Consider the following 57093-nt stretch of genomic DNA (forward strand, 5'->3'; position numbering starts at 1 on the left):
GGTCTGGGAAGAGGTGCTGATCCACCTGCCGGACTCGGTCTCGGTGGTGTCGCTGTCGGCGACCGTGAGCAATGCCGAAGAGTTCGGCGACTGGCTCGAGACGGTCCGGGGCAACACCGTCGTCGTCCTGGAGGAGAAGCGGCCGGTTCCGCTGTTCCAGCACGTGATGGTGGGCAAGCGGCTGCACGACCTGTTCGCCGGCGAGGCGCCGACCGCGCGTGTCGGTGCGCCCAGCAAGTCCGGCAACCCGGCGAAGGCGAACGCACCGGTCAGGGCCGACGTCAAGGATCTCGTCAACCCGCAGCTCGTCCGGATCGCCCGCGACGACAACCGGATCTTTCGCGACGACTCGCGCAAACCCCGCCGGCGCCGCGACCTGCCGAAGAGCAGGCCATCCCGCTCGCACTTCACGCCGTACCGCTCGGATGTCGTCGAGGAGCTGGACGCCGGTGCGTTGCTGCCGGCGATCTACTTCATCTTCTCCCGCAAGGGTTGTGAAGATGCGGTCGTGCAGTGCCTGCGGTCCGGTCTGCGGCTGACCAAGCCGTCGGAGCGCGACGAGATCAAGCGAGTCGTCGCGGAGCGGACGGCGGACCTGCCGGACGAGGACCTCGGCGTGCTCGGGTACCACGACTTCGCCGAGGCGCTCAGCCGCGGGATCGCGGCGCACCATGCGGGCATGCTCGCGGCGTTCAAGGAGGTCGTCGAGGAGCTGTTCGCGCGCGGCCTGATCAAGGTCGTGTTCGCCACCGAGACGCTTGCCCTGGGCATCAACATGCCCGCGCGCACCGTCGTGCTCGAGAAGCTCTCGAAGTGGAACGGCGAGGCCCACGTCGACATCACGCCGGGGGAGTACACGCAGCTGACCGGCCGGGCCGGGCGTCGCGGGATCGATGTCGAGGGCCACGCGGTCGTGCTGTGGCAGCCCGGGTTCGATCCGCGCGAGGTTGCGGGTCTCGCGTCGACCCGGACGTATCCGCTGCGGTCGTCGTTCTCGCCGTCGTACAACATGGCGGTCAACCTGGTTCGCCAGGTCGGGCGGACGCGGGCGCGGGACATGCTCGAGTTGTCGTTCGCGCAGTTCCAGTCCGACCAGGCCGTGGTCGGGCTGGCGCGGCAGGTGCAGCGCAACACCGAAGCGCTGGAGGGGTACAAGGAGTCGATCGAGTGCCACCTCGGCGACTTCCTCGAGTACGCCGCCCTGCGCCGGCGGATCGGTGATCGCGAGGCGTCCGGCTCGAAGCGGCGCAAGCTCGACCGCCGCGTCGAGGCGCAGGAGTCGATCGAGAAGCTGAAGACCGGCGACATCATCCGCATCCCGGCCGGCCGCAGCGCCGGTTGGGCACTGGTGCTCGACCCGGGGATGCGGTCCGAGCGCGAAGGTCCGCGGCCGACGGTGCTGACGCTGGACCGGCAGGTGCGGAAGCTGTCGATGGTCGACTTCCCGACCCCGGTCGAGGCGATCGGCGTACTGCGGATCCCGCGCAAGTTCAACCCGCGCAACCCGCAGCAGCGTCGCGAACTGGCCCAGGTGCTGCGGACGCGGACCGACCTGCTCGGTGAGGACGGACCGCCGTCGCGTACTCGTGGTCGTGACGCGGTTGCACACGCCGATGATCCGGAGTTGCAGGAGATGCGGGCGCAGCTGCGTGCGCATCCGTGCCACGGGTGCTCGGATCGCGAGGACCACGCGCGGTGGGCGGAGCGGTACTTCCGGCTCGACCGGGAGAACCGTGAGGTCCAGCGGAAGATCGAGCAGCGGACGAACACGATCGCCCGCCAGTTCGACCGGGTCTGCCAGGTGCTGGACGCACTGCACTACCTCGACGGCGACAAGACCACCGAGGCCGGCGATCGGCTGGCGCGGATCTACACCGAGCTCGACCTGGTCGCCGCTGAGTGCCTGCGGCAAGGTGTCTTCGACGACCTGACTGTGCCCGAGTTGGCTGCGTGCCTGGCCGCATTGGTCTACGAGTCGCGGTCGAAGGACGAGCCGACCTCGCCGCGCTTGCCCCGTGGCGACGTACGCGAAGCCCTGGAGCGGATGGGGTCGATCTGGCGCGACCTGTCCGCACTCGAGCGGGACATGCGAGTGGACTTCCTCCGCTCGATGGACCTGAACTTCTGCTGGCCCGCCTTCCGCTGGGCGTCCGGTGCATCACTGGCCGAGGTCCTGTACGAGTCAGACCTCGCGGCCGGCGACTTCGTCCGCTGGGTCAAACAACTCATAGACCTCACCGAACAAATAGCCGACGCCGCCGGCCCCACCCCCCTCCGATCCACCGCCCGCTCCGTAGTAGACCAAATCCGCCGAGGCGTAATCTCGTACGCCACCGTCGTCGACTAAGCCCAAAGGACACCGCGCCGCGGCGGCCGTTCTATTGGCGGCCTCCGGGGGCGTGCCTGTTCGCCGTGGAGCTGACAAGGCGGAATTCATTCCTGATCTACTCAGTGAAGTAGGGCAGATGCTCCGATTTGAGTTTCGTAATGCGAGTTTCGAGGGACTGTGGTCCGGGGAGTTTCGGGACCTGGAGTTGGGAGTGGTTGCGGACTTCAGGCTCCGCGTGGCAGAGCAGGTCATCTACAGCGAGGATGGCTTCACAGTATTCGAGTTGCGATTGGCGTTCGATCACTGGTTGCGCAAGTCAGATAGTGCGGTCGTCGGATTCGAGTTCAACTCGGTTGAGTCCGACGAGCCGGGCCTTGTCTGGTTCAGGCCACAACCTGGCGGCGGGTACCGAGTCGGGTCAATTCATCAGGACGATGTGTCGTTCGAGGTCTTCTCGCCAGCCGAAATCCAGCAAGCCGCCCAGGAGTTCATCAGTTCTGTCGATGACTGGGTTTTGCAGAATCTCGGAATCGTGGTGGCAGAACATCTTGATCTGCCGCGATGAGGCGACTCCCGTGAGAACGTGTGCTGTTGCAGCCGGTTGGCCGGTGGTCGCGGCTTCGAGTTACGGGTGCGGCGAGAGATGGAAACGCGGATGCGCCCGGTCGTCTCCGAGCGGTACGGTTTGTCGATCCCGACAACAGGTGCGCCGGGGCGCCGAGGCGAGAGCCGAACCGCGTGAGTAAAGGGCATTAGGCGGGAGGTTTGCGCGCGAGTCCCACGATCGGGGACCCAGGTAGACCGCGTCGGACCCGGTTATGAGGTGTCCTGGCCCCATCCAGATGCCAGGGGATTGACCCGGGTGCGCCGGCCGTCACCCGGGCTGGCTGCCGTCCGGTCGCGGGTTGGTGTCGGGCGAGCACGGGTTGGTTCTGTGCGGGGAGTAGACCCCTTGGGTGAAAGACTTTCGGGGTTGTGCCCCCCTGGCTCGAAGGAGAAGACGTTCGTGGAGTTGTCGCGCCGGAATTTCGGGAAGTTGGCTGTTGCTACTGGTGCTACCGCTGCGGTTGGTACCGGGGCCGGCTATCTGATCGGGCGGCCTGCTGATGCTGCTGCTACCTGGAAGACGACCGGTACTGCTGTGCCTGCGCTGGTTGGGTTCGACAATCAGATGAAGGCGTTCATGCAGGCGCGTGGGATCACGGCGGGTCAGGTCGCGGCGACGTACAAGGGCCGCCTGGTGCTTGCCCGCGGCTACAGTACGTCGACTGCGTTGACCGTACAGCCGACGTCGTTGTTCCGGATTGCGAGCCTGAGCAAGTCGTTCACCGCCGCCGCGATCGTCAAACTCGCGCAGGACGGGAAGCTGAGCCTGTCCACGCCGGTGGCGAACATCATCGACATCACGCCCGCGAGCGGGCTGACCCGGGACCCGCGCTGGTCGCAGATCACCCTGTGGAAGGTGCTTCAGCACCTCGGCGGCTGGGATCGGGATGTGTCCGGCGACCCGGAGTGGAAGGACGCCACGATCTCCCGGACGCTCGGCGTGCCGATGGAGCTGCACCAGGCCGACGTGATCAAGTACGTCGCCGGGCAGAAGCTCGACTTCGACCCGGGGACGAAGTACGCGTACTCCAACTTCGGGTACACGCTCGCCGGCCGGGTGATCGAGAAGGTCAGCGGCCTGAGCTACGAGGAGTACGTCAAGCAGAAGCTGCTTGCGCCATTGAAGATCAAGCGGATGTCGCTCGGCTACTCGATCGCCAAGCACAGCGGCGAGACGTCGTACGAGTCCCAGTACTCCGGTCCGACCGTGCTCGACATGTCCGGCAAGACGGTGCCGGCGCCGTACGGCACTTTCAGCATGCGGATCCAGGACGCGAACGGCGGCTGGATCGCGAGCGCGCCGGACCTGGTCCGCTGGGCGAAGATGTTCGACGCGCCGTCGAGCGTGCTCAACAGCACCTCGCTCGGCCGCGTGTGGGCGAAGCCGTCGATCGGCATCAACTCCGATGGCTGGTACTACGGTCTCGGGTGGCAGGTCCGTCCGGTGACCGGCGGCACCGGACGCAACACCTGGCACACCGGGAGCATGCCGGGGACGTTCACGATCATGGTGCGGACCTACAACGGGATGAGCTGGGCGGCCCTGTTCAACCGCCGCGACGACGCCAGCGGCAAGTCGTACGGCGACATCGACGCCGCCCTCTGGACAGCCGCCAACGGCGTCAAGTCCTGGCCCACGAACGACCTCTTCCCGCAGTACTTCGCCTGATCTCGCGAGCTGCTCCGCCGTCCCTCCCGTCCGTGGCTGCCCTGGTGCGGCGTTCGCAACGGGGTTACGTTGACGTGATGTCGGGTCCAGGCATGACGACCTTCGACATGCCTGGCGACATTTGAGGAGAAGGCTCATGACAGACGCACCGAGCGTAGGGCTGCTCGTGACGATGGAGGCCAAACCGGGTCGCGAGAGCGATGTCGAGAAGTTCCTGGAATCGGGCCGGGCTCTCGCCGACGAGGAGCCGGCCACCACCGCCTGGTTCGCGTTCCGTCTCAGTGAATCGACGTTCGGGATCTATGACGTGTTCCCCGACGAGGACGGACGTCAGGCACACCTGAACGGCAAAGTGGCCGAGGCCCTGATGGCCCAGGCGCCAGACCTCTTCACCGGCAGTCCTGCCATCCAGACGGTCGACGTCCTGGCTTCGAAGCTGCCGTGACCCGGAGCAAGCGTTAGAACATCAACGCCCTGAAGTGCGGCGTGCTGACCTGGGCCTCGCCGGCCATGTCGGTCAGTACGTCGCGCAGGGTGTCGATCGCCTCGTCGCCGAACCGTTTGCGGAGGCGGCGTTCGTAGGTCTGATGGAACTTCCGCGCCGTGGACAGGGCGGCCTCGCCGCGTTCGGTCAGGTGGAGCAGTTTCGCGCGCGCGTCCGACGGGTCCGGCCGGCGTTCGACGTACCCTCGGCGCTCCATGTCGTCGACGATCTGGCCGGCGCCCTGCTTGGTGATCTCCAGCCGCTCGGCCAGCCCGCTGATCGTGGTCGGCCCGGCGCCGAGCGTCCGGAAGACGAATCCGTCCGACCGGCCCTGGTCGTCGAACCCCTCCGCGGCCACGTGCTCGCGCAACTCGCGGACGAACTCCTGGTCCGCCAGCAGCAACAAGATCCCGATATCCGGCTTGCCCGATCGCGTCATGCCAGTCATGATAGTCAAGCTGACTTGGTCAAGTCAGCTTGTCTAAAGGATTGGGGGACGAGATGCACGTCATTCACGCTGCCGAGGCGGAGCGGTTCCAGCTGCCGGGGGTCGAGTTCACCGCGCTCGCCGCGCCCAGCCGCGGGTCGGCCGGGTTGTGCACGTGGAAGCTCACGGTCGAGCCCGGGCACGGCGGCGACGCGCCGCACACGCTCGACCGGGACGAGGTGTTCATGGTGCTCAGCGGCACGGTGTCGTTGGGCGCCGACAAGCTCGGTCCGGGCGACGCGGTCGTCGTACCGGCCGGGGAGCCGATCTCGCTGACCAACCTCGGCGAGGGCCCGGCCGAGCTGTACGTCGCCATCACGGCCGGCTTCACGGGCTACATGGCCGACGGCACAGCGGTCCAGCCGCCCTGGGCGCAGTAGAAGTCAGCAGCGGCGGATCGGTGCCGTGTACGTCGTCTGACTCGCCGTGGCGACGTAGTAGTCAGTGACCCAGCTGCCGTCACTCAGCCGATCCCAGACCGACGTGGTGCCGACCTTGGATCCGGCTTGCTGGCAGGTGATCCACGCCAGCGACCCAGCGGGCAGAGTGCTCGGGTACGTCGCATACGCCGTGCCCGGGCCGTGCCGCCGACTCAGACCGCTGATCGTTGTCTGGAAGGGGAAACTGCAGCCGGGGAGCGGAGCGCTGTAGCCGGGCTTGCTCGGCGTACGGACGTAGTAGTCGGTGACATACGTGCCGTCGATGAGCTTGTCCCAGACCGAGCTCGTGCCGATCTTCGGCCCGAACGTCTGGCAGACCACTCGGACCCCAGCGTTGGCTGCGATCGTCGAGCGGACCGGGTACGCCGTCGACGGACCGGAGTACGAGTGGATCGTCGTACGGACGGTGTAGTTGTAGGCGACGGACGCGACCGGCGCGTCGAAGCGGTCGTTGTCGATGTTGAGCGTCACGCCGCCGTACGTCTCGGTGTGGTCGCCCCTGTACTGCTTGCCGCGCTGTCCGACGGCCCAGAAGGTGTTGGGGACACCCGCCCAGCCGGTGAGCAGGCTGCTGTTGTCCCAGCGTGCAATCCACAGGGCGTCCGGCCGGGCGTACGACGTGGAGTTGTACGCCGCAGCGAGGTCAAGCGTACCTGAGCTCAGATTGGCATACACCCCGGCGACGTAGCGCTGCAGGTGCAGCTCCTTCGTCCAGGAGGACAGGTAGTGCAGCACGGCGGACCGGCAGACCGCGTTGGTGCGGTCGTAGTTCTCCATGTCGTTGTAGAGCGCACTACCCGGCAGGAGGCCCAGTGCCTTCGCCTTCGCGACCGCATCGTCGGCGTCCCGGACTGCGTCGCGGTTGGACGAGGCCGTGGACATCTTGTACTTCCGAGTGCCGCAGGGTGCCTGAAGACCCAGATAGATCGGCACAAGCCGCCAGCCCATCGCAGTGACCGCCGTGACCCACGCCGGCGTCAGTTGCGGCTGCGCACAACTCCGGTTGACGCCACCGAAGTAGATACCGACCGCTTTGTACGGCGAAGCCTTCCAGGCGGTCATCTGCGCCAGCGTCGGCGCCGTACATGTGTCGAAGGCCAGCCCGGTGAACCGCGTTGCCGTCGTACCCGCGTTGTAGGTGATCGGCGTCGTCGGCTCGGCGTACGCGGGTAGGCCGGCAATCGAGAGTGCTACAGCAGCGATCAGGACCTTGAGCTTCAGCATGACCCCTGGTCTCAGTAGACGCTCAGGAATCGCCAAGCGGTAGGTTGTGGCCAACATCGAGTGTCGGAGGGTAGTCACCATGCCGGAGATCGTCGAGATCGGGGAACGGCCGTACGTCGCGTTGCGGGGCAAGGTTGCGATGGACGGGATCGGGGCGTTCGCGGACCGGATGCGGGAGGTGATCGACTGGCTCGCGGCCAAGGAGATCGCTCCGAACGACGCGCCGTTCTTCAAGTACGACGTGGTCGACATGGACGCCGAACTGGTGATGGAGATCGGGTTCCCCGTCGACGACCTGCGCTCCGGCGAGGGCGAGATCGTCACCGGCGTACTCCCGGCCGGCCGGTACGCGACCGCCACCCACCACGGCCACCCCGACGGCCTGAGGGAGGCCACGCGCGACCTGCTGGCCTGGGGCGAGGAGCAGGGCCTGGAGTGGGACGCCAACGGCAACCAGTGGACCGCACGCCTCGAGATCTACCGCTCCAACCCCCGCGAGGTCCCAGACATGAACGACTGGACCACCGACCTCCAGTTCAAGTTGAAGGACTGAGTGCCCACTGTTCTAGCGGGAGTCAGTCGGCTTGAGCCGGAGCGGATTCGGCATGTGGCGTCGCCGTTGATCGAGTTGGGCTGTGCGCTGCATGTGCTGGCTGAGCCGACGCACCACGACCGGGTCGAGTGGGCGGCTTCCGTACCGCTGTCGACAGAGCTGCGCTCTGAGCTGGCGCAGTGGTCGTGGACGGTGCGTGCGGTCCGTGCACGCTTCTTCGCGACCACGGCTGCTCCCGGCATGCCGTCGTGGTCCGATGAGCTGGCTGCGCTGCGGTCGCGTCCGCCGGAGGAGGTGGCCGCTGAGCTCGTCCGGCCGCTGCGCGGTCGCCCGTTGAGCAGCCGGTCCGTCGACACAGACGCCGTACTGCACTGGGCTCGCAGTCGCGGCCGTGCGGTGGCCGCACTGGTCGAGTCACTCGTGACGTCTCCTGCCGATCCGGTCCGGCGTTTCCTCGACCTGCTGGATGCCTGCTGGCAGGAGTGGTTCGCTGACGTCTGGTCGGCATCACGCGACGAGCTGGCCGCCCGCGGCCGGCACGACCGCGACCTGGCGATCCGCGACGGAGCCGGAGCGATGCTGCGCTCGTTGGACGGCTCGATCGACCTCCGTGATGCGGACAGCGTCGTCGTACAGAAGGTGCAGAGCAAGCGCATCGACATCAGCTCCCGCAGCCTCTTGCTTGTCCCGAGCAACTACATCGCCCCGCACCTGTTCGTGGGCGAGATCCCCGGCGAGCCGATCACGATGATCTACCCCGTGACCGGCCGCGGCGTCGCCGTACCCACGGCGCAGCAGATCCGCGCACGGCTGGACGCCCTCGCGTCCCCTGACCGTCTCCAGGTCTGCCGAGCCGTCGCCAGCGAACCCCGCACCGCCGGCGAGATCGCCGCCCTCTGGGGCCTCCACCCCACGCAGGTCACCCGTCACCTGAGGGCCCTCACCAGAGCCGGCCTGGTCACCGCCGAACGCCAAGGCCGCTTCGTCGCCTACCGCCTCGACAACCAGGCACTCACCATGCTGGGCACCGACCTCCTGACCTTGATCATGCGCTGATTCCGCGGTTGGACTGACGGGATCCGTCAATTCACCGCGCGGCCCCGGCTCGTGGGCTTTGGCTGATCACGTGACTTCTCTTCCACCTGCTGTGCGTCGGTTGATTCTGGCTACGTTGGTGAACACGCTCGGGAACGGCGTCTACGCGGCTGTCGGCGCGCTCTACCTCACCAGGGCGGCCGGCCTGTCCGTCGGACACGTCGGCATCGGGCTGACTGTGGCCGCATTGGTCGGTCTGATGACCAGCACCCCGCTCGGTGTCGTCGCCGATCGCCTCGGCCCGAACCGTGCGTACGTCGGATTTCTGCTACTGCAGGCCCTGACGATGACCGCGCTCACCCAGGTCCGGTCGTTCGTCCCGTACGTCGTGGTCGCCGCGGTGACCGCGATCGCGGACTCCGGGCAGCGCGGTGCCAAGGGTGCGCTGATCGCGGGACTGTCGCCGGCCGACCAGCGAGTGCGGACCCGGGCGATCCTGCGGGTCGCGACGAACGTCGGCATGGGTGTCGGCATGGGGCTGGCCGGGATCGTGCTCGCGGTCGACCGGCGAGAGGTCTATGTGATCGCGCTGCTGGCGAACGCGGCGACGTATGTGGTCACCGCCGGACTGGTCCGTTTCGGGATGCCCGAGGTGGACAAGGTGGCTCGGGCCAGCGGGCCGTCGGGGTTGACTGCGCTGGCAGACCGGCGGTTCCTGGTGTTCGTGGCGCTGGACGGCGTACTGACGATGCACGCTGCGCTGGCACAGGTCGGGATCCCGCTCTGGGTGGCGACTGCGACCGACGCGCCGCGGTGGATGATCTCGGTGCTACTGGTGATCAACTCGGTCGCGGTGATCCTGCTGCAGGTGAGAGTCGCCCGCGGTACCGAACACCTCTCCGGCGCCGCCCGAGCCGGCCGCCGGGCCGGACTGCTGCTGGCCGGCGCCTGCCTGGTGCTGGCTCTCACCGGCGCGACGTCCGGCCTGGTGACGGTCGGCCTGCTGATCGTCGCCGCGCTGATCCACGTCCTCGGCGAGATGCTCCAGTCGGCCGGCGGTTGGGGGATCAGCTTCGAGCTTGCGCCGACCGGTGCGCAGGGGCAGTACCAGGGTGCGTACGCGATGGGCCGCCAACTCGGCGACCTCGTCGCGCCCCTGCTTCTCACCACTGTCGCGATCTCCTGGGGCTGGCCGGGCTGGCTCCTCGTCGCTGCCCTCTTCCTGATCGCGGGCCTGCTGATCCCCGGAACCGTCGCCGGCCACCGCGCGAACGCTACGCAGCTTGCTCTTTGAGGAGGTCCCTCAAAGAGCGGGCGGCGGTGAAGCCGGCTCTGTTTGCGCCGATGGTGCTGGCGGAGGGGCCGTAGCCGACCAGGTGGATGCGTGGGTCGGCGGCGGTGGCGGTGCCGTTCATGCGGATGCCGCCAGAGGGCTCGCGGAGGTGGAGCGGGGCCAGGTGTGCAAGGTCGGCGCGGAAGCCGGTCGCCCAGAGGATGGTGTCGACGTGGAGACGGCCGCTCGCCGGCGCATCGATACCGTCGGGCCACGCCGTGCCCTCTGCCCACTCCACGCCGTCCGGTGTGATGCGCGTGAACATCGGGTAGCGGGTGTAGACGCCACGGTCCCAGGCGGCTTGTTCCTGCGGACGCAGGTGCAGACCGGTCACGCTGACCACACTCCGGGGCGGCAGCCCTGCGCGCACCCGTTCCTCGACCCGAGCGACCACCTGCCGCCCGTACTCGGGCGTGAAGTCGTCACCCGTCCGCCACTCCGGTGGCCGCCGAGTCACCCACGTCGTGGTCGCAACAGCAGAGATCTCCGCCAGCAACTGCACCGCCGACGCCCCGCCGCCAACCACCAGGACGTGCTGCCCGGCGAGCTCAGCACCACCCGCGTAGTCCGCGGTGTGCAGCTGCCGGCCCTTGAACGTCTCGATCCCCGGATACCAGGGAATGAACGGCCGGTCCCACGTCCCGGTCGCGTTCACGAGTGCGGCCGCGGAGTACACGCCCGCCGAAGCCTGCAGCTCGAAGCCTCCACCGTTCTCACGCACGCTCTCGACCGCTACCGGCCGCACCACCGGCAGGTCGAAACGCTTCTCGTAGTCCGCGAAGTACGAAGGCACGAACGCGTTGGCCCGCTCAGAGTCAGAACTCGGCGGCACCGGTACGCCGGGCAGGTTCGCGATCCCGTGCACATCATGCATCGTCAGCGAGTCCCACCGGTGCTGCCAGGCGCCGCCGGGCGCCGGATTCCGGTCCAGCACCACAACCTCGTCGTACGGCGTGAATCCGAGCCGCACCAGGTGGTACGCCGCCGACAGCCCCGCCTGTCCCGCACCGATCACCGCTACCTCAAGCACACCCTGATCAACGCCGGCCCCCGCCCGCGTCTTCCCGGCAGTCAGCGGATGAACTGGTCCACGTAGTCCGCGCCGAGGCCGTTGGCGCCGTAGTGGTCGCGGCAAAGCTGGATCTTGGTGAACGTGTCCTCGTACCCGATCTGGTTGCCGGCCTCGTCGACGTAGATCATCGCGCCGGAGATGTTGAAGAACGTGATCATCTCGGTGCAGTCCTCGGGGACGCGCAGCGTATGGATCTCGCCCGGCGGCTCGTACACGAACGAGCCGGTCTCGGCGACCCAGTCGTGTTCGTCGTACTGCCATTTGCCCTTGATCACATAGCCGAAGACCGCGCTCGGGTGGCGATGTCGCGACACGATGCCGGCGCGCGTGACCTTGAGCAGGTTGCACCACTGCCCGGTGATCGTGTTCAGCATCAACGGCCGGAACCACACATCCGGCGCCTGCTGCACCCAGAGCCGATCGTCATCCGGCACCGCCTGTACTGCGATCTCGGCCGGCACACCTGCGGATACGGGGATCATCTTGTTCTCCTCACATGCTCAGGTAGCCGCCGTCGACGGGTACGACGGTGCCGGTGACGAAGCCCGCGTCGGGGCCGCACAGGAAGGCGATCACGCCCGCGACCTCCTCCGGCGTGCCCCAGCGGGCCATCGGCGTACGGGACAGGATCCGGTCGGAGGCGACCGGGTCGGACTGCAGCGCGGCGGTCAGGTCGGTGGCGATCCAGCCGGGCGCGACCGCGTTCACCCGGATGCCGTCGGCGGCCCACGCGACGGCGAGAGACTTGGTCAGCTGGACGATCCCGCCCTTGGAGGCGCTGTACGCCGGGACGAGCGGACCGCCGAAGTAGCTGAGCATCGAGGCCACGTTGACGATGCAGCCGCCGCTCGCGGCGAGCAGGCCGTGTGCGGCCTCGGCGGCTCGCATCGCGCCGGTGAGGTTGATCTCCACGACCTCACGGAACACATCAGGCTGGTGCTCGTCGCCACGCCGGATGATGCCGGCCGCATTGACCAGCACGTCGAGAGCCCCGAGCGAGCTGATCAACCCCTCGATCTCACCCGGCCGTCGAAGGTCCAGCTCCACCCGCACCGGGTGCGGCCCGGGCCCGCTCGGGTGCGTCCCGGTCGGCGAGGACGCAGTGGCTTCGGACCCGCTCGTGTCCGGCGGGTTGGCCCCGAGGCCGGCTGCGATGACATGCAGACCGTCTGCCGCGAGGCGGCGTGCTGTTGCCGCGCCGATGCCGCTGGTGCCGCCGACGACGAGCGCGGTGCGTGTCATGCCTCGCATCCTGGCCGTCCAGCGGTGGCTGGGCAAGGGCGACCCGGACGACGGATCACGGCTGTCCGCCGTCCGGGTCGCCGCTTGTCAGCTCGCGTCGATCCGCCTGTGGTACCGCTGTCCGGCCATGCCGCCGATCAGCGCCGCCAGCAGCGTGAGCACCACAGCCGCGATCATCACGACCACTCCGCCGGTTGTCAGCGTGTGGTCGTCGATCGGCACCGACGGCAGGTTCACCCGGTCCAGTACGTCGTACTGCGAACCGGCCAGCGCCGCGAGCCCTGCGACGACTGCCGTCACGATGACGCCGATCATCCAGACACCGAACCCCTGCCGGGCGCCGTCGAAGCGCGCCAGCCGTCCGGCGACGTACCCGCCGTTGTAGTAGGCGATCGCCAGGATCACCAGCAGGACTGCGGCGGAGGCGATCCCGACCGTGCCGGCGGAGCCGTTCCAGTCGATCGTGAGGGCGTAGTCGGCGGCGGCCGCGAGCGCGCCGACGATCCCGGTGAGCAACGCGATCAGCCCGATCGCGACGATCCAGCCGAAGAAGGCGGCGCCGCCCTTGAATCCGCGGTACGACGGATCGACCCGATCCTTGGTCGGCAGCGTGCTCCGGTCGGACGTGGTGGTTCGATCGTCGTCGTAGGTCTCCGACGGATCGACCCGGTCAATACGTGTGTCTTCATGATGCTGCTGGGTCATAGCAGTGTCTCCTCACCAGACAGCCCCGTGTAGCCGTCCGGTACCCCGCAGTGAAACCCTCTAGTCCAGGAGTTCGTCGATCCGGTCGTGGTACCGCCGGCCGTTCTTCCCGCCCAGGATCGCCATCAGCAGCGTCAGGACCAGCAGCGCGGCCGTGGCGGCGATGCTGCCCAGCAGGAGCGTGTTGTCGCTCAGTGCCACGTCCGGCCAGTTGATCTTGCCGATCAGGTCGTACTGGTTGTCGAGCGCCCAGCCTGCGCCGCCCGCGAGCACTGCGACTACCAGTGCGATCGTCCACACGCCGAAGCCCTGCCGTCCGCCGTCGAAGCGCGCCAGGCGGCCCGCGACGTACCCGCCGGTGTAGAAGGCGATCATCAGCATGAACGTCGACACCGCTGCCGCCGTGATCAACGCCGCGCCAGGCTGGGCCTTCGCGTCGCTGGTGGTGTAGTCGAGGATTGTGGCAGTGCCCAGCGCGGCCGCGGACACGGCTGCCAGCAGCAGGACCGACATCGAGATCGCGATCAGCCAGCCGAAGAACGCCGCGCCGAACTTGAACCCGCGGTACGACAGCAGCTCCGGCGCGACCTCCGGCTCCGCGGCACGTGCGCCAGGCGGCTCCGGGATCGTGATCGTGCTCATGGCCCGGCTTGCCGCGGCCCGAGCCTCCTCGTACCGCTGAGTGGTGGTGTCCTCGCCGGCGGGTGTCGCGATCGTCGCCGTGCTGCCTGCGCTGCCTGCGTCGCCCGGGTACTGCTGACTCATCTCCGCTGGCTCCTCACTGGTCGGCTTCCGCGCGGGTCCCTACCCGTCCGGATCCCGCCTGACACAGCCGGGGAGCGGATTTAACCGGCTCCTGGGGTGACCTCACTCACCGTCGCGGGGTAGCGACGCGGGGTGAAAACCAGCGGGCCGTCGGGGCGGGGCACCGTGCGGGTCTGTGACGAGCCGATCAGGAGCAGACACCGCATGTCAACCGTTTGTACGTCGAGTTCGGCCAGAGTTGTCACGGTGATCGCTTCCTCCGGTCCGCCGACGTCGCGCCCGATCACGACCGGCGTACCGGGGGAGCGGTGCTCGAGCAGGAGGTCGCGCGTCGCCGCCACCTGCCACGTGCGGGACTTCGAGGCGGGGTTGTAGATCGCGATGGCCAGGTCCGCTGCGGCGGCCGCGGTCAGCCGCTGGGCGATCACGTCCCACGGCTTGAGGCGGTCCGAGAGCGACAGGACGCAGTAGTCGTGCCCGAGCGGCGCGCCGACCCGGCTGGCCACAGCCTGGGCTGCGGTCATCCCGGGCAGCACGCGTACGGCGATATCGGCGTACTCCGGCTCCGACGCGACCTCGGTGACCGCACTGGCCATCGCGAACACGCCGGGGTCGCCGGACGAGACCACAACGACGTTGGAGCCCTTGCGGGCGAGGTCGAGCGCGAAGGCGGCGCGCTCGGACTCAACGCGGTTGTCGGAGCCATGCTTGCGCTGACGGGCTCGGTCCGGCAGGCGGTCGACGTACGTGGTGTAGCCGATGACGTCGTCAGCGCTCGCTATCGCGGCGCGGACCTCTGGAGTCATCCACTGGGGTCCGGCCGGGCCCAGGCCGACGACCGTCACTGAGCCCTCGGTCGCCGTCTTGGTTGCCGGGGGCGTGAAGGTGTTGTTGATGGGGCTGGGGAGGAGTGCGAGGGAGAAGTACGGGACCTCGTCCGGGTCGACCTCGTTGAGCGGGGCTGTGCGTTGCGCGTCGGTGGTGGCGCGTTCGACGTACCAGGCCTCGTCTGCTCGTCCGGCCAGCTCGAAGGCCTCGCGGACTCCTGCGAAGGTCCGGCCGAGCTTCATCACGGCGGCCGCGTCGGTTTCTCTCAGGCGCTCAGCCAGCACGTCCGGCGGGAGCGTGCCGGGGAGCACGGTGAGGATCTCATCGCGCTCACACAGCGGTCGCCCGAGTACTGCGGCTGCCGCACTCACCGAGGTCACGCCTGGGACCACCTCACACGGGTAGCGATCCGCCAGGCGCTTGTGCATGTGCATGTACGACCCGTAGAAGAGCGGGTCGCCCTCCGCGAGTACGACGACGTCGCGGCCGGCGTCGAGATGCGCGGCGAGGCGGGCGGCGCAGTCGGCGTAGAAGTCGTCCATGGCGCCCTGGTACCCGCCCGGGTGGTCCGTCGTCTCGGTCGTGAGCGGGTAGACGAGGTGCTCCTCGATCTGCCCGGCCGTGAGGTACGGCGCGGCCACCCCGCGGGCGATGCTCCGCCCGTGGCGTGCGCTGTGGAAGGCGATCACATCGGCGGCGCCGATCAGTCTGGCGGCCTTGACCGTCACCAGCTCGGGATCACCCGGCCCGAGTCCGACACCCCAGAGTCTGCCGGTCATCACTCCTCCTCGCTGGCGATCGCGTTGACGGCGGCGGCCGTGATTGCACTGCCGCCGCGGCGGCCGCGGACGACCAGGTACTCGAGGCCGAGTTCGTTCGCCGCCAGCGCGTCCTTCGACTCGGCCGCGCCGATGAAGCCGACCGGGATGCCGAGGATTGCCGCCGGCCGCGGTGCTCCTTCGGCGAGCAGGTTGAGCAGATGGAACAGCGTGGTCGGAGCGTTGCCAATAGCAACAATCGCGCCGTCCAGGTGCTCACCCCACAGCTCGACCGCCGCAGCGCTCCTCGTCGTCCCCAGGTCATGCGCGAGCCCGGCCGTCCGCTGGTCCTGCAACGTGCAGATCACCTCGTTGTCCGCGGGCAACCGCCGCCGGGTGATGCCGGCGGCAACCATCTGCGCGTCACACAGAATCGGTGCACCACCTTGCAGTGCGGCCCGCGCGTTCTTCACGACGTTGGGCGACCAGGCCAGATCGGCGACGAGGTCGGTCATCCCACAGGCATGAATCATCCGTACGGCGACCTGTGCCACCTCCGTCGGCAGCCCACCCAGCTCCGCCTCGGCCCGGATCGTCGCAAACGACCGCCGATAGATCTCCGCGCCGTCCCGCACGTAGTCGTAACTCACACCCGTTCCCCATCCACCAAGTAGCCATCGCTCACCGCAACAACATCCACAAACCCGCCGGCCGGCTTCCCACACCGCCGCTCACATCCCGACCAGTGCACCCGCTGTCCGTCTCGGTTGAACGTGGGCATCAGCCGGCTCGCGTCCGCGCGAACGTCGGCCAGAGCTTTCGCACACCCCGGCTTCCCGGCACAGGCAGTCACACCTTCCCAGACCGAGTCGGCTGCAGTGACCAACCCAACCTCTTCCAGCCCAGCAGCCCCCACCGGCACCACCACAGACCGCCAAGGCGTAATCCGCACCCCAGCCCCCGCAGCGGCAAGCGCGGCTGCCTGGTCTTGGGTGAGGCTTCCTAGGGGGACTGTCACGACCAGCGCCTGGCCGTGCGCACCCGCTGTCACGCGGGTGGTACTGGTGTTCAGCGGCTTGTCCGCTGTCAGGCCGAGGCGTTTCAGGATGCGCTCCTCGCCGTCGGCGAGCTCGGCGATTCGCCACTCCTGGTCACGGACGGATAGGAAGGCCTCCGCGGCTGCCAGCATCAGCTCGGGCACCTCGGTCCACGACACTCGCGCACCGCGACTGCCGAGAGACAGCACAGCACTCCGGTCGTCCAGCGCGCGCACAGCAACGTCGGCCTGCACGTCCGCCAGATCGCCCCGCCCGTCGTCCAACGCGAACAAGAACCGGCCGGGCAGCTCTGCCAGCCCCGGTCGAGCGCACAGCGCCCGGTCCAGCGCAGCGGCCACCGGGAGTACGTCGTACCGCGACTGCTCGTCCAACCCGGACAGTGGCGACGCCAGGATGTTGCGGACTCGTTCGTGGGCGATCGACGGCAGCAGACCGGCGGCAAACAACCGGTCCGACAGCTCCCGCGGCCCACGCGCATCCAGCCCGCGGATCTGTACGTTCGCGCGGGACGTGAGTTCGAGCCGTCCATCGCCCAGTTCGGCGGCGGCAATCCGCAGTACTTCAAGCTGCTGCGCGCTCAGCCATCCACCGGGCAACCGGACGCGAGCCAGACCGCCGTCTGCCGCCTGGTGCACTGCCAGCACACCAGGGCATCGATCGGTCTCGGTCCGCGCCATGCCCGCGATGCTACGTCCCCGGAACCTGCTGTGTTCTGGACCACAGCAGCACTGCCACCGCGAGCACCGCACACCCACCACCGGCCACCATCGCCACCGGTATCGACCACGCGTCGACCACCAGCCCGCCGAGCAGCGCGCCAATCGACAACACCGCCTGGTACGACGACGTGAACCACACCGTCGCCGCCTCACGCGACTGCGGTGCCGCCTGCGCGAACATGGTCATCGAGCAGACCGGGATGCCGCCGTACCCGAGTCCCCACACGACGAGCAACACAAGCGCCCCAGCCGCTGTGTGCCCCGCGAGCGGCAGCAGCAGCGTCGCAGCGGCGATCAGTCCCGCGCAGGTGGCGAACGTCGCGTTGAGGTTGCGCGCCGCCGCCGTACCGGCGATGACGTTGCCAACCAGACCTGCGGCCCCGTAGATGAGCAGGAACAGTCCGATGAGCTCCGGTCGTACGACGTCGCGCAGGAACGGTGTCACATAGGTATAGGTCGCGAACTGAGCCGTCACGATCAGACAGGTCACGATGAGCGCGTTCCGACTGCCACGGAGCGCGTCGCGGAGTACGGCGGCACTTGTGACCTGCAGCGGCGGCAGTGGAGGCACGGTGGCACGCAGCATGGCCAGCGCCACGAGTGCGAGCACTCCGAGCGCCGCGAACGACGTACGCCAGCCAGCGAACTCCCCGAGGAACGTGCCTGTCGGTACTCCGAGCACCGACCCGAGCGGCACCGCGGAGAAGATGACGGCCGTCGCGCGCGGCGCCCAGCGTTCTGGGACCAGTCTCCCGGCCAGGCCGGCGCCGATCGACCAGAAGCCGCCGATGGTCAGTCCGACGAGGAATCTGGCCACCAACTCGAGCCAGAACACCGCTGCGGCCGCTGCGAGGAAGCCGGCGATGGCCAGCAGCACCATGAGGACGCACAGCATCAGGCGGCGGTCCAGCCGAGCTGTCGCGACTGTGACGACCGGTGCGGCGACTGCTGCGACCAGACCGGGCATGGTCATCAGCCAGCCGGTGCGGCCGGGCGTGAGCGCGAAGTCCGCGCCGATGGGGGTGAGGAGGCCGATCGGGAGGATCTCGGTGGTCACGATCGCGAAGATCCCGAGCGTCACGGCGACGACTCCGAACCACCGGACGGTCGGCGTACGGGTTTCCAGAAGAGTCATAGTGTCGAGCGAACTAGTTGCAGTGACGCCAGACTCGCGGTTTCGCGACACCGCGGTGATCATCGAGCAAGCCGTCGCTTTTCCGCGATTGTCGGTACGGGGTGACAGGGTGCGGCCCATGGTGCTGAGAGACCGCCCGTGGCCCGATGACGACCTGACACTCGCACAGTCGGTGATCGGGTACTTCGAGTTCGTCCACACCACCGCGGTGAACAAACTGGACGGGCTGGACGAGAAGCAAGCGCGCGCGACCCCGCTCGTCACGTCGCCGGTGATGAGTCCGCTCGGGCTGATCAAGCACCTCACCGCGGTGCAACGGCAGCACATCCAGCGGGCGATCGGCGGCCAGGACCTGCCGTCGTTGTGGCGGTCGGACGACCACGACTACGAGTTCCGGATCGGGGCGGACGAGACGGTCGCGTCGGTCATTGCGGCGTACGACGCAGAGTGGGAGCGGTCGCAGCAGACGCTCCGTCAGGTGGACTGGAGCGGGTTCGTCGAGGGTTACCGTGGCCCGATCCGGGTCGAGCGGCTGCTGCTCGACGTACTGCAGGAGTCGGCGCGTCATCTCGGCCACTTGGACGTCGTCCGGGAGTTGATCGACGGCGCTCGCGGGGAATGATCTAGCTGCGGATCATCTGTGGACAGACGATCCCGCGCTACTCTCGAAGTATGGCGCAACCTCCGGAACGTACCGTGCCCGACCTGACCGGCTACCTCACGCACGCCGGCCATGTCCTGGAGACCCAGCTGTCCGCGGCGCTGGCGGAGATCGGCCTGACTCTGCGGATGCAGTGTGTACTGCGACACGCGCTGGAGGCGGAACGCACGCAGATCCAGATCGCCGAGCTCGCGTACATGGACAAGACCACGATGGTCGTCACCGTCGATGCGCTCGAGGAGGCCGGATACGCCGAACGCAAACCCTCCGCAACCGACCGCCGGGCCCGCATCATCGCCGTCACCGACGCCGGCGCCAAGATCGCCGCCGAAGGCCAGAAGATCGTCGACCAGGTCCACGCCGACGCCCTGAACAGCTTGACTGCGACCCAACGCAAAACCTTCGTCGACGCCGTAACCACCCTCGTCGACGGCCCGCTCTCCACCCCGGTCACAGCCCAGCCGGTCCGCCGCTCCCGCCAACGCGCCGGCTGAACTATCCGGGCAGGTACTCCGTCAGCTCCCGCCAGGACTCCTTGCTGTCCTCGGAATCGGCGTGCGCCTGCCGGAACGACTGAACGTACGACGCGATCTCGTCCAGCGACCACCAGACATCGAAGAGCTCCAGAGCGGCGGCCCGCGGGCTGATCGGGCCGGCCTCCGACTGGTACGCCGGGAGCGCGTCGGCCGACCTGTCGAGGATCGCGGCCAAGTCGCGCTCACGCGGTGCGAGTCGCACGGTCTCCCAGTCGACGAGGCGCATGCCGTCGGCGGTGCGCAGTACGTTCGCGCTGTGCGGCTCGCCGTGCGTCACGACCCACGGGTCGTCCGACGCCTCGACCTCGCGCACGAGCGTGTCGTAGTACTCCAGTCTGCTGCGGACGTACGGCGCCGCGCCGGCCAGCCGCAGTCGTGTCGCCTCGGCGTACGGCCCACCGCACCAAGGCTGATCGAGATCGGCGAGTGCCGCCAGCAGTCCATCGCGGTCAGGAATGGCGAAATCCCAACACTGCAAGCCTTCCGGCACCGGAGCCGCATGGAGCCGGCCGAGGATCCGCGCGATCTGCTCACGCTCCGCCGGGTCATCCCAAGCCCCGTCCGGCGTGCTCCACCCGTGCAGGTAAGGCAGGACGGTCAACGTCCAACCTGGCAGCACCTCGCGGACGAGTTGCCCGCGACGATCGGGTAGCGGCGCCACCGCGAACTCGTACCCCCGATCGGCCAGCTCCCTGCTCGCCTGCATGGCCGCCTCGATCAACTGCCCGCCCGCAGCGCCGACCCGGTCCGCGGTGACGAACCAGCGCGGACTGTCGCCCTGGGCCGCGATCCAGTGGTAACTGCCGAATCCCACTGGCGCATAGGTCACCTCAGTGGCCCGGAACTCCCAGTGCTCGTTGAGGATCCCGGCCACCAGCTCGCCCGAGATGTCCGTCGGCTCGTCCCTCACCCCAGCGACCCTAACCGCGCTCCGAGCAGGGGGGTCAGCTCATTTTCAGTAGTCGTTCGATAAAAGATCGTCTGTTACGGGACTATCTGTTATGGTCTTTCTAAGTGATCGACGGAGGAGAGACCTGTGAGTGTGGATGTGGTGGAGACAGTCGTGCGGGGGCGCGGCAGAGCGCTCGTCGTGCTGTGCGTGATGCAGTTGATGATCATCCTCGACGGGACCGTGGTGACGGTGGCGTTGCCGACGATCCAAGGGGATATCGGGTTCTCGCAGGCAGGGCTGGCGTGGGTGATGAACTCGTACCTGATCGCCTTCGCGGGCCTGCTCCTGCTGGCCGGGCGGATCGGCGACCTCATCGGGAGTAAGCGGATCTTCGTTGCCGGCCTCGCCCTCTTCACCGCCGCGTCGCTCCTGTGCGGAGTGGCGGGCAGCGCCGAGGTGCTGATCGCCGGACGGTTCCTGCAGGGCGTCGGCGGGGCGCTGGCCTCGGCGGTGATCCTGGGAATGATCGTGAACCTGTACCCGGCTCCCGGGGAACAAGCGCGGGCGATGGGCGTCTACAGCTTCACGGCGGCCAGTGGCGCGTCGATCGGACTGATCCTGGGTGGCGTGATCACGCAGACCATCGGTTGGCACTGGGCGTTCTTGATCAACGTCCCGATCGGCGCGATCGCGCTGGCGTTCGCAGTACGGCTGCTGTCCCACCAGCCCGGACTCGGCCTCGCGAAAGGTGCCGACGTGCTGGGTGCGGTGCTGGTGACCGCAGGCCTTTCCCTGGGTGTCTACACGATCGTCCAGACTGCAGAGCCCAACGCGACCCTCACCCGGACGCTCCTCCAGGCCGCCGCGTCGATCGTGCTGCTGGCTGCGTTCGTCATCCGTCAGGCGCGGATCAAGAACCCACTGCTTGCCCTGCGCATCTTCCGTCGCCGTCAGCTCAGCGTGGCGAATGTCGTGGTCGTACTGCTCTTCGCCGCCGGATTCGGCTTCCAGTTCACCACCGCCCTCTACGTGCAGCGCGTGCTCGGCTACGACTCGCTCACCACCGGCCTCGCCTTCCTGCCCGCGCCGATCATGAACGCACTGATGTCGCTGTCCATCGCTCCCCGCCTGACCGTCCGCTTCGGTGCACGCAAGATGCTGATCGCCGGCCTGGTGGTGTTCCTGCTGGCGCTGCTCTGGATCAGCCAGGCGCCGGTCGACGGCTCGTACGTCGTCAATGTGGGTCCTGTGCTCGCAGTGATGGGCGCCGGCATCGGTGTCGCCATCCCGGCCTCGATCATGCTCGCCATGTCCGGCGCGGACGCCAGTGACGCCGGCCTGGCCTCCGGGCTGAACAACACGGCGCAGCAAGCCGGTGCAGCGATCGGGACCGCAGTACTGGCGACGCTCGCAGCGTCGACCACCGCGCACCGAGCAACCGAGGGCACTCTCCAAGCCCTCAGAGACGGATACGGCGCCGCGTGGCTCGCGGCGGCCGGCTTCGTCTTCGCCGCGGCCGTCCTGTCGATCAGCTTGCTCCGTCAGCGACACACCTGACCGCTACTGTGTCCGCCGTGAGTACGTCGAGAGACCCCGACCGGCTGGTCCTGTTCACCGATGCGGTTGTCGCAATCGCGATCACGCTGCTGGTGCTGCCGCTGGTCGACCTGGTCCCCGAGATCAAGGCGCACGGCGGTAACGCGACCAGTGTGATCACCGAACACCGGCAGGAGATCTTCACGTTCCTGCTGAGCTTCGTCGTGATCGCGAACTTCTGGATGGGACACCACCGGATCTTCGAGCACGTCCGCGTCTACACCACGGGCGTCATCCGGCTGAACCTGCTCTGGTTGCTCACGATCGTCATGCTGCCGTTCACGACCGAGATCATCGGGGCGTTCGACAGCAGCCGGTTCGTCGCCGGTCTCTACATCGGAACGATCCTCGTGCTCAGCATCTGCCAGTCCGCCCTCGTCTTCATGGTCCGCGGACACCGGGAGCTCGAAGCGCCCGACAACCCGGTCAGCTACCGGGAGCTGGTCGGCTCCTTGGTGCTGACCGGGTTGACCCTGATCGCATTCCTGTTGGCGTCCCTCGTACCGGGCATCAACTTCTATGCGATGTTGCTATTGCTTCTGCCGTCGGTCGTGATGCGGGTCTGGCGCGCTAGGCACCCAGAGCAGCCCAGAACCCACACTGGTGCTCAGAGCTGAGGTTCACCCGGTGGATGCCGGTCTGGTCCGTCGGCGCGAGTGAGAGGCCCTTGACCTCGCGTACGCCGGTCGGCGACCAGTGCGGTCGGCCTGCCCCGTTCGGGTTGCCGGTCCGGGCGAATGCCGTCCAGTAGTCGATCATCTGGTTCGACAGCGTCTGCTGGGTCTCGGACATCGGGAAGTCGTACCCGCCGAGCCGGAACAGGTAGGGCAGCTCCATGGCGTGCGCGGCTCCCAGTCCGGGTGCCGCGATCGGGGAGTGCTTGTCTGCGAACTCGTACGCGTACACAGGTACCTTCGCGGCCGCCTGCTGGTCGGACGCGACCTGTGTGCAGGACCAGATCCGGTCCGTGGTGACCGCGCCCCACGCTGCGGCGGGCGACTCGTAGTTGCTCTGCAGGTAGTGCTTCAGCACCTGGGGAGCCTTCTGAGCGCCGACCATGTTCTTCACGAGCTGCGGGTAGTCCTTGATGTCACCGAATGTGGCCAGCCAGCCGTTCGCCTCGTCGTGGTTGTTCCCGGAGATGATCGGCACCCGGTGGAACAGCCCGGCCTTCAGCGCGCGAGCGGGTGACAGCGGTACGACGGGAGTTTCGCCGTACCCGATCTGGGTGAACTCGAGCGTGTCGTCGACCAGTACGTCGGACTTCGCAGCGCGCAGGCAGTCGAGCATCGACTGCCCGGGCTTGCAGCCGAACTTGGCCTTGTTGTCGGCGGCCCACTCCTTGCCGTGCGCCTTCACTGTGCCGGCAGGAAGCCAGAAAGAGCTCGCGGTCTGACCGGGGTACTGGCTGTTGTCGGCCCAGTTGAACGCGCAGGAGCCGCTCTGCATGATCGCCTTCGAGAACAGGCCGGTGGAGGTCGGAGAGGTCAGCTGGGCGCACACGCTCATGCCGCCGGCGGACTCACCCGCGACCGTGACGTTGCGCGGATCGCCGCCGAACGCGCGGGCATTGCGCTGCACCCAGCGGAGCGCTGCCTGCTGGTCCTGGAGCCCGTACGTGCCGGATCCGGGCAGGCCCGGGTACCCGAAGAAGCCGAAGATCCCGAGCCGGTAGTTGACCGTCACGACGACCACGTCGCCGCGGGCGGCGAACTTCGACGCCTCGTAGCTGCTGCCGGCGCCGGAGAAGAACCCGCCACCGGGGATCCACACCACGACCGCGCGGGGTTTCGTGGACGGCTTGGTCGGGGTGGTCACGTTGAGGTAGAGGCAGTCTTCGGTGGACGATCCGTCCGGAGCCTCCGAGTTCGCTTGCTGCGGGCACACATTGCCGAGCTTCGACTCGCGTACGCCGGTCCACGGCTTGGCGGGCTGTGGCGCCTTCCAGCGCAGCGCGCCGACCGGGGGAGCGGCGTACGGGATGCCGTCGAAGACCTGTGCGTCCCCGACCGTCTTGCTTGCCACCAGCCCGTTGTCTGTTCGTACGACGTCTTGCTGGGCCGCGTCACTCGGTCCGGCAAGGCTTACCAGCAGCCCGACCGGCGCCAGGGCGGCCGTCATCGTCACCAAGAGTCTCTTCATACCTGCAGCGTCGCCGAGGCCACAGCAGCGACGCGTCGGTCCGAAGTCCAGAAGACCTACACCTTTGGTCTAGGTCTCCGGACCAAGTAGGTGTCCATGATCCAGCCCTTGCGGTCCCGGGCTTCGGCGCGGGTTTTCTCGATCTCCGCTGCGACCTCGCGCAGGGGGCCGGAGATGAGGATCTCGTCCGGTGTCCCGAGGTACGCGCCCCAATAGATGTCCGCGTCCTGGTCGAGATGCTCGGTGAACGCCGTCTGCGCGTCGAGCATCACCACCACGTCGTCCACATCCTCCGGCCAGCCCGCCGCGAGCCGTCGCCCGGTGGTGATCTGGATCGGTCGACCCACCTGGTTCAGCCCGACCTTGTGCCGCGCGGCCAGTGTCGACACGCTGCTGATCCCGGGGATCACCTCGACCTCGAACGCGAGCTCACCGCGCGCCAGGATGTCGTCGAGAATCGCCAGCGTGCTGTCGTACAGCGAGGGATCACCCCAGACCAGAAAAGCGCCCACCTGGTCCGAGCCCAGCTCGGACTCGATCAGCTCCGCGCACACATCGGCCCGGCGCCGGCGCCAGTCGTCCACGGCCTCGACGTACGCCGAAGCCGTGCGGTCCCGCTCGGGGTCGCGGCCGACGACGACGCGGTAATCCTTCGACGTCGCGTACCGGCGCAGGATCTCGGAGCGCAGGTCGACCAGCTCCTGCTTCACCTCGCCCTTGTCCAGCACGAAGAACACGTCGACCCGGTTCAGCGCCGACACGCCCTGCATCGTCACCTGCTCCGGATCGCCCGCACCGACGCCGATGACCAGAATCTCCCGCATGCGCCGCAGCCTAGCCAAGGTCTTGCTTACTCCCGCCACTCGCGTTCGAAGGGGAGGCGCCAGGCACGCGGAGCGATCAGCTGGTGGATCGCGTTCGGGCCCCAGGTGCCGGCCTGGTACGGCTTGACCGGCGGCGGGTCGTCGAGCAGCGGGGCCGAGCGATCCCACAGCGATTCGATGCCCTCGGCGGTGGTGAACAGGGTGTGGTCGCCGCGCATCGCGTCGAGGATCAAGCGCTCGTACGCCTCGAGGACGTCGCCCGCGCTCTCGGTCTCCTGCGTCGAGAACTGCATCGACAGCTTCTCCAGCCGCATGCCCGGTCCGGGGCGCTTGCCGTAGAACGACAGCGACACCCGGGACGAGTCGGCCAGGTCGAAGGTCAGGTGGTCCGGACCCTCCGAGCCGACACCGGACCCGGTCGGGAACATCGTCTTCGGCGCCTCCTTGAAGGCGATCGAGATGATCCGCTGGCCCTCGGCCATCTTCTTGCCGGTGCGCAGGAAGAACGGCACGCCGGCCCAGCGCCAGTTGTCGATCTCGACCTTGAGCGCGATGAACGTCTCGGTGTCGGAGTCCGGCGCGACGCCCTCCTCGTGGCGGTAGCCGGTGTACTGACCGCGTACGACGCAGTTCGGGTCGATCGGCAGCATCGACCGGAAGACCTTGTTCTTCTCCTCCGAGATCGCCCGCGGTTCCAGGGCCGTCGGCGGCTCCATCGCCACGAACGACATCACCTGCATCAGGTGCGTGACGACCATGTCCTTGAACGCGCCGGTCGGCTCGTAGAAGGTGGCGCGCTGGTCCAGCCCGAGTGACTCCGGGATGTCGATCTGCACGTGGTCGATGAAGTTGCGGTTCCAGATCGGCTCGAACAGCCCGTTCGCGAACCGGAACGCGAGGATGTTCAGCGCCGCTTCCTTGCCGAGGAAGTGATCGATCCGGAAGATCTGCGACTCGTCGAAGGTCTCGTGGACGAAGTCGTTGAGCTTGATCGCACTGGCCAGGTCGTCGCCGAACGGCTTCTCCATCACCACCCGGGCCCGGTCGACCAGGTCCGCGTCGCGCAGCATCGCGATCACCGACTGGGCGGCCTTCGGGGGCACCGACAGGTAGTGCAACCGGCGGACGTCGGGGCCGAGGTGCTCCTCGGCCGCCTTGACCGCCTTGGCCAGCGCCTCCGGCCCGGCCGTGACCGGCACGTAGTCGAGCGTCTCGGCGAACTGCGCCCACTGCTCGTCGGTCAGCTTGTGCATCCCGAACATCTCGACGGCCTCGCGGGCGCGAGCGCGGAACTCCTCCGTCGTCATGTCCTCGGTCGCGGTGCCGATGATGCGCACGTCGGGCGTGAACCGGGACTGCTGCAGGTAGGCCAGCCCGGGCAGCAGCTTGCGCTTGGCCAGGTCACCGGTCGCGCCGAACAGCACGATCACATGCGGCGCGAGCGGATCCGGGTCCCGCCGCGACGGCCGGGATCCCGGCGCCGGATACGCAATGGTCTGGATACGGTCAGGCATTCAGTCCTCCCGAGGACACCACCGGAGCCAACACACCTCGCAGTCTAGGCACTCCACGATGAACTACCGGTGTACGCGGAACCTAGGCGTAACTGTCATCAATCCGGAAGCCACAGCGACAGGAGGACCTTGCCGGAGGCGTCGGAGTCGGTCGCGGTTGCGAAGGCGTCGACGGCCTGGTCCGCCGGGTACTCGTGGGTGACGACCCGCTCGAGCTCTGGATTCGCGTCCAGGAGCTGGATCGCGTGGTCGATCTCGTCGTTGAAGCGGAGCGTTCCGCGGACCTGCAGTTCGCGGGAGACCACCGGCGCGAGGTTCACGCCGCGCGGCTCGTCGGCCGGGATGCCGACCAGTACGACGATCCCGCCGCGGCGCGCTGCGTCGATCGCAGTATTGATCGCGGCCGGTACGGCGGTGCACTCGAGGACGACGTCGAAGTACCCGGACGGGATCTCGTCCGTGCCGACCTGCAGCGTGCGATGCGCCCCGAGCTCTCGGGCCCGCCGCAGTGGGCCTGGGACGACGTCGGTGGTGACCACCTCGGTCGCGCCGGCGGCCAGCGCTGCCGATGCGGTCAGCAGACCGATCGCGCCCGACCCCGAGACCAGCACGCGTCGGCCTTCAACGCCGCCGGCGATCGCCAGCGCATGCAGCCCGACCGCGAGCGGCTCGGCGAGCGCCGCACGGCGTAGCGGCAGCGTCGGTGGCAGTGCCCGGAGCATGTGCTTGCCTACGACAACGAACTCGCTCAGGCCGCCCTGCGTGTGCGGCCAGGTGGATGCGCTGCCGAGGTACGCGCCGTTCGGCCACAGGTGCGGACGGTCCTCGATGCCCGGCTCCGGAGTGCCGAAGGTAGCCGGATGAATGGTCACCGGTGTGCCGGGCATGAACTCTCCGGACGAGTCGAGATCGACGGTGCCCGACAGTTCGTGACCGGGCACCAGCGGCTCGCGGACGACGAAGGAGCCGTTCGCGCCGTCGTGGTAGTAGTGCAGGTCGGACCCGCAGATCCCGCCGTACGCCATCCGGAGGCGAACCTCGCCGGCCCGCGGTTCCGGGGTCGGCAGCTCGGTCGCGATCAGGTCGAGCTTGCTCCGGATGACGATCGCTCTCAAGGCACTCCTTCGGGCCGCTGCTGCTCCACCTGGAGCCTAGGCGGTCTGCCAGAGCCCCAGGATGTTGCCCTCCGGGTCCTTGAAGTACGCCGCGAAACCCATGTCGCCGACCGGAAGCTTCTCGCCGACCCGCTCGCCGCCGAGGCTCTCGATCGTCTTCCAGGCGGCGTCGATGTCCGGGACGTCGACGGTCAGGATCGGGCGGGTGAGCTCGCCGGTGCGCTGGTACATGCCGCCGTTGATGAAGCCGGGCTCGGACGGCATCGACTGCTCGTTCACCGGTCCGGTCGACACCATCGTGTAGTTCATCTCGGGCATCTCCATCAGGTTCCACCCGAACGCCTCGCGGTAGAACGTCCGCGCTCGCTCACCGTCGTCGTACGGCACCTCGAAGTGCACGATCCGTCCGGTCATCACACGACCTCCCGACTGAAGTTCCTTGCCGTCGACGCTAGACCTGCGACGATGGCTGGGTGAAGTACCTGCTGATGATCTGCGGTGACCCCTCCGGGACCGAGTACGCGACCGACGGCTGCGGCGGGTGGTCCGAGGAGATGGAGGCCCGCGGCGTGGTGGCCGGCGGGGCGGGGCTGCATCCGCCGCACGAGGCCACCACCGTGCGGTTGCGCGACGACGAGCTTCTGCTCACCGACGGGCCGTTCGCCGAGACGAAGGAGCAGATCGGCGGTTTCGTGCTGATCGATTGCGCCGATCTGGACGAGGCGATCGAGATCGCGTCGAAGCACCCTGCGGCCGGCTACGGCACGATCGAGATCCGCCCGGTGCTGGAGCCGCCGGTGTGACGTTGGAGGACATCTACCGGCAGGAGTGGGGCCAGGTGGTCGCCACTCTGATCCGGGTGACCGGTGACTGGGAGCTGGCCGAGGAGTGCGCGCAGGAGGCGTTCGCCGCGGCACTCCAGCGGTGGCCGGTCGACGGCGTACCGGACCGGCCCGGTGCCTGGCTGACCACGACCGCGCGCAACCGTGCGGTCGACTGGCTGCGTCGTGAGGCGGTGGGCGCCGCGAAGCTGCGTCAGGTTGCCGCTCTCGAGCACGATCAGGACCCGCCGTACGACGTACCGGACGACCGGTTGCGGTTGATGTTCACCTGCTGCCATCCCGCACTGGCCATGGAGGCCCGGGTGGCGTTGACGCTGCGCACGCTGGCGGGTCTGAGTACTGCGGAGATCGCGCGGGCATTCCTCGTCCCGGAGACGACGATGTCGAAACGACTGACCCGCGCGAAGCAGAAGATCCAGCACGCCCACATCCCGTACCGCGTACCGCCTGCGCATCTCCTGCCGCAGCGGACACCCGCCGTACTCGCCGTGCTGTACCTACTCTTCAACGAGGGGTACTCCGATGTCGTCCGAAGCAATCTGAGCGGTGAAGCGATCAGACTCGCCAGACTGCTCGTCCAGCTCATGCCATCCGAGCCTGAGGCCGGCGGACTCCTCGCCCTGATGCTGCTGCACGACGCGCGACGCGACACACGGCTCGCTGACGACGGTGCACTCATCACCCTCGATGAGCAGGACCGCTCCCGGTGGGACCACGGCCAGATCAAAGAAGGCGTCGACCTGCTGGACTCAGCCCTCGACCGTGGTGCTCCGGGCCCGTACCAGATCCAGGCCGCGATCGCCGCCTGCCACGCGACCGCCCGCACCGCAGGCGACACAGACTGGCCGCAGGTCGCCGCTCTGTACGCCCGCCTCCCACAAACCCCGGTCGTCACGCTCAACCGCGCGGTAGCCATCGGTATGGCGGACGGCCCAGCCGTCGGCCTTCGCCTCGTACAAGAGCTCGCGGAAGGCCCTCTGGCCGGTTACCACCTCCTTCCAGCCACCCGAGCCGACTTCCTCCGTCGGCTGGAGCGCTGGCCCGACGCAAAGACGGCGTACGAAGAAGCTCTCGAACTTGCGACCACCGACGCGGAGCGGCTGTACCTCCAGAAAAGATTGCGAGAGGTGTCTGTGCGGTCCTGAGCCGTTCGTCGGTGGGGTATGACGGATATCAGAACTGCGATTGCGGCCGAGCGCACCGAGCTGGCGGAGGTGCTGGCCGGACTGTCGGAGGACGACTGGGACCAGCCCACGCTGTGCAAGGAGTGGCGGGTGCGGGAGCTGGTCGCGCACATCACTATGCCGTACCGGATCTCGACGCCCCGGTTCCTGGCCGGACTGATCCGGGCCGGCGGCAAGTTCGACCGGTACGCCGACCGGCAGGCCCGCGCGGACGCTGCCGCGCTGTCATCAGCCGAACTGCTCGAATGCCTTCGCCAGAACGTCAACCACCCGTGGAAGCCCCCGGGCGGCGGCTACGTGGGCGCACTGTCCCACGACGTGATCCACGGCCTCGACATGACCATTGCACTGGGGATCGATCGCCAGGTCCCCGCCGGGCGACTGCATTACATCCTCGACGACATGAACCCCCGGCAGGTCAAGTACTTCGGTGTCGAACTCAACGGCATCCAGCTGCAGGCCACCGACCTCGACTGGACCTATGGCACCGGCACACCGCTCACCGGCGCCGCCCAGGACCTCCTGTTGGTTCTCTGCGGCCGCACCCTTCCACCGAACCACCTGACCGGCACCGACGCAGCCCGTTTCACCGCTGGAGTGACCCGATGATCATCAGCCTCCCGATCGAGGACCGGCCCCGCTCGCACGTCTTCTACCAGGAAGCGCTCGGCCTGACGCCGGTCGGCGAGCTGGACGAGGAGGGCATCCCCGAGCCCTTACAGTTCGCCCTCGCGGACGACGTCCGCCTCATGCTCATCCCGACCGACGGCTTCGGCTGGGTCCTGGGCGACCAGCCCGCCGCGCAGCGTGGCCAGAGCGAGTGCATCCTCACGGTGACCGTCGACAACGAGGCTGCCGTCGACGCACAGACCGCCAAGGCGATCGCCGCCGGAGCGGTGCAGGTGACTGCGCCCACACGCAAGCCGTGGGCGTACCTGGCCACCTTCACCGATCCGGACGGCCATCTGTGGATGGTTACTACTACCGACTGAGCAGGCGGAGGTTCGCTGCGCGGGCGGTGGCTCGCACGATTCCGGTGGGGTGGTGACGGAACAGGCGTCCGCCGTACCTGAACCACTCCACTTGGCCGGCCGTGCCGCGGACGAAGTTGGCGCGGATGTGGGTCGAAGTGCCGTCTGGGTTCAGGGCGAGCACGTAGTCCTTGCGGTAGAAGGCGAGACGGAGGAGCGGCTCCCCACCCGCGCCGGCGACCAGTTGACCCTTGTCGGCGGTCACGTCGAGTGCCAGGTCCGCCGGCTTGCCGTCGACACCGATCTGCTGCGAGACGTACGTTCCTTCGTACTCCGCGAGCCGGCGCGGCGGCAGCTCCCGCGGTACGGCGGGAAGGTTGTTGAGGCCGGCGAATTCCTGCAGCGCCCAGTCGTCCGCGAACAGCTCCGCGACCAACAGCGGACCGCTCTCCGAGTCGGTCAGCAGCGTGATCGCGAAGTCCCGCTGTGGCACGAACAGGAAGCCGGAGTGCTGACCGGACCAGTCACCACCGTGCTGCACCACCGTCGGACCCTGCGCAGTCGGACGCAGCATCCAGCTGACGCCCACACCGTTCAGCTCGACGAACAGAGTGCCGCCGGGACCGGGGTGAGACTGCATCGCCAACCGGCTGCGGTCGCTGAGCAGGTGGGGGAGATCCCGATGACCCAGGTGGTACCGCGCGTACCGCAGCTGGTCGCGGGCGCTCGAGATGAGCCCGCCGATCGACTGCAGGCTGCGCGGAATCGCATCGAACGACGGCTCCACGACCGCCTTGCCGTCGACGATGTTGTGCGACGCGGCGACGCTGAAACCGCCCAACTCGCTCCGGAAGAACCGGCTGTGGTCGAGCCCGAGCGGATCCACCACGAGCTCGCGGGCGGCGATCTCGTACGGCTTGCCGGTCACCACCTCGATGATCCGGCCGGCCACCCCCAGCGAGGCGTTGTTGTACGCGAACACCTTCCCGAGCGGGGTGAGCTGCGGGACCTTCGCCATCCCGGCGACGTACTTCGCGAGAGCGTCGTCGCCCTCCCCGTAGTCCTCGAGGTAGTCGCCCTGCCAGCCAGCGGTGTGGTTCAGCAACTGGCGCACGGTCACCCGCGCCGCGACAGAGGGGTCCGCCGTCTGGAAATCGGGCAGGTACGCGCGCACCGACCGGTCGAGGCTGACCCGCCCGCGCTCGACGAGCCGCATCATCACGGTCGCGGTGAACGTCTTGGTGGTCGAGCCGATCCGGAACACGGTGTCGCCGGACACCGGTTCGTTGGTGTCGACGCTGGTGACGCCGAAGCCGCGAACGTACTCGCGACCGCGGTGCCAGAGACCGAGACCGACACCCGGGATCGCGTACTTCGCCATCCCGGCCTCGATCTTGTCGGCCAGCCGCCCGAGCGCGACCGGTTCCCGTGTAGCGGTGGCTGATGCGGGCAGAGCTGATGCAGGCAGAGCTGGGAGCGCGGCGACCGGCACGGCGGCAGCGGCGGACTTGAGCACGGTACGACGAGTGAGCGACACAGCACGTTCTCCTTGGGCGACAGGGAAATGCTTCCGTTCACGCTATTATTACCAAACTTGGGACTAATGGTGACCCGTGAAAACCCTGGAGCGACCCTGATGGACCAGCCGTCATCCACTCCGGTGTCGGACCTGCTCCTGCACCCGATCCGCTGGCGGATCGTCCAGCGCGTCCTCGGCCGCGAGGTGACGACGACCGATCTGAAGCGCGACCTCCCCGACGTCCCGAGCACGTCGCTGTACCGCCACGTCGCCGTACTCATCGACGCCGGCTTCCTCACGGTGGTCCGGGAACGGAAGGTCCGCGGTACGACGGAGCGCACGCTCAGCCTGGACCAGACCAAGGTCGGCCGGATCGACGAGCGCGAGGCGCGGGCGATGACGCCGGAGCAGCACCGCCAGGCGTTCCTGATGATGCTCACGCGCCTGGCCGCGGACTTCGACCGCGCGGTCGAGCGCGGCGATCTGGAGACCCGGCTGCCCCAAGTCGGCTACAGCCAGCTCGCCCTGTACGTCGCTCCCGAGGACCTCGACGCGATCCGCGAAGGGATCAACGCCGTCATCGAGCCGCACCTGACCGAAGCCCCCGGCAAGGACCGCGTGACGCTGTCGCTGATTGCACTCCCGGACGACTAGATCTAGAAGCTCCCGGACGTCTGGAGGCGGCGACGCAGGTGGGCGTGCTCGATCGCGGGCGGCGTGGCGTTGTAGTTGTCGGCCGGGTCCAGCTCGGTGCCGGGCGGGACGATCTCGTCGATCCGGTCGAGGATGTCGGCGGTCAGGTCGAGCTCGGCGGCCGGGAGCAGGCTGTCGAGTTGTTCCTGCGTGCGTGGGCCGATGAGGACCGAGGTGACGGCGGGGTGGGACCGGGCGAAGGCGACGGCCAACTGGGGGAGTGTTACACCGACCTCGGCGGCCAGCGTGGACAGCTTCGCGACCGCGGCCGCCTTGGCCTGGCCGGTGGGGCTGGACGGGTCGTAGTGGCTCGGCCGCCCGCTGGCCCGGTGGCTCGATGACAGGTCGGTCCGCCCGGACAGCCAGCCCCCGTTGAGCGGGCTGAACGTCAGTACGCCGAGGTTGTGCCGCTGCGTCACCGGGAACACCGACGCCTCGGGCCGACGCGTCAGGATCGAGTACATCGTCTGCTCGGTCAGGAACCGGTGGGTGCCGCGACGCTCGGCGGTCCACTGCGCCTCGACGATCGTCTCGGCCGGGAACATCGACGAACCGAACGCCAGGATCTTGCCCGCCTGGACCAGATCCGACAGCGCCGACAACGTCTCAGCGGGATCGGTGTCGTGGTCCGGACGGTGCAACTGGTACAGGTCCAGGTGATCGGTGCCGAGCCGCCGCAGACTCGCCTCGACCGCTTGCCGGATCCAGCGGCGGGAGGCGCCGCTCTGGTTCGGGTCCTCGCCCATCGGCAGGCCGAATTTGCTCGCCAGGACGACGTCGTCGCGCCGGCCGCGGATCGCCGTACCGACGATCTCTTCGGACTCGCCGGCGGAGTAGACGTCGGCGGTGTCGATCAGGTTGATCCCCGCGTCGACGGCGCGGTGGATGATCCGGACCGAGTCCTCGTGGTCGGGGTTGCCCATCGCGCCGAACATCATCGCGCCGAGGGCCACGTCGCTGACCGAGATACCGGTGCCGCCGAGGGTTCTGCGATTCACGGGTGGTGCCTTTCTCGTGGTGGTCCTTTCATCAGAGCACCGCGCGGCGTCCGGGCGTGAGCGTCATCCTGGCGCCGGCTTGCGCGATCCTGTCAAAGTCGCTCCACTGGAGAGGTGGATCTGCTCGACGAGCTCAGGACTCTGATCATTCGGCATACGGCCGGCCAGCGCGGGCACAGCGTGCACCTGATCGACGGGGTCCAGGTCAGCCGGCGCGACGAACCGACCGAGCTGACCGCGGGCATCGCCCAGCCGTCGGTCGCGATCGTTGCCTCAGGCGTCAAGCTGACGTTGCTCAACGGCGTCCCCTACGAGTACGGCGTCGGCCAGTTCCTGGTCACCTCGCTGGATCTCCCGGTCGTCGGCCAGGCGTTGAAGGCGACGCCGGACGAACCGTTCGCCGTCGTCAGCCTGCGACTCGATCCGGTCGAGATCGCTCCGTTGCTGCTCGACACCCCCGAGCGGAAGCCGCAGTACGCCGGTCTCGTGGTGAGCGATGCGACACCTGACTTGCTCGATCCCGTCGTCCGGCTGTTGCGGATCGCCGGCCGCCCGGACGACGTACGGGTGCTTGCGCCGGGCATCCGGCGGGAGATCCTGTGGCGGCTGCTGACCGGTGAACAGGGCGGACTGGTCCGGCAGATCGGTCTGGCCGATGGAATGCTGGCGCACATCTCTCGAGCGATCAGCTGGATCCGCCGCCACCACAACGAACCTCTTCTGGTCGCGGACCTCGCCGAACTGGCCGGCATGAGCCCGTCGACGTTCCACCGGCATTTCCGCGCGGCGACCTCGATGACACCGATCCAGTTCCAGAAACAGATCCGTCTGCAGGAGGCCAGGGTCCTGCTCCGCACGCAGTCCCTCACCGCGGCAGAGGTCGGCTTCCAGGTCGGCTACACCAGCTCCGCCCACTTCACCCGGACCTACCATCAGGCGTTCGGCCGGACACCGGGCGAGGACCGGAGCGCCTGAGCAGCAACTGGCCCACGTCGAGATAGCCGGAAGCGAACCCGGCCTCACTGTAGGCCAGATAGAACTCCCACGTACGCCGGAAGCTCTCGTCGAACCCCTGCGCGCGGATGACCGGCCAGTTCGCGGTGAACTGCCGCCGCCAGCGGCGCAGCGTCTCGGCATAGTCCGGACCGAACCGATGATCGGCCTGCACCACCAGCTTGGTGTGGCGGGCCAGCGTCTCGTCGATCGCGGTCCGGGACGGGATCAGGCCGCCCGGGAAGATGTACTTCTGGATCCAGCTGTACGAGTTCCGGGTCGCGAGCATCCGGTCGTGGTCCATCAGAATCGCCTGCAGTGCAACGGATCCGCCGGGTGCCAGCAGCCGGTCGAGCGTGCCGAAGTACTCCGGCCAGAACTCCTCGCCGACGGCCTCGATCATCTCCACGCTGACGATCACGTCGTACGAACCGGTGACCGCGCGATAGTCCTGCAACCGCAGGTCGACGCGATCGCTCAGCCCGGCGTCGGCGACCCGCTCGCGCGCAAGTGTCAGCTGCTCGCTGGACAACGTGATGCCGGTGACGTGGGCGCCACGGCGTGCGGCGGCGATCGCGAGCGTGCCCCAGCCGATGCCGATCTCGAGCACCTGACTGCCTCGCCGGACCCCGGCCAGATCGAGGATGCGCTCCACCTTGCGCGTCTGGGCGTCCTCCAGGGACTGCCCGGCGCTCTCGAACATGGCTGAGCTGTACGACATCCCGGGGTCCAGGAAGGCCGCGAACAAGGCGTTGCTGAGGTCGTAGTGCGCCCTGATGTTGCTGCGGGCACCATTCGGGGTGTTGCGCAGCCGATCGGGGACGCGCTGCTCGACCAGCCGACGGAAGCGCTGCATCCAGTGCGGCACGAGCTGAGCGAGCTGCGCGGCGAACGGGGTGAGCAGTTCGCCGAGGTCCGTGCCGTCGGCGGCTGTCCAGTCGCCTGCCGTATAGGCCTCGCCGAGACCGATCTTCGGGTTGTGCGCGAGCCGCTCGAACATCGCGTCAGGCCGGGCGATCCGCAGCGTCGGCGCGTCCGGGCCACCGCCGCCGCGGACGGAACCGTCCGGGTAGACCGCACGGACCGGCACGCGGTCGAGCACGCGGTCGACGATCATCCGGGCAGCGCGGCCACGCAAGGTCTTCCGCGTCTTCCGCTTCACGACCGGCAGGCGTCGCGCCCACAGGTACAAGCCGTGCACCCGGATCAGTGCCGACACCCGCTGCGGCATGAGTGGCATCCGTACGGCGGCCGCGAGCACCGCGCGGCGAGTGGCCGGTCGCGGTACGCCTTCGAAGCTCGCACCGAAGACCGTGTGGTGGCCGCGGGACAGACTGACCTGGACCCGCACCCGGCTGCGATCGAGCTCGAACCGGAGTCGGTAGTCGCCGGACACGTCGTTGAACGGCGAGACGTAGAACTTCTTCGCAGTCTCGGCATTGCCGTGCGCATCCGGCGTGAGCAGGTACGTGTGCCGTTCGCCGTACGTGTTGTGTACCTCGGCGACGACGTATGGGCTGTCGATGCACCAGAACACGGTGATCGGGTCGAAGACGTGGCCAAGTACGCGGGCGTTGGACAGCATCACGATCCGGCCGTCGTACTCGATGCCCTGCTCGGCCAGGTACCGGCGTACACCGGCTTTGATCGTCGGACCGTCGCCGCCCAGATGATCGCGTACGTCGAACCCGCCGAACGGCCGCAGGTACCAGGGCAGGCGCGGCAGGTCGTCGAGGTCGACGAGCCATTGGTAGACCCGGTGCCGGAACGCGTGCCGGATCGGGATCGACCGGGCGTGCCGGACGAAGCCGGTGACGACCGCCGGAAGGGTGGGGAACTCACCGACGACCGTCACCAGCGCACCCCGAAGGACTCCGCCGCCGCGACCCCGGCGCGACAGCCGTCCTCATGGAAGCCCCAGCCGTGATACGCCCCCGCGAATGCGACCCGGCCGGTGTTCAACTCCGCCAGCCGGCTCTGCGCGGCCACCGCCGTCGGGGTGTAGATCGGGTGCTCGTACTCCATCCGCGCGATCACCTTCGCCGGATCGACCGCCTCGGCACCGTTCAGCGTGACCAGGTATGTCTCCTCGGTCTCGAGGCCCTGCAACCGATTCATCCAGTACGTCGTGAGCGGCGCGTCGTCGCGGACGACGTAGTTCCAGCAGGCGCGGGCGTTCTTCGTTGCAGGTAGCAACGATGAGTCGGTGTGCAGGACGGTCTCGTTCCGGCTGTACTCGAACTGTCCGAGCACCGCCTTCTCCGCAGGCGTCGCGTCCGTGAGCAGGTCGAGCGCCTGATCGGCATGCGTCGCCAGCACGACCCGGTCGAAGTCCCTTGTGTTGCCGTTGGCAACGGTTGCCGTCACGCCGTCGGGGTGGCGATGTACAGCCTGGACAGGAAGTCCGGTCCGGATCGCATCCAGCCGCGCGGCGAGGGCATCGACGTACTGCCGGGAGCCGCCGGTGACGGTCAGCCACTGCGGCGAGCCGCTCACCGAGAGCATCCCGTGGTGGTCGAGGAACCGGAACAGGTACCGCGCCGGGTAGCTGAGGGCCGAGCCGCCGCCGCAGGACCAGACGCAGGAGACGACGGGGACGGCGTACAAGCGGATGAAGGCCGGGCTGAAACGCTCTGCCTCGAGGAACTCGCCGAAGGTCGCGAGATCGTCGTCGCCGGTCCGCTCGACGTAGGCGGCGGCGCTGCGGTGGAAGCGGCGTACCTCGGTCAGCAGGCGGAGGAAGCGTGGGTCCGACAGGCGGCGGCTCTGGGCGAAGACGCCGGTCAGCCCGCGACCGCCGGCGAACTCCAGGCCGGTGGCCGGGTCGCTGATGCTCATGCTCATCTCGGTCGGTCGCGTCAGTACGCCGAGCTCCGCGAACAGCCGGCGGAGCAGGGGATAGGTACGGGCGTTGTGCACGATGAAGCCGGTGTCGATCGAAAGCGGGCGGCCGGCGGGGTCGGTGACGTCGTGGGTGTGGGCGTGCCCGCCCAGCCGCGGTTCGGCTTCGAACAGCGTCACGTCGTACCCAGGGGTCAGTAGATACGCGGCGGTCAGGCCGGACACTCCGGCGCCGACCACGGCCACGGTCTCTCGCATCGGCGGTACCTCACATCTTTGTCTAAGGTTTGTCTAGAGATTAGGCAGGTCGCCTCGGACTTGTCAAAGGACTGTCTAGAGTTTGTATAGTGTCCTTGTGGAGACTTCGGTGCCCGGCGGTCTGCGGATCGGTGCGTTGAGCAAGCGCGCCGGCGTCAGTGAGCACGTCCTCCGTGCCTGGGAGACCAGGTACGGGCTGCTGTCGCCGACCCGTTCGGCCGGCGGCTACCGGCTGTACTCGGAGAGCGACGTACGCCGGGTGCAGCGCATGCGGGCCTTCCTCGCCCAGGGACTGTCCGCGGCCGAGGCGGCGCGCGCCGTGCTGGCCGAACGCTCGACCTTGGCTGCCGACCCGGTCTCCGTACGCAAGGCCGAGGCCGGCGGCGTAGCCAACCTGAGAGCGGCGCTGGACGAGTTGGACGAGCGGGCGGCGCACCACGTGCTGGACGAACTGTTCGGCGCGCTGACCATCGAGGCTGTCATCCGGGACGTGCTGATTCCTTACCTGCACGACCTGGGTGACCGATGGGGCCGGGGAGAGGTGAGCGTCGGGCAGGAGCACTTCGCCAGCAACCTGATCCGGTCCCGGCTCGCGGGCCTGGCTCCTGGGTGGGGTGGGGGCCAGGGTCCGCGGGCGCTACTGGCGTGTCCGCCCGGTGAGCTACACGACATCGCTCTGCTGTCCTTCGGACTGGTACTGCGGCGGTCCGGCTGGCGGGTGATCTACCTCGGTGCGGATTCGCCGATGGCCGATGTGGAACACGCCGCCACGGTGCTCGGACCTGAGCTGGTGATGCTGTCCGCGTCCGACTCCGCACGCTTCGACTCTGTCCACCCCCAACTCGTCCGGCTGGCGCAAACCACGTCCCTTGCGCTGGCCGGACCAGGCGCCTCCTCCGAGCTTGCGGCTGCCGTCGGTGCGCAGTACGTCGACGGCGACCCGGTGACCGCTGCCGAGCAATGGACCAACCGATGAGCCGGGTTCTCGTGACCGGAGCGACCGGCTACATCGGCGGCCGGCTGGTGCCGGAGCTGCTCGCCGCGGGGTACGACGTCCGCGTTCTGGCCCGGAATCCGCAGCGGCTCGACGGGCGTCCGTGGCGGAGCCGGATCGACGTGGTCGAGGGTGATGCCTCCGACCCGGCCGTGCTGACCAGGGCACTGGACTGCGTCGACGTCGCGTACTACCTGATCCACTCGATGGGCACCGGCCGGCGGTTCGAGGAGCGCGACCGGCGTACGGCGCTGGCGTTCGGCGCGGCCAGCCGCGAGTCCGGTGTCGGGCGGATCGTGTACTTGGGCGGTCTGCACCCCGAGGGCGAGGAGTTGTCGCCGCATCTGGGCTCTCGCCGTGAGGTGGGAGAGATCCTCCTGGCCAGCGGCGTACCGACGACAGTGCTGCAGGCGGCGGTGATCATCGGCTCCGGGTCCGCCTCGTTCGAGATGCTGCGCTACCTGACCGAGCGGCTGCCGGTGATGGTGACGCCGCGCTGGCTGGACACGCGGATCCAGCCGATCGCGGTTCGCGACGTACTGCACTACCTCGTCGGATCCGCCCGGATGCCGATCGAGGTGAACCAGGGCTTCGACATCGGTGGACCGGACGTGCTGACGTACCGCGCGATGATGCAGCGGTACGCCGCCGTTGCGGGCCTGCGTCCGCGCCGGATCAGGACGGTGCCGTTGCTGACTCCCAGCCTGTCCAGTCATTGGGTCGGTCTGGTCACGCCGGTGCCTAGTGGCATCGCACGGCCGCTGGTCGACAGCCTGGTGCACGAGGTCGTCTGCAAGAACCACGACATCGACAAGTACGTCGAGCCGCGTCCGTCCGGCGGGATCGGGTTCGACCGCGCGGTCGCGCTCGCACTGAAGAAGGTGCACGACCTGGACGTCAGTACGTCGTGGGCGTCCGCTTCGACACTCGGTGCGCCGAGCGATCCGTTGCCGAGCGACCCGGACTGGTCGGGCGGCTCGCTGTACGTCGACGAACGCGACTGTGCGGTCGATGCGTCACCGGAGCGGCTCTGGAAGGTCATCGAGGGCATCGGGGGTCGCCGCGGCTGGTACTCGTGGCGCCTGGGCTGGTGGACCCGCGGACTGCTCGACCGGATCGTCGGTGGGCCCGGGCTGCGGCGCGGCCGGTTGCACCCGGACACGTTGTCGGTCGGCGATCCGCTCGACTGGTGGCGGGTCGAGACGCTCGAGCGCGGCCGGTTGCTGCGGCTGCGCGCCGAGATGCGGTTGCCGGGGGAGGCCTGGCTCGAGCTGCGGGCCGGGACCGACGAACACGGACGCACGCTGTTCCGGCAGCGCGCGCTGTTCCATCCCCGGGGTCTGCTCGGGGAGCTGTACTGGGCGGCCATCCGGCCGTTCCACGACGTCGTCTTCGGCGGCATGCAGCGCAACATCGCGCACGCCGCCGAACGAGCCGAGGAGGCCCGATGATCGTCATCGAACGTGAAGTGGTCGTCGCAGCCGATCCCGGGCGGGTCTTCGACTACCTCGCCGACTTCCGCAGTACGGAGGAATGGGATCCCGGCACGGTCCGGACCGTGCTGCTGCAGGGCGACGGCGGAATCGGTACGACGTACCGCAACACCTCACGCTTCGCCGGCCGGGAGACCGAGCTGATCTACGAGGTCGTGGAACGCATTCGGCCGGATCGCATCGTTCTGCGGGGTGAGAACCGCACAGTCGTTGCCCACGACACCATGTCGTTCAGCACCGATGCGCACCTCACCCGGGTCACCTATCGCGCCGAGTTCCAGCTCAAAGGCCTGGCCCGGTTGGCGGAACCCTTCTTCCGCAAGCCGTTCGACCGGCTCGGTGAGGAAGCCGAGCAGGGGCTGCGCGACGCTTTGGGGAAGCTGGCGGCATGAGCATGCTGGATACGCTCCTGGACCGGACGGTCATCCCTGGCTACAGCAAGCTGGGCTATCGGCTCCGCAGGCGGAACTGGCCCGACAACGACCCCGCACGCGACGCCCTGCAAGGCAAGACTGTCGTGGTCACCGGTGCGCGCAGCGGGCTGGGCAAAGCCACCGCATCCGGACTCGCCGGGCTGGGCGCCACCGTCCACCTCGTGGTCCGCGACGCCGGCAAGGCTGCCGGTGCGGTCGCGGATCTGCGCGGTGAGGTCCCCGACGCCAGGTTTGTGGTCGACGAGTGCGACATCTCCGACCTGGACGCCGTACGCCGCTATGCCGGCGGACTGAGCGAGCCGATCCACGCGCTGATCCACAACGCCGGCGTCATGCCGCCGAAGCGCACCGAATCACCCCAGGGCCACGAGCTGACGCTGGCCACCCACGTGCTCGGTCCGCTCCTGCTGACAGAGCTCTTGAAACCCCTGCTGGTGAACGGCCGCGTCGTCTTCGTCGCATCCGGAGGCATGTACACGCAGCAGCTGCCGACCGACGATCCGGAGTACCGCCACGGCACCTACCGAGGTGCGACCGCCTATGCGCGGTCCAAACGCATCCAGGTAGCACTGACCCCACTCCTGGCCACCGAGCTGGCCCCCACCTTCGTAGCCACCATGCACCCCGGCTGGTCCGAAACCCCAGGCCTGACGGATTCCCTCCCAGGCTTCACCCGCCTGACGAAGCACCTGCTGCGAACACCAGCCGAAGGAGCCGACACCACCATCTGGCTGGCAGCCACCGAACCAAAACCCCCCACAGGCCAGTTCTGGCACGACCGCGAACCCCGCCCCACCCACTACCTCACCCGAACCCAGGAATCCGACGGCGACCGCCGCAAGATCTGGGCTTACTGCCGAGCAGCCGCAGGCATCCAGCCTGAAGCTGGGTGACTGCCGCCAGCCACGAGACCAACCATTCCGCAGGCGCAGACGCCGGACATACGGGGGGTCCGGGGGGCGAAGCCCCTCCGGCCGGGGTGTGGGGGCTTGGCCCCCACAAAACACAACGGCCGATCCAGGTTCGCGCTCTCCGCGAACACAGATCGGCCAGATCGGTCGCGCCCCCGGCAGGATTCGAACCTGCGCACCCGCCTCCGGAGGGCGGTGCTCTATCCCCTGAGCTACGGGGGCTCAGGAACGTGCAGAACAGTAGCAGGAAGTTCGCTCAAATCCCGAATCAGGCCCGCCGTGTCCGGGGCCGGGCCGATCGTCGTACGGGGGAGCCCTGAGCGGACCCTGGAAGGCGGGTGCGGCGGGATCGGATCGGGCATGGGCACCGTCATAGTGGTCGTAAGGCACAACAGTGGAAAGGAACGCTACTCATGGCTAGCTCTCTGGTCCGCCCGTCAAATGATCGCTGGATCGGCGGTGTCTGTTCCGGACTCGCTCGCCGGTTTGGTATCTCGTCCAACACGATGCGCCTGATCTTCGTGGTCAGCTGCCTCCTGCCCGGCCCGCAGTTCCTGATCTACATCGTCCTGTGGATCCTGATGCCCTCGGAGCGCTGACCCTCCGGCAACCCACGCCGCGCCGCATGGCAACCTGCTCTGCATGAGAGCAGGCAGCTGGCGAACGGCCGTAACGGCAGCCGTCCTGCTGCTCACGAGCAGCGTGGTGGGCGGCTGCCAGGTCGGTCCCGCGCCGCCGGCCGCCGCCGTACTGCGTACTGGCGCACCGCCCTGGGATGCCCCGCGGGATGCGGTCTCGTACATCGACAAGGCGGGCTTCGAACGCCTCCCACTCGACTTCTCCGGCCCCGCGCCGTACACCGTGCACATCGCGGTCAGCGTGGACGGCAAACCGGTCCAGGTCCCGGCCGGCATCGGCATCGACAAGCTCCGCGCCGAGCAGGCCGCCGTACACACCCACACCACCGACGGCCTGGTCTGGGTCGAGGCCAAAACCACCTCCGACCACCCCACCCTCGCCCAGTTCTTCACCCTCTGGGGCATCAGGTACGACGCCACCTGCCTCGCCGACGCCTGCAAGAGCCTCAAGATCACGCTCAACGGCACACCCGCCCCCTGGGACACCGCACTGACTCCGAAAGCGAAGATCACCATCACAGTGCGTCACTGAAATGCAATCATTCGTCGCCTCTTCTGCTAGCATCGGGTGCAGAGGAGGTGATCGATGATGGCAGCGATCACGGTGCGAAATCTGGATGATCACATCAAACAGCGGCTGCGGGTCCGAGCCGCACGGCACGGACGGTCGATGGAGGCCGAGGTGCGAGCCATCCTCGTCGATGCCGTCGGCGAAGACGAGCCCAAGAATCTTCTGATGGCACTGCACGAGCGGTTCGCCGAGCTCGGCGGCGTCGATCTCGACATTCCGCCGCGGAACAGCGCCCCGAGGATCGTGGAATTCGACTGATGATCGTGTTCGACACCAACGTCGTCTCAGAACTGATGAAGGCGACGCCGGATGAGGCGGTGCTGAGCTGGGCCTTGGCGCACAAGGAATACGGCATGTACACGACCGCAATCACTGTGGCCGAGATCCGGCTGGGAATCGAGCAGATGCCGGACGGCCGGCGGAAGACGCGGATGGCGGAGGCCGCGGGCGAGGCCTTCACGGCGTTCTCCGCCACCGTCCTGCCGTTCGACGTCGTAGCCGCTGTGCTCTATCCGCAGGTGGTCGTCGGCCGGTTCAGAGCCGGGTTGCCGATTGACGACGCGGACGCGAAGATCGCCGCGATCTGCCGGATTGTGGATGCGACCTTGGCGACGCGGAACACCGAGGACTTCGCCGGGACCGGCATCCGGCTCGTCAACCCTTGGGAGTAGTCCGAGCTGCCGAGCACTGCCCGGTTTCGTTCGGGGCACCGGGTCGCTGTGAGGGTGTTGAGTGTGCGGTGGATCGGTGTGGCGACGCGGGACTACCAGGAGATGTTCGAGTTCCTCCGCGGCGTGCTGGGGCTCGACCTGGTGTTCGCGGAGGAGACGACCGCCGAGTTCTCGACGGCCGAAGGCGACACCGTGCAGATCATGGCTCCCGGCGACCGGTTCTTCGGGTTCTTCGACGAGTACGCGGGTGGGCCGGTGCCGCTCTTCGAGGTTGACGATGTGCACGCTGCCACCGAGGAGCTCCGGCGGCGCGGGATCGAGCTGGTGGGGCCGCCGGGGGCGGACGAGAAGTGGGAGTGGATCAACGTCCGGGCGCCGGACGGGAACCTGTACGAGCTCGCCGGCCGGCGCTGATCGCGTACCGGGCTGTGGATAGCGAGTCAAGGGTTTGGGCGCAGGCCCATTAGGCTGAGGCGGTGACTCCGGAACAGCTCGCTGAGAAGATCCTGCAGGCCCTGGCCGCGCTCGCCGACGACGGCGCCATCACCGTCGAGGGCGGGCTGCCGCGCGAGCTGAAGGTCGAGCGCCCCAAGAACCCCGAGCACGGGGACTACGCCACCAACGTCGCGATGCAGCTCGGCAAGCGTGCCGGGATGAATCCGCGGCAGTTCGCCGAGCTGCTCGCCGCCCGGCTCCGCGACGACGAGGCGATCACCGCGGTGGACATCGCCGGACCGGGGTTCATCAACCTCCGGGTCGCTGCCGACGCCCAGGGCAAGGTCGCGCAGGCGATCCTCGACGCGGGCCCGACGTACGGCACGGGCGACAGCCTGCAGGGCCGCACGATCAACGTCGAGTTCATCTCGGCCAACCCGACCGGCCCGCTGCACCTCGGCCACACCCGCTGGGCTGCCGTCGGTGACGCGCTCGCCCGGGTGCTGTCCGCCGCGGGCGCGAGCGTGACCCGCGAGTTCTACATCAACGACCGCGGCAACCAGATGGACAAGTTCGGCGCCAGCCTGCAGGCGGCCGCGCACGGGCAGCCGATCCCCGAGGACGGCTACCACGGGGAGTACATCCTCGACCTGGCCAAGCAGATCGTCGCCGAGGTGCCCGGGATCACCGAACTGCCGGACGACGAGCAGCTGATCGCGTTCCGCGAGGCGGGGTACGAGCGCCAGCTCAAGGAGCAGCAGTCCCAGCTCGAGCACTTCCGGACCAAGTTCGACGTGTGGTTCTCCGAGCGCAGCCTGCACGAGCAGGACGGCGTCGGCCACGCGATCCAGAAGCTCCGCGAGCAAGGCCATCTGTACGACGCGGACGACGCGTTGTGGATGCGGACCACGGACTTCGCCGACGACAAGGACCGCGTGCTGATCCGCTCGAACGGCGAGCCGACGTACTTCGCCTCCGACGCGGCCTACTACGTGAACAAGCGCGAGCGCGGTTTCGAGACCTGCGTCTACATGCTCGGCGCGGACCACCACGGCTACGTGAACCGGCTGAAGGCGATCGCGGCCTGCGCCGGCGACGACCCCGAGCACAACATCGAGATCCTGATCGGCCAGCTGGTGAAGATCCTCAAGGGCGGCGAGGAGATGAAGCTGTCCAAGCGGGCCGGCACGATCGTCACGCTCGCCGAGCTGGTCGAGGAGGGCGGCGTCGACGCCCTGCGCTACACGCTCTGCCGCTACCCGACCGACTCGCCGCTGACCCTGGACATCGAGGAGATGACCCGCCAGGCCAGCGAGAACCCGGTGTACTACGTGCAGTACGCGCACGCCAGGCTGGCCTCGATCCTGCGCAACGCGGACGAGCTCGGCATCAAGCTGGACGAGTTCGACCCGGGCCTGCTCAGCCACGAGCGCGAGGGCGACCTGCTCCGCGCGCTGGCCGAGTTCCCGCGCGTCGTCGCGACTGCTGCCGAGCTGCGCGAACCGCACCGAATCGCGCGGTACCTGGAAGACACGGCGTCGGCGTTCCACAAGTTCTACGACAGCTGCCGCGTGCTGCCGCGCGGCGACGAGGAGGTCGAGCCGGTGCACAAGGCTCGCCTGACCCTGGTCTCCGCGACCCGGACCGTGTTCGCCAACGGGCTCGACCTGCTCGGCGTCTCCGCACCGGAGCGGATGTGAGGGCGCACGAGGCGGGCGCGCTGCACGCCGACATCGGCCACCGGGCTCCACCGTGGCTGCGCGCGCCGCGGGACCCCAACGACCTGGTCACCTCGCTCTGGTCGATGTCGGCCAAGAAGACGGCCGAGGGCTCGCTGGTCGTCGGCGGCGTCGACGTCCGCGACCTGGTCGCCGAGCACGGCAGCCCGGCCTTCGTCCTGGACGAGGACGACTTCCGGGCCCGCGCCCGTGCCTTCAAGACGGCGTTCAAGGACTTCGACGTCTACTACGCCGGCAAGGCGTTCCTGTGTACGACGGTCGTCCGCTGGGTGATGGAAGAGGGCCTGAACCTCGACATCTGCAGCGGGGGAGAGCTTGCCGTCGCGCTTCGGGCCGGTGCCGACCCGAAGCGGTTGGGCTTCCACGGCAACAACAAGTCCGAGTCCGAGCTGGCTCGCGCGCTGGACGCCGGCGTCGGGCGGATCATCGTCGACTCGCAGTACGAGATCTCCCGGCTGATCGAGCTGGCGGGGGAGCGCAACGTCGTCGCGCCGGTGATGATCCGGGTGACGGCGGGCGTCGAGGCACACACCCACGAGTACATCGCGACCGCGCACGAGGACCAGAAGTTCGGCTTCTCGATCACGTCCGGCGCGGCCTTCGAAGCCGTTGCCCGGGTCAACGAAGCGCCGGAGCTCGAGCTGCTCGGCCTGCACTCGCACATCGGTTCGCAGATCTTCGACTCGTCGGGGTTCGAGGTGGCCGCGAAGCGCGTGATCGCCTTGCACGCAAGGGTTTCCGACGAGCTCGGCGTGGACATGCCGGAGCTCGATCTCGGCGGCGGGTTCGGGATCGCGTACACGACGCAGGACGACCCGTCCGACCCCGCGCAGCTCGCGACCGAGATGGGCAAGATCGTCGAGCACGAGTGCCGCGCCTTCGAGGTCGACATCCCCAAGGTGTCGATCGAGCCGGGACGCGCGATCGTCGGTCCGGCCATGTGCACGGTGTACTCCGTCGGCACGGTCAAGGAGGTCGAGCTCGACGCCGGCGCTATGCGGACGTATGTGTCCGTGGACGGCGGCATGAGCGACAACATCCGCGCCGCGCTGTACGACGCCGACTACTCCTGCACGCTGGCCAACCGCTACTCCGACACCGAGCCGACACTCGCCCGCGTGGTCGGGAAGCACTGCGAGGCCGGCGACATCGTCGTGAAGGACGAGTTCCTGCCCGCCGATGTCCAGCCCGGTGACCTGATCGCCGTCCCGGGGACCGGCGCGTACTGCCGCTCGATGGCGAGCAACTACAACCACGTGCCGCGGCCGCCGGTGATCGCGGTGAAGGACGGCCGAACGCGGGTCGTCGTACGCCGTGAGACCGAAGACGACCTGCTTCGCCTTGATATGGGGACCGCTGAATGATCGAGACCGCGAACGACAACAAACCTCTCAAGGTAGGCCTGCTCGGTTGCGGAGTGGTCGGCACCGAGGTGGTGCGGATCCTGACCGAGCAGGCGGACCATCTCGCGGCCCGCGTCGGCGCCCGCCTGGAGATCGCGGGCATCGCCGTACGCCGCCCCGGCCGCGCCCGCGACATCGCGGTCGACCCGGCGCTGATCACGACCGACGCCCAGGCGCTGGTGTCGCGCGGCGATCTGGATCTGGTGATCGAGGTGATCGGCGGTCTCGAGCCCGCCCGGAGCCTGATCCTGACCGCGCTCGAGCACGGCGCCTCCGTCGTCACGGCGAACAAGGCGCTGCTCGCGGAGGACGGCCCGACGCTGTTCGCGGCCGCGGAGAAGTACGAGCGCGACCTGTACTTCGAGGCCGCCGTCGCCGGCGCGATCCCGATCCTGCGGCCGCTGCGCGAGTCGCTCGCCGGCGACGACGTGATCCGGGTGATGGGCATCGTCAACGGCACCACGAACTACATCCTCGACAAGATGGACACCACCGGCGCCGGCTTCGACGAGGCGCTCGAGGAGGCCCAGGCCCTCGGGTACGCGGAGGCCGACCCGACCGCGGACATCGAGGGATTCGACGCCGCCGCGAAGGCAGCGCTCCTGGCCAGCCTGGCGTTCCACACCCGCGTCTCGATCGCCGACGTACACCGCGAGGGCATCACCGAGGTCAGCGCGACCGACATCGCATCGGCCCGCGAGATGGGCTGCGTGGTCAAGTCGCTGGCGATCTGCGAGCTCGACGAGACGACCGACTCGGTCAGCGCCCGCGTGTATCCGGCGATGATCCCGCTCACGCATCCGTTGGCCAGTGTCCGGGACGCGTACAACGCGGTTTTCGTGGAAAGCAAAGCAGCCGGGCGGCTGATGTTCTATGGTCGTGGTGCCGGCGGCGCCCCGACGGCCAGTGCAGTCCTCGGGGATCTGGTGTCCGCCGCGCGCAACCGGCTCAAGGGCGTGCCGGGTGTCGGCGAGTCGTCGTACACCCAGCGGTCCGTGCGGCCGATGGGCGACGCGATGACCCGCTACCACGTGTCGCTGGATGTGGCCGACAAGGCCGGTGTGCTGGCGGCGGTGGCCCAGGCGTTCGCCGAGCACGACGTGTCGATCCAGACCGTCCGCCAGGAAGGCCGGGGCAGTGACGCGGAGCTGGTTGTGGTCACTCACACCGCGACCGACGCCGCGTTGGCCGCGACCGTGGACGCCTTGCGCGACATGGACATCGTTCGGGAAGTCAGCAGTGTGATGCGGGTGGAAGGCGAGTAGAACTATGGCTCACCAGTGGCAGGGCGTGATCGAGGAGTACCGATACCGGCTTCCTGTGTCGGCGGACACGCCGGTCGTCACGCTCGGCGAGGGCGGTACGCCGCTGGTGGCCGCGCAGTGGCTGAGCGAGCAGACCGGCTGCGAGGTCTGGCTGAAGGTCGAGGGCAACAACCCGACCGGCTCGTTCAAGGACCGCGGCATGACCGTGGCGATCTCGCTCGCCGCGCAGGCAGGTGACAAGGCGGTTGTGTGCGCCTCGACCGGCAACACCTCGGCCTCGGCCGCGGCGTACGCCGTGCGCGCCGGGATGGTCCCGCTGGTGCTGATCCCGGCCGGCCGGATCGCGAAGGGCAAGCTCGCGCAGGCGGTCGTGCACGGCGCCAAGCTGGTGCAGATCGACGGCGGCTTCGACGACTGCCTGCGGATCGTCCGTGAACTGGGCAAGCACTACCCGGTCGCCCTGGTGAACTCGGTCAACCCGGTCCGCCTGGAAGGGCAGAAGACCGCGGCGTTCGAGGTGTGCGACGCGCTCGGCGACGCGCCCGATCTGCACCTGCTTCCGGTCGGCAACGCGGGCAACATCGCGGCCTACTGGAAGGGATATCAGGAGTACGCAAAGGACAAGCTCGCCACCCGGACCCCGCAGATGTGGGGGTTCCAGGCCGAGGGCGCAGCGCCGATCGTGCGCGGCGCGATCGTCGAGAAGCCCGAGACCGCGGCCACCGCGATCCGGGTCGGCAACCCGGCGTCGTGGACGCTGGCCGAGGCCGCGCGGGACGAGTCGGGCGGCCGGATCGAGATGATCACCGACGAGATGATCCTGAACGCGCAGCGTGAGCTGGCCGCTCGTGAGGGCGTGTTCGTGGAGCCGGCTTCGGCCGCTGGGATCGCCGGTCTGCTCCACGCCAAGGCGCAGGGCTGGCTGCCCGGTGGCTCGACCATCGCCATTACGGTGACAGGCCATGGCCTGAAGGACATCGACACGGCCCTCGACCACGTGAGCATGGACGAGTCGCCGGTCACCGCGGCCGACACCGACGCGGTAGCCCGCGTCGCCGGCCTGGCATGAGCGCGGCCGTGCCGCCCTCGACCGCCGACCGGCCCGCCGCCGAATCGTCGGCAGGTTCCGCCGCCGCGCAGTCCACGGGCGGTGCGCAACGCCGGCCGTGTGACCAGGTGCGGGTGCGGGTTCCGGCGACGAGCGCGAACCTCGGCCCGGGATTCGACGCGTTCGGCCTCGCGCTGACGTTGTACGACGACTTGGTCGTCACGCCCGGCGGGTCCGGCGTGACTGTCCAGGTGAGCGGCTGCGGCGAGGGCGAAGTGCCGCTGGACGAGACCCATCTCGTGGTGCAGTCGATCCGGGCCGGCCTCGAGGCGCTCGGTGCAGCGGTGCCCGGGTTCACGTTGCGCTGCGAGAACCGGATCCCGCACGGTCGCGGGCTCGGTTCGTCGTCCGCGGCGATCGTCGGCGGCCTCGCGGCGGCGTACGCGTTGGCGGGGGAGCCGGTCGATCGCGAGCGTCTCGTCGTACTCGCGAACGAGCTCGAAGGGCACCCGGACAACGTCGCGGCCGCAGCCCTTGGCGGGTTCACGATCGCTTGGACAGAAGGAGCAGAGCCAACCGAGGGGCGTGGCCGCGCGGTTCGTCTGGAACCGGCGGACGGACTGGCTGCGGTTGCTTATGTACCTGACAATCGCGTGCTGACCAAAGAGGCGCGCGGACTGCTGCCGGGCGTTGTTTCCCACACCGACGCGGCGGCGAACGCGGGCAAAGCCGCATTGCTCGTCGCGGCGATGACCGGCCGGCCGGAATTGCTGTTGACCGCGACCGAGGACCGGCTGCATCAGGAGTACCGCGAGCCGGCGATGCCCGAGAGCCTTGCGCTGGTGCACAAACTGCGCGGTAGCGGGCTGGCCGCGATCGTCAGCGGAGCCGGCCCGACGGTCGCCGTACTGGGTATTCAGGACGGTAAAGGCGCAGGTCACGGCAATCTTTTCGGCGGAACTCCGGAGCCGCCGGACGGCTGGACGAAGTACGAGCTGGAGATTGATCCAGTCGGCGTACAGGTCTGGTCCATGGAAGCCGGCTGAAACGGGGAATCCTGAGCTGCTGACACGCGTTGTACAGACCGAGTCAACCGGACGACCCGTAGTGGTGCTAGTCTCGACTCACCCGATCCCCTCCAGGTGATCGGTGAACTCTCGTCACGATCCGGGCTGTGCTCCCGGCACCCTGTGTTGTGTGGCGACCCTCCTGTGGATGTGACCTTGCGCCGCCTGCGTCGGAGAAGTCCGGGGGGACTCAGATCGAGCGAGAGCCTCTTGTACCCCGCGTGCCCGTTGTGCGGTCGTGGGTGGAATGAAATTGGTCGATGAGCCGTGCAGGCCTTCGACGATCCGTGTGGGAAGGACCTCACGTGACAGAAACTGTTGAAGCCTCCAGCGCAGGAGACGCCGCGGCTACCACCGCGCCGCGTCGCCGCAAAGCTGGTGGCGGCCTCGAGGGCATGCTGCTCCCCGAGCTCAAGCAGCTCGCCGGGACGCTCGGCATCAAGGGCACCGGCGCACTGCGCAAGGGCCAGCTGATCGAGGCGATCAAGGCCGCTCAGGCCGGTGGTTCCACCGCCGGCGGCGGCTCGACCGGTGGCTCCCGGGCGAAGGCGACGCAGCCGACGCTGGACGAGGCCGCCGAGTCCTCCGCGTCCTCAGCGCCCGCGGCGAAGACCGCTGAGGCGCCGGCCAAGCGCGAGGGCGGCAGCCGCCGGACCCGAGCCGCGGCCCAGAAAGAGACGCCGCAAGACACTCCGAAGGACGAATCGGCGCGGAACGGCGCCGCTCCCGAGGTGACCGCTCCGGCCGCCGCGACCGTCACCGCCTCGGCTCCGGCCGAGGCGCCGGCCGCCGGGCACGCCGGGCACGCCGGGACCGCCGCTCAGAACGGCGCCTCCGAGCGGGTCGAGACCCGTGACGACGAGCGCGCCGACGACCGCGGCGACAATCAGAGCCGCAACCGCAACCGGGACGGCCGCGACGGCAGCCAGAACCGGGACCGCAACCGCGACACCCAGAACCGGGACACCAACCGGGACGGTCAGCGCGACAGCCAGCGCGACGGTCAGGGCAACCGGGACGGCAACCGTGACGGCAACCGTGACGGCAACCGTGACGGCAACCGTGACGGCAACCGGGACCGGAACCGCGACACGAACCGCGATGGTCAGCGTGACAACCAGCGCGATGGCCAGCGTGATGGTCAGGGCGACAACCAGCGGAACCGCCAGGACGATCGCGGTGAGGAAGGCGACGGACGTCGTCGTCGCCGCCGCGGACGCGACCGGGACCGCAACCGCGACGGCCAGCCGGGCAACCGCGACGGTGGCCGGGACGGCGGGCGTGACGGCGGTCGCGACAGCAACCGCAACCGTGGTCGCGGCGAGCGGTTCGACGCCGAGCCGACGATCAGCGAGGACGACGTCCTCGTCCCGGCCGCGGGCATCCTCGACGTACTCGACAACTACGCGTTCGTCCGGACCAGTGGCTACCTGCCCGGCCCGAACGACGTGTACGTCGCGCTCTCGATGGTCAAGCGCTACGGCCTGCGCAAGGGCGACGCGATCACCGGTGCGGTGAAGCAGCCGCAGGAGGGCGAGCGCAAGGAGAAGTTCAACCCGCTGGTCCGGATCGACACCGTCAACGGCGCCGACCCGGAGATCGCCAAGCAGCGGCAGGACTTCAACAAGCTGACTCCGCTGTACGCGACCGAGCGGCTCCGGCTGGAGACCGAGCCGGGGATCCTGACCACCCGGATCGTCGACATCGTCAGCCCGATCGGCAAGGGCCAGCGCGGCCTGATCGTCTCGCCGCCCAAGGCCGGTAAGACGATGGTGCTCCAGGCGCTCGCGAACGCGATCACCACGAACAACCCCGAAGTGCACCTGATGGTCGTGCTGGTGGACGAGCGGCCCGAAGAGGTCACCGACATGCAGCGCACGGTCAAGGGTGAGGTCATCGCCTCGACGTTCGACCGGCCGGCCGACGACCACACCACGGTCGCGGAGCTGGCGATCGAGCGGGCGAAGCGGCTGGTCGAGCTCGGCCACGACGTCGTCGTCCTGCTCGACTCGATCACCCGGCTGGGCCGCGCGTACAACATCGCGGCGCCCGCCAGCGGCCGGATCCTGTCCGGCGGTGTGGACTCGTCCGCACTGTACCCGCCGAAGCGGTTCTTCGGTGCGGCCCGCAACATCGAGGACGGCGGCTCGCTGACCATCCTCGCGACCGCGCTGATCGAGACCGGCTCGAAGATGGACGAGGTGATCTTCGAGGAGTTCAAGGGCACCGGCAACATGGAGCTCCGGCTGCGCCGTGAGTTCGCCGACCGGCGGATCTTCCCGGCCATCGACGTCGTCGCCTCCGGCACCCGCCGCGAGGAGCTGCTGATGTCGAAGGACGAGACCCAGGTCGTCTGGAAGCTGCGCCGCGTGCTCTCGGCCCTCGACGGTCAGGCGGCGCTGGAACTGCTGATCGGCAAGCTCAAGGAGAGCAAGTCGAACATCGAGTTCCTGCTCCAGGTCAACAAGACCACGCCGTCGACCGGCGCCGGCCACAGCACCACCAACGGCGACTGACCACCCCGGCGCGGCTCACCCGCCGCGCCGGCCCAGTCCGTCTCAGGGGTCAACCCCTGAGCTTGCCGGTTGACACCCTGCATGCAGGTGGACGAACCGACCAGCTCGGGGGTTGACCCCTGAGACGTGCCGGGGCTGAGACGTGCCCGGGGCTGACTCTCGGCTGGCTGAGGATGTTCTCAGCCAGCTGAGAGAAGCTGAGAAAAGCTGTGCCCGGGGTTCATCTCGACCTAATCGAAGGTTTCTCCCCGGAGGAATGCTCCAACCCGTCAAGTAGTCACAGACTTCGGCGGGAGTTGGAATGCGCACACACTGGCGATTCACGGCGGTGGTCGGGATCGCGTTGGTCGCGGCCACCGGCGTCGCGGCGGCGAAGGTGCTGCCCGAGCGGCACGCAGGCCCGGCGCCGGACGGTTCGGCGGTCACGACGTACGGCTGGCGGGTCACACCGGCCGGGAACCAGACCAAGCTCGGTGAGAAGCCGTTCGGTGCGGTGCTCAGCCCCGACGGCAAGTACCTCGCGGTCAGCAACGACGGCACTCGGACCCAGAGCCTCTCGCTGGTCGAGGCCGCGAGCGGCAAGGTGCTCCAGAGCCTGCCGTACACGAGTCCGGAGGCGCTGTTCATCGGTCTCGCCTGGAGTCCGGACGGCACGAAGTTGTACGCGGCCGCGGGTGGCAACGACAAGATCCGGGTCTACTCGCTGGCTGATGGCCTGCTGACCGAGACCACCCCGATCACGCTGCCCAAGGGCTCGTTCCCGGCCGGCCTCACGACCAGCGCGGACGGCTCCAAGCTCTACGTGGCCGACAACGGCAGCGGTGGTCTGGCAGCAGTCGACACCGCGACGGGCAAGGTGCTCGGTACGGTCGCCACCGGCGCGAACCCGTTCACGGTCGGGCTGACCGGCGACGGAGAGACGGCGTACGTCTCGAACTGGGGGACGAACACGGTCTCGGCCGTCGACACCGCGACCCTGAAGGTCCGCGCAACGCTGACCGTCGGCAGCCACCCGACCGCGATCGTCCGCAACCCGGCCACCGGTGAAATGCTGGTCGCGGTCACCGACGCCGACAAGGTCATCGGCGTCAACCCGGCCACGGACGCGATCACGCGGACGATCGACCTGGCGCCGTACCGGCACGCTCCGGTCGGCTCGAGCCCGCAGGGCCTGGCGATCGACGGGAAGACCTTGTACGTCGCGAACGCCGGCGACAACGACGTCGCGGTCGTGAATCTCGCCAACAACCACGTCAGCGGGCTGATCCCGACCGGCTGGTACCCGACCACGGTCACCGTCACCAAGGACAAGCACCGGCTGCTGGTGACGAACGCGAAGGGACTCGGCGCAGGCCCGAACCCGGGCGGTCCGCAGCCGACCAACCCGGTCGTCGACTATTCGCAGTACGTCGGCTCGATGATCATGGGCACGCTGTCCGACATCGCCGTACCCCGCCCGCCCGAGCTGGCGCACTACACCAAACAGGTCCGGCAGAACGACGGGTTCGACACGGCCGTGCACCCGAACGGCCCGGCGAACGTCGTACCGGCGCGGCCCGGGGACCCGAGCCCCATCAAGCACGTGATCTACGTGGTCAAGGAGAACCGGACGTACGACCAGGTGTTCGGCTCGCTCGGTAAGGGCGACGGCGATCCGGCGCTGAACCTGTTCGGCGACGAGTCCGCGCCGAACCACCGGCAGCTCGCCCGGCAGTTCGTCACGCTGGACAACTTCTACGCCGACGGCGCGGTCTCGTCCGACGGCTGGGAGTGGGCCACCGGGTCGGAGTCCAACGCCTACAACGAGCACCTGTGGCCGGTCGCGTACAGCAGCCGCGGACGCAGCGACGACGTGTACACCAACCAGGCAACGGATCCGGGCAAGCTGACCGGCGACTCGCGGATCTGGGATCGGCTCGACGACGCGGGCATCTCGTACCGCAACTCCGGCATGTGGGCCGGCGGCCCGCTGCCCGCCAAGGTGTTCGCAACCGAGCCGCGACTGGCCGCACACACCGACCCGAACTACGCGGCGCAGAACGGTGACATCAAGGACGTGACCCGGGCCGACGAGTGGATCCAGCAGTACCAGGCAGCCTCGACGGCCGGGACCGTGCCGACCATGCAGTTCATCCGGCTCGCGAACGACCACACGTTCGGTACGTCGGTGGGCAAGCCGACGCCGAAGGCCGCGGTGGCCGACAACGACCTGGCGCTCGGCCGGATCGTCGACGCTGTGTCGCACAGCAAGGAGTGGAAGGACACCGCGATCTTCGTCACCGAGGACGACGCGCAGAACGGGCCCGACCACGTCGACGCGCACCGGACCGTCGCGCTGGTGATCAGCCCGTACACGCAGACCGGCAAGGTCGACTCGACCATGTACAGCACGGTGGCGATGATGCGCACGATGGAGCTGATCGCCGGGATCGGGCCGCTGACCCAGTTCGACGCCGCGGCGACCCCGATGACGGCGAGCTTCACCGCCAAGCCGGACTTCACGCCGTACGACGCCCGGACGCCGGCGCAGTCGCTCGACGAGAAGAACACCGCGGCCGCACCGCTGGCGGCGGAGTCGTCGAAGATGAACTTCAGCGGCGCCGACCTGGCTCCCGAGCGGCAGTTGAACGAGGCGATCTGGAAGAGCGTCAAGGGCGCGGACAGCCCGATGCCGGCGCCGCGGGGCGTCCCGGCGAGCGGGGCGGAGGCGGCCGAGGAAGGCGGGCGCTGACCCGGATTTCCGCCGGATCGGCGGGTCGTGGCACACTAGATGGTCGGTTCCGGTTCACGTTCACACCGTGTGGACGACCCGGGGCACCTGATTCCTAGGAGACCTGTTGTGAAGGCTGATATCCACCCGACGTACGTCGAGACCACGGTGACCTGCACCTGTGGCGCCACGTTCACCACGCGCTCGACCGCGGAGAACGGCGTGATCCACGCCGACGTGTGCTCGCAGTGCCACCCCTTCTACACCGGCAAGCAGAAGATTCTCGACACCGGTGGCCGGGTCGCCCGCTTCGAGAAGCGGTACGCCAAGAAGTAGCTTTCCTGCCGCGCGCCGGTTCCGCCTGTCCTGGGCGGGACCGGCGCGCGGTTTGTGTTGTCAGGGTTTGTCCGAGAGGAGGAGTGCGGCATGTTCGAGGCGGTTGAGACGCTGAAGGCGGAGTACGCCGAGCTGGAGCGGCAGATGGCTGAGCCGGAGCTGCACTCCGACCAGGCCAACGCCCGGCGGGTCGGCAAGCGGTACGCCGCGCTGGCGCCGGTGGTTCGCACGTACCACGAGTGGCAGCAGACCGGCGACGACATCGAGGCCGCGCGGGAGCTCGCCTCGGAGGACCCGGCGTTCGCCGAGGAGGCGACGCGGCTGACCGCACGCCGCGAGGAGCTGGCCGAGCGGCTGCAGACGCTGCTCGTGCCGCGGGACCCCAACGACGACAAGGACGCGATCCTCGAGATCAAGGCGGGTGAGGGCGGCGACGAGTCCGCGCTGTTCGCCGGCGACCTGTTGAAGATGTACCTGAAGTACGCCGAGTCGCAGAACTGGAAGACCGAGGTGCTCGACTCGGCCGAGTCCGACCTGGGCGGGTACAAGTCGATCACGGTCGCGGTGAAGGCGAAAGGTACGCCGGAGCCGGGCGATGCGCCGTACGCGAAGCTGAAGTTCGAGGGCGGCGTGCACCGGGTGCAGCGGGTGCCGGTGACCGAATCGCAGGGGCGGATCCACACGTCTGCCGCCGGCGTGCTGGTGCTGCCGGAGGCCGAGGACGTCGACGTCGAGATCGACCCGAACGACCTGCGGATCGATGTGTTCCGGTCGTCGGGTCCGGGCGGGCAGAGCGTCAACACGACGGACTCCGCCGTACGCATCACGCACCTGCCGACGG

General features: G+C 68.5%; 57 protein-coding genes and 1 tRNA gene (2 of these 58 running past the window's edge). 36 read left to right on the forward strand and 22 right to left on the reverse strand.

The annotated features are described in order from the left end of the window. The 4 genes from EV653_RS38380 to EV653_RS38395 all read left to right on the forward strand — a co-directional run. On the forward strand, positions 1 to 2347 hold the 3' portion of the coding sequence (locus EV653_RS38380) for a DEAD/DEAH box helicase (protein ID WP_134111175.1). The gene continues 470 nt to the left of window position 1, outside the view; 2347 of the gene's 2817 nt are visible here — the last part of the coding sequence; its start codon lies off the left edge, out of view; its stop codon occupies positions 2345 to 2347. Between the two features lie 118 nt (positions 2348 to 2465). Then, complete coding sequence (locus EV653_RS38385; RefSeq protein WP_441294991.1) at positions 2466 to 2894, forward strand: DUF7878 domain-containing protein; 429 nt, start codon at positions 2466 to 2468, stop codon at positions 2892 to 2894. A 441-nt stretch (positions 2895 to 3335) separates the two neighbouring features. Continuing rightward, positions 3336 to 4604, forward strand: a complete 1269-nt coding sequence (locus tag EV653_RS38390; RefSeq protein WP_202872032.1) for a serine hydrolase domain-containing protein — start codon at positions 3336 to 3338, stop codon at positions 4602 to 4604. A 136-nt stretch (positions 4605 to 4740) separates the two neighbouring features. Continuing rightward, on the forward strand, positions 4741 to 5049 hold the full coding sequence (locus tag EV653_RS38395) for a putative quinol monooxygenase (protein WP_134111179.1): 309 nt from the start codon (positions 4741 to 4743) through the stop codon (positions 5047 to 5049). 13 nt (positions 5050 to 5062) lie between these two features. Here EV653_RS38395 and EV653_RS38400 read toward each other — a convergent pair whose 3' ends face one another. Then, positions 5063 to 5527: a MarR family winged helix-turn-helix transcriptional regulator gene (locus EV653_RS38400; RefSeq protein ID WP_134111181.1), complete on the reverse strand. Its 465-nt coding sequence runs from the start codon at positions 5525 to 5527 to the stop codon at positions 5063 to 5065. A 62-nt stretch (positions 5528 to 5589) separates the two neighbouring features. On the opposite strand from EV653_RS38400, the gene EV653_RS38405 reads away from it, so the two are divergent. Continuing rightward, a complete protein-coding gene (locus tag EV653_RS38405; protein ID WP_134111183.1) occupies positions 5590 to 5955 on the forward strand; it encodes a cupin domain-containing protein in 366 nt (121 codons plus the stop codon). Between the two features lie 3 nt (positions 5956 to 5958). On the opposite strand, the gene EV653_RS38410 is transcribed toward EV653_RS38405, so the two are convergent. Continuing rightward, positions 5959 to 7239 (reverse strand): glycoside hydrolase domain-containing protein, encoded by a 1281-nt coding sequence (locus EV653_RS38410; RefSeq protein ID WP_134111185.1) that lies wholly within the window; start codon positions 7237 to 7239, stop codon positions 5959 to 5961. A gap of 79 nt (positions 7240 to 7318) precedes the next feature. Here EV653_RS38410 and EV653_RS38415 point away from each other — a divergent pair, with 79 nt between their 5' ends. The 3 genes from EV653_RS38415 to EV653_RS38425 all read left to right on the forward strand — a co-directional run bounded on the left by EV653_RS38415 (position 7319) and on the right by EV653_RS38425 (position 10121). Then, positions 7319 to 7792, forward strand: a complete 474-nt coding sequence (locus tag EV653_RS38415) for a GyrI-like domain-containing protein (RefSeq protein ID WP_134111187.1) — start codon at positions 7319 to 7321, stop codon at positions 7790 to 7792. Further along, positions 7793 to 8848 carry an ArsR/SmtB family transcription factor gene (locus EV653_RS38420; RefSeq protein ID WP_134111189.1) on the forward strand — a complete coding sequence of 352 codons (1056 nt, stop codon included), beginning with the start codon at positions 7793 to 7795 and terminating at the stop codon, positions 8846 to 8848. A gap of 118 nt (positions 8849 to 8966) precedes the next feature. Beyond that, positions 8967 to 10121 carry an MFS transporter gene (locus tag EV653_RS38425; protein WP_238160734.1) on the forward strand — a complete coding sequence of 385 codons (1155 nt, stop codon included), beginning with the start codon at positions 8967 to 8969 and terminating at the stop codon, positions 10119 to 10121. Here EV653_RS38425 and EV653_RS38430 read toward each other — a convergent pair. The 9 genes from EV653_RS38430 to EV653_RS38470 form a co-directional block, all read right to left on the reverse strand. Then, a complete protein-coding gene (locus EV653_RS38430; RefSeq protein WP_134111193.1) occupies positions 10102 to 11190 on the reverse strand; it encodes an FAD-dependent oxidoreductase in 1089 nt (362 codons plus the stop codon). The two genes, EV653_RS38425 and EV653_RS38430, sit on opposite strands and share 20 nt — an antisense overlap. A gap of 41 nt (positions 11191 to 11231) precedes the next feature. After that, a complete protein-coding gene (locus tag EV653_RS38435; protein WP_134111195.1) occupies positions 11232 to 11714 on the reverse strand; it encodes a 2,4'-dihydroxyacetophenone dioxygenase family protein in 483 nt (160 codons plus the stop codon). A gap of 10 nt (positions 11715 to 11724) precedes the next feature. Next, on the reverse strand, positions 11725 to 12474 hold the full coding sequence (locus EV653_RS38440) for an SDR family NAD(P)-dependent oxidoreductase (RefSeq protein ID WP_238160735.1): 750 nt from the start codon (positions 12472 to 12474) through the stop codon (positions 11725 to 11727). Positions 12475 to 12561: 87 nt separating this feature from the next. Beyond that, positions 12562 to 13179 (reverse strand): hypothetical protein, encoded by a 618-nt coding sequence (locus tag EV653_RS38445; RefSeq protein WP_134111198.1) that lies wholly within the window; start codon positions 13177 to 13179, stop codon positions 12562 to 12564. A gap of 60 nt (positions 13180 to 13239) precedes the next feature. Beyond that, the gene (locus tag EV653_RS38450; protein ID WP_134111200.1) at positions 13240 to 13944 is read right to left on the reverse strand and encodes a hypothetical protein; all 705 of its coding nucleotides are present in this window, start codon (positions 13942 to 13944) and stop codon (positions 13240 to 13242) included. Positions 13945 to 14024: 80 nt separating this feature from the next. Next, the gene (locus EV653_RS38455) at positions 14025 to 15551 is read right to left on the reverse strand and encodes a precorrin-2 C(20)-methyltransferase (RefSeq protein WP_134111202.1); all 1527 of its coding nucleotides are present in this window, start codon (positions 15549 to 15551) and stop codon (positions 14025 to 14027) included. Then, positions 15551 to 16180: a precorrin-8X methylmutase gene (locus EV653_RS38460; RefSeq protein ID WP_134111205.1), complete on the reverse strand. Its 630-nt coding sequence runs from the start codon at positions 16178 to 16180 to the stop codon at positions 15551 to 15553. Before EV653_RS38460 ends, EV653_RS38455 begins: the two co-directional genes overlap by 1 nt. Then, positions 16177 to 17265, reverse strand: coding sequence for a precorrin-3B synthase (locus tag EV653_RS38465; RefSeq protein WP_134111207.1), 1089 nt, complete (start codon positions 17263 to 17265; stop codon positions 16177 to 16179). Before EV653_RS38465 ends, EV653_RS38460 begins: the two co-directional genes overlap by 4 nt. A gap of 10 nt (positions 17266 to 17275) precedes the next feature. Further along, a complete protein-coding gene (locus tag EV653_RS38470) occupies positions 17276 to 18442 on the reverse strand; it encodes an MFS transporter (RefSeq protein WP_134111209.1) in 1167 nt (388 codons plus the stop codon). A gap of 118 nt (positions 18443 to 18560) precedes the next feature. Here EV653_RS38470 and EV653_RS38475 point away from each other — a divergent pair, with 118 nt between their 5' ends. Together EV653_RS38475 and EV653_RS38480 are read left to right on the forward strand one after the other, a co-directional pair. Then, a complete protein-coding gene (locus tag EV653_RS38475) occupies positions 18561 to 19064 on the forward strand; it encodes a mycothiol transferase (RefSeq protein WP_134111211.1) in 504 nt (167 codons plus the stop codon). A gap of 50 nt (positions 19065 to 19114) precedes the next feature. Continuing rightward, entirely contained in the window at positions 19115 to 19597 is a 483-nt protein-coding gene (locus tag EV653_RS38480) for a MarR family winged helix-turn-helix transcriptional regulator (protein ID WP_134111213.1), read from the forward strand. Between the two features lies 1 nt (position 19598). Here the strand turns inward: EV653_RS38480 and EV653_RS38485 are convergent, their stop codons facing one another. Beyond that, positions 19599 to 20549 carry a phosphotransferase gene (locus tag EV653_RS38485; RefSeq protein ID WP_134111215.1) on the reverse strand — a complete coding sequence of 317 codons (951 nt, stop codon included), beginning with the start codon at positions 20547 to 20549 and terminating at the stop codon, positions 19599 to 19601. 126 nt (positions 20550 to 20675) lie between these two features. On the opposite strand from EV653_RS38485, the gene EV653_RS38490 reads away from it, so the two are divergent. Beyond that, complete coding sequence (locus tag EV653_RS38490) at positions 20676 to 22088, forward strand: DHA2 family efflux MFS transporter permease subunit (RefSeq protein WP_238160736.1); 1413 nt, start codon at positions 20676 to 20678, stop codon at positions 22086 to 22088. Between the two features lie 17 nt (positions 22089 to 22105). Then, a complete protein-coding gene (locus EV653_RS38495; RefSeq protein ID WP_166679692.1) occupies positions 22106 to 22744 on the forward strand; it encodes a TMEM175 family protein in 639 nt (212 codons plus the stop codon). On the opposite strand, the gene EV653_RS38500 is transcribed toward EV653_RS38495, so the two are convergent. From EV653_RS38500 to EV653_RS38520, 5 genes are all read right to left on the reverse strand, one after another. Continuing rightward, complete coding sequence (locus tag EV653_RS38500; RefSeq protein ID WP_202872033.1) at positions 22698 to 24269, reverse strand: carboxylesterase/lipase family protein; 1572 nt, start codon at positions 24267 to 24269, stop codon at positions 22698 to 22700. The two genes, EV653_RS38495 and EV653_RS38500, sit on opposite strands and share 47 nt — an antisense overlap. A gap of 56 nt (positions 24270 to 24325) precedes the next feature. Then, complete coding sequence (cobF, locus tag EV653_RS38505; RefSeq protein ID WP_134111219.1) at positions 24326 to 25093, reverse strand: precorrin-6A synthase (deacetylating); 768 nt, start codon at positions 25091 to 25093, stop codon at positions 24326 to 24328. A gap of 26 nt (positions 25094 to 25119) precedes the next feature. Beyond that, the gene (gene zwf / locus EV653_RS38510; protein ID WP_134111221.1) at positions 25120 to 26607 is read right to left on the reverse strand and encodes a glucose-6-phosphate dehydrogenase; all 1488 of its coding nucleotides are present in this window, start codon (positions 26605 to 26607) and stop codon (positions 25120 to 25122) included. A 98-nt stretch (positions 26608 to 26705) separates the two neighbouring features. Beyond that, positions 26706 to 27722: a zinc-binding dehydrogenase gene (locus EV653_RS38515; RefSeq protein ID WP_134111223.1), complete on the reverse strand. Its 1017-nt coding sequence runs from the start codon at positions 27720 to 27722 to the stop codon at positions 26706 to 26708. A 36-nt stretch (positions 27723 to 27758) separates the two neighbouring features. Then, complete coding sequence (locus EV653_RS38520; RefSeq protein WP_134111225.1) at positions 27759 to 28136, reverse strand: VOC family protein; 378 nt, start codon at positions 28134 to 28136, stop codon at positions 27759 to 27761. Between the two features lie 59 nt (positions 28137 to 28195). Between EV653_RS38520 and EV653_RS38525 the strand changes: the two genes are divergently transcribed. Genes EV653_RS38525 through EV653_RS38540 form a run of 4 tightly spaced genes read left to right on the forward strand, consistent with a single transcriptional unit; the run spans position 28196 to position 30740 of the window. Next, positions 28196 to 28525 carry a YciI family protein gene (locus EV653_RS38525; protein ID WP_134111227.1) on the forward strand — a complete coding sequence of 110 codons (330 nt, stop codon included), beginning with the start codon at positions 28196 to 28198 and terminating at the stop codon, positions 28523 to 28525. Beyond that, a complete protein-coding gene (locus EV653_RS38530) occupies positions 28522 to 29709 on the forward strand; it encodes an RNA polymerase sigma factor (RefSeq protein WP_134111229.1) in 1188 nt (395 codons plus the stop codon). Before EV653_RS38525 ends, EV653_RS38530 begins: the two co-directional genes overlap by 4 nt. 18 nt (positions 29710 to 29727) lie before the next feature. After that, complete coding sequence (locus tag EV653_RS38535; RefSeq protein ID WP_134111231.1) at positions 29728 to 30357, forward strand: maleylpyruvate isomerase family mycothiol-dependent enzyme; 630 nt, start codon at positions 29728 to 29730, stop codon at positions 30355 to 30357. Beyond that, complete coding sequence (locus tag EV653_RS38540) at positions 30354 to 30740, forward strand: VOC family protein (protein ID WP_134111233.1); 387 nt, start codon at positions 30354 to 30356, stop codon at positions 30738 to 30740. Before EV653_RS38535 ends, EV653_RS38540 begins: the two co-directional genes overlap by 4 nt. Here EV653_RS38540 and EV653_RS38545 read toward each other — a convergent pair. Then, positions 30730 to 32256 (reverse strand): serine hydrolase domain-containing protein, encoded by a 1527-nt coding sequence (locus EV653_RS38545; RefSeq protein ID WP_134111235.1) that lies wholly within the window; start codon positions 32254 to 32256, stop codon positions 30730 to 30732. The two genes, EV653_RS38540 and EV653_RS38545, sit on opposite strands and share 11 nt — an antisense overlap. Positions 32257 to 32355: 99 nt before the next feature. Between EV653_RS38545 and EV653_RS38550 the strand changes: the two genes are divergently transcribed. Further along, positions 32356 to 32892 carry a helix-turn-helix domain-containing protein gene (locus EV653_RS38550; protein WP_166679693.1) on the forward strand — a complete coding sequence of 179 codons (537 nt, stop codon included), beginning with the start codon at positions 32356 to 32358 and terminating at the stop codon, positions 32890 to 32892. Positions 32893 to 32894: 2 nt separating this feature from the next. Here the strand turns inward: EV653_RS38550 and EV653_RS38555 are convergent, their stop codons facing one another. After that, positions 32895 to 33929 (reverse strand): aldo/keto reductase, encoded by a 1035-nt coding sequence (locus EV653_RS38555; RefSeq protein ID WP_134111239.1) that lies wholly within the window; start codon positions 33927 to 33929, stop codon positions 32895 to 32897. Positions 33930 to 34043: 114 nt separating this feature from the next. On the opposite strand from EV653_RS38555, the gene EV653_RS38560 reads away from it, so the two are divergent. Then, a complete protein-coding gene (locus EV653_RS38560; protein ID WP_134111241.1) occupies positions 34044 to 34904 on the forward strand; it encodes an AraC family transcriptional regulator in 861 nt (286 codons plus the stop codon). Here the strand turns inward: EV653_RS38560 and EV653_RS42415 are convergent. Both EV653_RS42415 and EV653_RS38570 read right to left on the reverse strand, forming a co-directional pair. Beyond that, positions 34846 to 36777: a DUF1365 family protein gene (locus EV653_RS42415; protein WP_238160737.1), complete on the reverse strand. Its 1932-nt coding sequence runs from the start codon at positions 36775 to 36777 to the stop codon at positions 34846 to 34848. The two genes, EV653_RS38560 and EV653_RS42415, sit on opposite strands and share 59 nt — an antisense overlap. Further along, a complete protein-coding gene (locus EV653_RS38570; RefSeq protein WP_134111245.1) occupies positions 36774 to 38021 on the reverse strand; it encodes an NAD(P)/FAD-dependent oxidoreductase in 1248 nt (415 codons plus the stop codon). Before EV653_RS38570 ends, EV653_RS42415 begins: the two co-directional genes overlap by 4 nt. Before the next feature lie 97 nt (positions 38022 to 38118). Here EV653_RS38570 and EV653_RS38575 point away from each other — a divergent pair, with 97 nt between their 5' ends. Genes EV653_RS38575 through EV653_RS38590 form a run of 4 tightly spaced genes read left to right on the forward strand, consistent with a single transcriptional unit; the run spans position 38119 to position 41835 of the window. Next, the gene (locus tag EV653_RS38575; protein ID WP_166679694.1) at positions 38119 to 38997 is read left to right on the forward strand and encodes a MerR family transcriptional regulator; all 879 of its coding nucleotides are present in this window, start codon (positions 38119 to 38121) and stop codon (positions 38995 to 38997) included. Then, entirely contained in the window at positions 38994 to 40466 is a 1473-nt protein-coding gene (locus tag EV653_RS38580) for an SDR family oxidoreductase (protein ID WP_134111249.1), read from the forward strand. Before EV653_RS38575 ends, EV653_RS38580 begins: the two co-directional genes overlap by 4 nt. Beyond that, positions 40463 to 40900 (forward strand): SRPBCC family protein, encoded by a 438-nt coding sequence (locus tag EV653_RS38585; RefSeq protein WP_134111251.1) that lies wholly within the window; start codon positions 40463 to 40465, stop codon positions 40898 to 40900. The genes EV653_RS38580 and EV653_RS38585 overlap by 4 nt, the downstream gene beginning before the upstream one ends. Continuing rightward, entirely contained in the window at positions 40897 to 41835 is a 939-nt protein-coding gene (locus tag EV653_RS38590) for an SDR family NAD(P)-dependent oxidoreductase (RefSeq protein ID WP_134111254.1), read from the forward strand. The genes EV653_RS38585 and EV653_RS38590 overlap by 4 nt, the downstream gene beginning before the upstream one ends. Positions 41836 to 42003: 168 nt before the next feature. Here EV653_RS38590 and EV653_RS38595 read toward each other — a convergent pair. Beyond that, positions 42004 to 42075: transfer RNA gene (locus tag EV653_RS38595), tRNA-Arg, on the reverse strand. A 191-nt stretch (positions 42076 to 42266) separates the two neighbouring features. Here EV653_RS38595 and EV653_RS38600 point away from each other — a divergent pair. The 14 genes from EV653_RS38600 to prfA form a co-directional block, all read left to right on the forward strand. Then, positions 42267 to 42452 (forward strand): PspC domain-containing protein, encoded by a 186-nt coding sequence (locus EV653_RS38600; protein ID WP_134111256.1) that lies wholly within the window; start codon positions 42267 to 42269, stop codon positions 42450 to 42452. A gap of 43 nt (positions 42453 to 42495) precedes the next feature. Next, on the forward strand, positions 42496 to 43023 hold the full coding sequence (locus tag EV653_RS38605) for a hypothetical protein (RefSeq protein ID WP_134111258.1): 528 nt from the start codon (positions 42496 to 42498) through the stop codon (positions 43021 to 43023). A gap of 54 nt (positions 43024 to 43077) precedes the next feature. Then, positions 43078 to 43320 carry a FitA-like ribbon-helix-helix domain-containing protein gene (locus tag EV653_RS38610; protein WP_238160738.1) on the forward strand — a complete coding sequence of 81 codons (243 nt, stop codon included), beginning with the start codon at positions 43078 to 43080 and terminating at the stop codon, positions 43318 to 43320. Continuing rightward, the gene (locus tag EV653_RS38615; RefSeq protein ID WP_134111260.1) at positions 43320 to 43733 is read left to right on the forward strand and encodes a type II toxin-antitoxin system VapC family toxin; all 414 of its coding nucleotides are present in this window, start codon (positions 43320 to 43322) and stop codon (positions 43731 to 43733) included. Before EV653_RS38610 ends, EV653_RS38615 begins: the two co-directional genes overlap by 1 nt. A gap of 63 nt (positions 43734 to 43796) precedes the next feature. Further along, complete coding sequence (locus EV653_RS38620; protein WP_134111262.1) at positions 43797 to 44147, forward strand: VOC family protein; 351 nt, start codon at positions 43797 to 43799, stop codon at positions 44145 to 44147. A 62-nt stretch (positions 44148 to 44209) separates the two neighbouring features. Beyond that, positions 44210 to 45868: an arginine--tRNA ligase gene (gene argS, locus EV653_RS38625; RefSeq protein ID WP_134111264.1), complete on the forward strand. Its 1659-nt coding sequence runs from the start codon at positions 44210 to 44212 to the stop codon at positions 45866 to 45868. Beyond that, entirely contained in the window at positions 45865 to 47271 is a 1407-nt protein-coding gene (lysA, locus tag EV653_RS38630) for a diaminopimelate decarboxylase (protein ID WP_134111266.1), read from the forward strand. The genes argS and lysA overlap by 4 nt, the downstream gene beginning before the upstream one ends. Further along, complete coding sequence (locus tag EV653_RS38635) at positions 47268 to 48575, forward strand: homoserine dehydrogenase (protein WP_134111268.1); 1308 nt, start codon at positions 47268 to 47270, stop codon at positions 48573 to 48575. The genes lysA and EV653_RS38635 overlap by 4 nt, the downstream gene beginning before the upstream one ends. Before the next feature lie 4 nt (positions 48576 to 48579). Then, a complete protein-coding gene (thrC, locus tag EV653_RS38640; protein WP_134111270.1) occupies positions 48580 to 49644 on the forward strand; it encodes a threonine synthase in 1065 nt (354 codons plus the stop codon). A gap of 8 nt (positions 49645 to 49652) precedes the next feature. Beyond that, positions 49653 to 50669, forward strand: a complete 1017-nt coding sequence (thrB, locus tag EV653_RS38645; protein WP_238160739.1) for a homoserine kinase — start codon at positions 49653 to 49655, stop codon at positions 50667 to 50669. A gap of 326 nt (positions 50670 to 50995) precedes the next feature. After that, positions 50996 to 53206, forward strand: a complete 2211-nt coding sequence (rho, locus tag EV653_RS38650; RefSeq protein ID WP_134111275.1) for a transcription termination factor Rho — start codon at positions 50996 to 50998, stop codon at positions 53204 to 53206. A 301-nt stretch (positions 53207 to 53507) separates the two neighbouring features. After that, positions 53508 to 55937 carry a bifunctional YncE family protein/alkaline phosphatase family protein gene (locus EV653_RS38655; RefSeq protein ID WP_134111277.1) on the forward strand — a complete coding sequence of 810 codons (2430 nt, stop codon included), beginning with the start codon at positions 53508 to 53510 and terminating at the stop codon, positions 55935 to 55937. A 108-nt stretch (positions 55938 to 56045) separates the two neighbouring features. Next, entirely contained in the window at positions 56046 to 56252 is a 207-nt protein-coding gene (gene rpmE, locus EV653_RS38660) for a 50S ribosomal protein L31 (protein ID WP_134111279.1), read from the forward strand. Between the two features lie 90 nt (positions 56253 to 56342). Beyond that, on the forward strand, positions 56343 to 57093 hold the 5' portion of the coding sequence (gene prfA, locus EV653_RS38665) for a peptide chain release factor 1 (protein ID WP_134111281.1). The gene runs 326 nt beyond the window's last position; 751 of the gene's 1077 nt are visible here — the first part of the coding sequence; the start codon lies at positions 56343 to 56345; its stop codon lies off the right edge, out of view.

Source organism: Kribbella pratensis (assembly GCF_004365355.1).
Taxonomy (GTDB): Bacteria; Actinomycetota; Actinomycetes; order Propionibacteriales; family Kribbellaceae; genus Kribbella.

Coding starts and splice junctions, on each gene's coding strand:
- EV653_RS38385 (WP_441294991.1), top strand. CDS start 2,466: ATGCTCCGATTTGAGTTTCGTAATGCGAGTTTCGAGGGACTGTGGTCC.
- EV653_RS38395 (WP_134111179.1), top strand. CDS start 4,741: ATGACAGACGCACCGAGCGTAGGGCTGCTCGTGACGATGGAGGCCAAA.
- EV653_RS38400 (WP_134111181.1), bottom strand. CDS start 5,527: ATGACGCGATCGGGCAAGCCGGATATCGGGATCTTGTTGCTGCTGGCG.
- EV653_RS38405 (WP_134111183.1), top strand. CDS start 5,590: ATGCACGTCATTCACGCTGCCGAGGCGGAGCGGTTCCAGCTGCCGGGG.
- EV653_RS38410 (WP_134111185.1), bottom strand. CDS start 7,239: ATGCTGAAGCTCAAGGTCCTGATCGCTGCTGTAGCACTCTCGATTGCC.
- EV653_RS38415 (WP_134111187.1), top strand. CDS start 7,319: ATGCCGGAGATCGTCGAGATCGGGGAACGGCCGTACGTCGCGTTGCGG.
- EV653_RS38435 (WP_134111195.1), bottom strand. CDS start 11,714: ATGATCCCCGTATCCGCAGGTGTGCCGGCCGAGATCGCAGTACAGGCG.
- EV653_RS38440 (WP_238160735.1), bottom strand. CDS start 12,474: ATGACACGCACCGCGCTCGTCGTCGGCGGCACCAGCGGCATCGGCGCG.
- EV653_RS38445 (WP_134111198.1), bottom strand. CDS start 13,179: ATGACCCAGCAGCATCATGAAGACACACGTATTGACCGGGTCGATCCG.
- EV653_RS38450 (WP_134111200.1), bottom strand. CDS start 13,944: ATGAGTCAGCAGTACCCGGGCGACGCAGGCAGCGCAGGCAGCACGGCG.
- EV653_RS38455 (WP_134111202.1), bottom strand. CDS start 15,551: ATGACCGGCAGACTCTGGGGTGTCGGACTCGGGCCGGGTGATCCCGAG.
- EV653_RS38465 (WP_134111207.1), bottom strand. CDS start 17,265: ATGGCGCGGACCGAGACCGATCGATGCCCTGGTGTGCTGGCAGTGCAC.
- EV653_RS38470 (WP_134111209.1), bottom strand. CDS start 18,442: ATGACTCTTCTGGAAACCCGTACGCCGACCGTCCGGTGGTTCGGAGTC.
- EV653_RS38475 (WP_134111211.1), top strand. CDS start 18,561: ATGGTGCTGAGAGACCGCCCGTGGCCCGATGACGACCTGACACTCGCA.
- EV653_RS38480 (WP_134111213.1), top strand. CDS start 19,115: ATGGCGCAACCTCCGGAACGTACCGTGCCCGACCTGACCGGCTACCTC.
- EV653_RS38500 (WP_202872033.1), bottom strand. CDS start 24,269: ATGAAGAGACTCTTGGTGACGATGACGGCCGCCCTGGCGCCGGTCGGG.
- cobF (WP_134111219.1), bottom strand. CDS start 25,093: ATGCGGGAGATTCTGGTCATCGGCGTCGGTGCGGGCGATCCGGAGCAG.
- zwf (WP_134111221.1), bottom strand. CDS start 26,607: ATGCCTGACCGTATCCAGACCATTGCGTATCCGGCGCCGGGATCCCGG.
- EV653_RS38520 (WP_134111225.1), bottom strand. CDS start 28,136: ATGACCGGACGGATCGTGCACTTCGAGGTGCCGTACGACGACGGTGAG.
- EV653_RS38535 (WP_134111231.1), top strand. CDS start 29,728: ATGACGGATATCAGAACTGCGATTGCGGCCGAGCGCACCGAGCTGGCG.
- EV653_RS38540 (WP_134111233.1), top strand. CDS start 30,354: ATGATCATCAGCCTCCCGATCGAGGACCGGCCCCGCTCGCACGTCTTC.
- EV653_RS38550 (WP_166679693.1), top strand. CDS start 32,356: ATGGACCAGCCGTCATCCACTCCGGTGTCGGACCTGCTCCTGCACCCG.
- EV653_RS38570 (WP_134111245.1), bottom strand. CDS start 38,021: ATGCGAGAGACCGTGGCCGTGGTCGGCGCCGGAGTGTCCGGCCTGACC.
- EV653_RS38580 (WP_134111249.1), top strand. CDS start 38,994: ATGAGCCGGGTTCTCGTGACCGGAGCGACCGGCTACATCGGCGGCCGG.
- EV653_RS38585 (WP_134111251.1), top strand. CDS start 40,463: ATGATCGTCATCGAACGTGAAGTGGTCGTCGCAGCCGATCCCGGGCGG.
- EV653_RS38590 (WP_134111254.1), top strand. CDS start 40,897: ATGAGCATGCTGGATACGCTCCTGGACCGGACGGTCATCCCTGGCTAC.
- EV653_RS38600 (WP_134111256.1), top strand. CDS start 42,267: ATGGCTAGCTCTCTGGTCCGCCCGTCAAATGATCGCTGGATCGGCGGT.
- EV653_RS38605 (WP_134111258.1), top strand. CDS start 42,496: ATGAGAGCAGGCAGCTGGCGAACGGCCGTAACGGCAGCCGTCCTGCTG.
- EV653_RS38610 (WP_238160738.1), top strand. CDS start 43,078: ATGATGGCAGCGATCACGGTGCGAAATCTGGATGATCACATCAAACAG.
- EV653_RS38615 (WP_134111260.1), top strand. CDS start 43,320: ATGATCGTGTTCGACACCAACGTCGTCTCAGAACTGATGAAGGCGACG.
- EV653_RS38635 (WP_134111268.1), top strand. CDS start 47,268: ATGATCGAGACCGCGAACGACAACAAACCTCTCAAGGTAGGCCTGCTC.
- thrC (WP_134111270.1), top strand. CDS start 48,580: ATGGCTCACCAGTGGCAGGGCGTGATCGAGGAGTACCGATACCGGCTT.
- EV653_RS38655 (WP_134111277.1), top strand. CDS start 53,508: ATGCGCACACACTGGCGATTCACGGCGGTGGTCGGGATCGCGTTGGTC.